Raw genomic sequence first — 53,995 nt, forward strand, 5'->3', positions numbered from 1 at the left:
TCCGCTAAACACGGGGGCTGCGCGGCGGACACGCCGACGTCACCGCAATGCCACGCCATTTTGCAGAACTTGACGCACACAACTGTTCCGCTATCACTACTCCTTACGGTATTATTAGCCGGATTTATCCTTTAGCTGGACCCAACGAGGCCGGCTGCGGACCGGGGCCCGGAAGATGAAAATGCCGGCCATTTAGGCACGCTAGGCGTCGCGGACACCTCGTAGCACCAGGCCGTGGCAGCCTTTCCAACATTGCCATCATAATCGGCTCTTTCGACCGGTCCGGTCGGCGGCGATTGCTCGCAGGCCCGTTGCGAGGGCGAGCATGCGAGCTCGTACGTTTTTTACACAATCTGTGATTGGTGGACTCGCCCGCCGCCATCGACGTTAATTTTGCGTTAGCGACAGGAGGGGGGAGATCGCTAACGGGAGGAAGAAAATGAAAGAAAACTACGATCTGACGATCGATTACGACGAACCTTACGACAACAAGCCTTACGATCTAGCCACATTCGCAAGGAAGCACGGGCTCAACATTCGAGCCGCCGAGCTTCTTCTTTTCGCCAAAGGCCCGTCTCGAGCGGCCTGCGATGCCGCGGCGAGGGCTTTTCTCGCGGCGGTAGCCGCACAAGCTATGAGACAATCGGCGCGGTAGGTCTCACAAAGCCATTGCTGACACGGCCTGCCGTGTCAGCAACTCAACGGACAGCGCTGGAAATTCCGGGCCGTTTCCAACAAGATGCCTGAGCATCCGGGAACGGCCTGAAAATGTGCAATCTCTACAACATCACGACCAGCCAGGAGGCTATCCGCCAGTGGACCCGCGCCTTGCGCGACATCCTCGGCAATCTCGAACCCTCCATCGACATCTATCCCAACCAGCCCGGCCCGGTGGTGCGCAACGCGCCGGACGGCGAACGCGAATTGGCCAATCTGCTGTGGGGCATGCCGACGCCACTGGAGCGGGTCAAGGGCAAGGCCGACTATGGCACCACCAATATCCGCAATCCGCAATATGGCCATTGGCAGCAATATCTCGGCATCGAGAACCGCTGCGTGGTGCCTGTCACCAGCTTCGCCGAGCCCAGCCCGACGCCCGGCGACAAGGACCCCGAGACCGGCATTCAGCGCAACTACTGGTTTGCACTCGGCGAGGACCGCCCGCTATTCTTCTTTGCCGGCCTGTGGACGCGCTGGCAGGGCATTCGCAAGATCAAGGACGGCCCCGCCGATCACCAGGTCTATGGCTTCATGACGACCCAGCCCAACGCGCTGATCGCGCCGATCCACGAGAAGGCGATGCCGGTGATCCTGACCACGCCGGAAGAAACCGAGGCCTGGCTCACCGCGCCGTGGTCGGAGGCAAGGCACCTGCAGCGCACGGCGCCCGATGACGCGCTGGTGATCGTCGACAAGCCGGCGACACAGATCAAGTTTCCGCAGCAGGCGCCGGTGCAAGGCTCGTTGTTTTAGCGCTTGAACTTCTGCAGCACCCAGATGTAGCCCTTGGGTGGATGGTCCTGGTCGATGAACTGCGTCTTCACCGTCGTGTCCTTGCGGCTGCATCGTTTGCACCTGAACCCGATCGCTTCCAGCGGCTTGTTCCAGCCCACCACCTGGGCCACGTCATTCGCCCTGAAGCGTCCGACATGGTAGCAATGGCCGCACTCCACGATGAGCAGCATGTTGGCCTTGGCGGCACGCCCAACGCTGTCCATCGGCCCGGCCATGGCTCATTTCCGGGTCGAGTAATCCTCGGGGAGGGGAAGCAGGCCAAGCTCCGCCATCCGGTAATCGGGCTCCTTCTCCGCGACGCTGGCCAGCACCTCGTGCAATTTCTCGACAAGCCCGCAAAGCTGCCAGAACAGCTCGCCATGCGCCTTCAGATGCAGCTGCGACGACAGCACCGTCTTGCGCAGGCTCAAAGTGTCCCTGATGATCGCCTCCGCATCCCTCGCCGACAGCCTGTCAAACCGGCTTTTTCGTCTGCCCATCGCGGCTCTCCTCGATTTGTGAGCAACCGCCCCGCCTACTGACAAATAGGAAGGCATTCCTCGCAGAGTCAATTCGCTCTTGACATTTTTGTTCCCGTTTTGTTCAATTTCAACAGGAACGCTGGAGGCACCGCCAAGGACCACATCGTGACGCTGGACAGCCTAGGAGGCTGCCCTCCGGCGCGGCTGCCTGGGAAGCGACAGCACGCCCCTCAATGCCTCTTGAAATACTGCACCTCGCGTTCGTGCTTTTCGGCGGCCTCGCGGGTATCGAAGGTGCCGAGATTGCGGCGCTTGCCGGTCTTTTCGTCCTTCTTGCGCGAATAGAGGCGGTATTTTCCGTCCTTGAGTTTTCTGATCATCTGTCACTCCCCGAGCCGCTGCTTCCCCTTAAGGTTGCGCGCGGCTTGTTCGATAGCCGCCCTGTCGTTTCCCAGCCTGTCGATCAGCTCCTGCGCCTGTTCGCCCGATATGCCGGTGCGCACCGCCAGGGCCTCCACCGTCAAAACGTCGGAGCTCGCGACCTCGCGGGTTTCCGGCAGGGCATCGCCTGCCGTCAGTGGCAGGGCTGCCTCCCTGTCGATCTCGGCCTCGGCCTGGTGCCAGTGCCGCTTGGGATCGCCATGGATCCCGCCTTCGCGTTCCCAGATCTGGTATGCGCGCTCACGAATCTTGTCTTCCCGGTCGTCGCCCATGTTGACTTCTCCTTTGGGTATCGGATGAACGCCGCGCCAACCCGAACGATCCAAGAAATCTGCGTGATCGTTGGGTGGGTCGCACAAGGCGCCATGCACTGCGGCCGCCAGCCACCCCCCGGCCTGCCTACTCGCACTGCCTGCGCGGCCCCCCGGAATACGGCTGATAGCTGTTGTCCTCCGGTCGATATGACCGGTAGCGGCTGAAGCAGTATTGCACGTGATCGGATGAGAGCTCGGCGGCGCCGGTTTCGTCCGATGGCGGGTAGCCCTCCAGTGACGACCTATCGCTCGCCTCGACGTAGCTGCCGTCATCGGTGATGTCGAGATAGGGCGAGATGCAGGGGCGCTGTTGTCCGCTGTAGGACGTGTAGCGGTTGTCGTCCGGCCGGTAGGAGCGGTAGCGGCTGGCGCACCATTCGACATGGGCGGCGGGTAGCGTCTGCTGCTCTTCCGCTGGTGGCTGGGTAGAGCCGGTCGCGGTGATGTCGGTTGTCGACGCTGCGGCATCGGCGGGTTTCGAGCTGCGATCAACTTCCGAGGTGCGAACGGGGACCGGGCGGGCCGGGAGGCGCTCGAGGCGCTGCGAGGCCGGGTTCACCGGTCGCGGGTCCTTGGCCCACAGTTCGGCGACGCTGGAGACCGGGGCGGCCGGCCGTACCGGCTTGGCTATTAGAAGCCAGGTGGCGAAGGCGAGGCCGCTGGCGAATACGGCAAGCGTCAGCACGAAGCCGCCAAAGATTGCGAACAAGGCTTTCATGCCGCGCTCCTTCGCCTCCCGGTTAAGGAAATGCGGGGGCGGGGAATCCGGTTCCAGGAAAGCGCGGGGCACTCAAAGAGGGGCCCCTCTCCGTCGCGGGGTCGCCGAGACACCTCTCCCCGCTTCGCGGGGCGAGGAACCAAGGCCTCTTAGGCGGCTTTCAGTGCAGGCCGAATTCGCGCAGCAGTTCCTCGCGGTAGCGTACGAAACGGCTTTCGCTGCGCTCGCGCGGGCGGGGCAGGTCGATGTCGATCAGCCGCGCCGCGCCGCCTTTCTCCTTGGGCAGGATCAGCACCCGGTCGGCAAGGTAGATCGCTTCCTCGAGGTCGTGCGTCACCATCACCATGGTGACGTTCTCCTCGCTCCAGATGCGCGCCAGTTCCTCCTGCATGCCGATCTTGGTCATCGCGTCGAGCGCGCCCAGCGGCTCGTCAAGCAGCAGGATTTCGGGCTGCACGGTCAAGGCGCGGGCGATGCCGACGCGCTGTGCCATGCCGCCCGATAGCTGCCGGGGAAAGGCATCGCTGAATTCGGCGAGGCCGACGAGCGCGATATAGAAGCGCGCCCTTTCCTCGGCCTCGGCCTTGGGCACGCCGCGCACTTCGAGGCCGAAGGCGACATTGCCGAGCACGGTCAGCCAGGGCAGCAGGCGCGGTTCCTGGAAAATCACCGCACGCTCGGCACCGACGCCGTGCACCGGCTTGCCGTCGATGGCGACGCCGCCGCTGTCGGCAGCCTCCAGCCCGGCTAGGATGCGCAGCAGCGTGGTCTTGCCCGATCCGCTGGCGCCGACGATGACAAGGCACTCGCCCGAGCGGATGTCGAGGTTGAGGGTCCTCAACACGGCGAGCGAGCGCCCGCCGATGCTGAACGATTTGGACAGGTCGCGTATGCTGACCTGACCGCCGCTTGTGCTGCTCATCGCGCGCGTCTCCCAACTGGTTGGTCGGTCGCTTTTGTCAGTTGGTCTTGGTTTCGCCCGGCCGGTAGAGGATGTCTGTTGCCTTCAGCTTGCCCTTTGGCAGGCGGCCGTCGCGCTCGAGCACGCTGACCCAGAAGTCGATGTCGCGGTCCGTCGCCTTGGCGCCCTGGCGCAGGCCGAAGCCGGTCCAGTAACGCGCCAGCTCGCCGTTCTCGCCGCGCTTGTCGAGGATGTTTGCCAGCACCTTGCGCGCTTCGTCGGGGTTCTGCAGCGACCAGTCGGAGGCGCGCGCCGATTGTTCGACGAAATTGCGGACGGCGTCGGGATGCGCGGCGATGAAGTCGCGCCTGAGCACGACGAAGCCGCCGGCCAGCTCGCCCAGCACGTCGGTGTCATTGAACACGCCACGCACGCCGCCATTGTCGACCAGCGCCCCGGCAAATGTCGCCTGCCAATAGCCCAGCGCCGCGATGTCGACCTGGCGGGACCGCAAGGTCTGTTCGAGCTGCGGTCCGGGCACGACGACGAGATTGGCGGCGTCCGGCGACAGGCCGACGCTGTGCAGCGCCTCGCGCACGGTGTAGTCGAGATGGGCGCCGAGCGTGTTGACGGCGATGGTCTTGCCGGCAATGTCGGCGATCGATTTGATTGGGCTGTCGTCGAGCACGTAGAAGACGCTGCGCACCTTGCTGTTGATGCCGTTGCTCGGATAGACGGCGACGAAGTCGTTGCCGCCGGAGATCGAATTGATCACGGCGGCGGTTGCGGCCGAGCCGATATCGACGCTGCCGGAGGCGAGCGCAAACAATGATTCCGGGCCGCCGCCGGAATAGCCGACATTCTCGACCTCGATACCGAGGCCTTTGAAATAGCCGAGCTCGCCGGCCAGCTCATGCGGAGAGATGCTGCCACGGCTGGCGAGGGAGCGGAAGTTGACGGGTGCCGCTTCGGCAAAGGCGAAGCGCGGCAGGCCGGCGGCGAGAAGGCCGGCGGCGAAGGGCGCGCCGGCAAGCAGGGAACGGCGGGTGATTTTCATGGTTCGGGTCTTTCTTGATTTGAGTTCTGGCCTGGTTGAGATTGGTAAGGGCGGGTGGTCAGTCGACGGCATTGCTCCAGCGGCAGAGCCGGCGCTGCAGGCTGACCAGCGCCTGGTTTGCAATCAGGCCGAGGCCGGCGAGGATGACGATTGCCGCAAACATCAGCGGGATCTGGAAGTTGTATTGCGCGTTCATCACCTGGAAGCCGATGCCCTTGTTGGCGCCGATCATTTCGGAAGCGATCAACAGCAGCAGCGCCGTGGTGGCGCTGAGCCTAAGCCCAACGAAGATCGACGGCACGGCGCCGGGCAGCACGACGCGACGGAAGACGGTGAGCTGCCTGGCACCATAGACGCGGGCCATCTCCAGCAGTTTCGGATCGACTTGCTTGACGCCGCCGATGGTGTTGAGCAGCAGCGGGAACAGCGTCGCCCAGAAGATGACGAATACCTTGGACGCCTCGCCGAGCCCAAGCAGCAGGATAAATACGGGATAGAGCGCCAGCGCCGAGGTCTGGCGGAAAACCTGCAGGATGGGATCGAGCGCGGTTTCGACCGTGCGCACCTGACCCATGAACAGGCCAAGTGGGATGGCGACCAGCACGGCGGCCGCGAAAGCGAGACCGGCGCGCTGCAGGCTGATGGCGATGTCGCCGAGCAGAGTGCCGCCGGCCAGCCCCTTCCAAAGTGCTGCGACAATCATGTCGATCGGCGGCAGCACGGCCGCGTTGACCCAGCCCGCGCTGCTCGACACTTGCCAGATTGCGAGGAAAGCGATGAGGACGCCGTAGCGCGACAGGAAGCGGATGCCCGCCCGGCCACCGAGGCGCAGGAAGTCCGTGCCGAGGCTTGTCGTGCTGTCAGGCGTGCCGAGGCTGGCGGCCTGTTCGATGTGCTGCAAGGTCATCGTCTTGCCTCCTGCTTGGAAAATATCGGGCTTCTCGGGATTATTCGGCGGCCAGCACCGCCGAGCGGGCGGCGGTCCAGGGGTTTTCCGGCCGCCTGAGGCCGAGGTTCTCGCGCAGTGTCCTGCCTTCATAGGCGGTGCGGAACAGACCGCGGCGCTGCAGTTCGGGGATCACCAGCTCGACGAAGTCGTCGAGCCCGCCGGGCAGCCAGGGCGGCAGGATGTTGAAGCCGTCGGCGGCTTCGTTGCCAAACCATTCCTCCAGCTGATCGGCGACCTGCGTGGCGCTGCCGATGACGGTATAATGGCCGCGGGCCGTTGCCACCCATTGGTAGAGCTGTCGGATGGTGAAGTTGTGCTCGTCGGCAATCTGGCGGATCAGCGCCTGGCGGCTCTTCATGCCTTCGGTCTCCTTGCTCGGCGGCAGCGGTCCATCGAGCGGATAGCCGGTGATGTCGAGCGTCTGGCCGGCCAGCCCATTGAGCAGGGCGACGCCGTCTTCGGGCAGGATGAGATCATTCAGTTGCTGGTACTTGGCACGCGCTTCTTCTTCGGTGCGGCCGACGAAGGGTGCCACGCCCGGCATGATCAGCACCTGCTCGGGATCGCGGCCGACGGCCGTCACGCGCGCCTTGATATCGCGATAGAATTCCTGCGCCGACGCCAGGTTCTGATGGGCGGTGAAGATGACTTCCGCCGAGTGGGCGGCGAGCTTGCGACCGTCTTCCGATTGCCCCGCCTGCACCACGACCGGGTGCCCCTGCACCGGGCGCGGCACGTTGAGCGGCCCTTTCACGCTGAAATGCGCGCCCTTGTGGTCGATGTCGTGGAGCTTGTCCTTGTCGTAGAAGCGCCCCGATTTCTTGTCGCGGATAAAGGCATCGTCCTCCCAGCTGTCCCACAGCGCCTTGACCGTCTCGACATGCTCATGCGCGCGGGCATAGCGCTCGGCGTGGGCAGGCTGCGTCTCGCGATTGAAGTTGCGCGCGGTTTCGTCGCCGGCCGAGGTGACGACGTTCCAGCCGGCGCGGCCATTCGACAGATGATCGAGCGAGGCGAATTTGCGGGCGAGCGTGTAGGGCTCCTCGTAGGTGGTCGAGGCGGTAGCGATGAAGCCGAGATGCGTGGTGAGCGGCGCCAGCGCTGCAAACAGCGTCACCGGCTCGAAGCCGGCGATCTTGGCATTGCCGCCTTCGCGGGCTCCGAGCCCGACCGTCAGATTGTCGGCGAGGAAATAGGCATCGAACAGGCCGCGCTCGGCGGTCAGGGCGAGCTGCTTGTGGAACTCGAAATTGGTGGCGCCGTCGGCCGGCGCCTCGGGGTGGCGCCAGGCGGCGATATGCTGTCCGCCGCCGGGCAGGAAAGCGCCCAGTTTGATTTGCCTGGATTTGGTGGATCTGGTCATCGCGGCGTGCTCCTGGACGGATCGGAAAGGGGATCTCGGGTCAGTGGTGCGTTCAGGCGGCAAGGCCGACGCCGTAGGGCACCCCGGTTACACGGCATGCCTCGGCGACCGCCTGCCGGGCGCGGGCGTGGATGGCTTCCGACACCAGCACGCCATTGGCAAAATCCTTGTCGGAGGCGTAGATCGCGGTCGGCACGGTCAGCGCCTCGAAGAAGCCGAACAGCGGCCGCAACTGGTGCTCGACGATCAGCGAATGGCGCTCGCCGCCGCCGGTCGCGGCGAGGATGACGGGCTTGCCCCTCAGCGATGACGGATCGAGCAGGTCGAAGAAATGCTTGAAAAGCCCGGTATAGCTGCCTTTGAAAGTCGGCGAGCCGGCCACCAGGATGTCGGCGCCCAGCAGCCGTTCGACGATGTTGCGCGCCGCCGGGTCGAGATCGCCGAGGCGCCTTGCCTGCGGCAGGGACGCGCCGAGATCCTCGATGTCGAAGACGGCCGAGGCCGCGCCGATGCTTTCGGCGGCCTGCCCGACAATGTGGCTGACGAACGCCTTGGTCTTCGATGGCCGGGTCAAGTTGCCCGACAGCCCCACCACGAGCTTTTTCGACATTCCTGGCTCCCTCTCAAGCGCTCTATTTCAAGATCTTGGGTCTAGCGATCTATTTTAAGTCTAGAGAGTTTGTAGAATTAAAAGAGCGAGAAAATTTCAAAAGCTGGGTGATGAGCGAACTGAGTTTGCGGCACATCGCCCGCAATTGGTTCATTCAACGCGCCGCAGCGCGTTGCAAGATCCGCCGCAGCGCCTTCAGCCGCGATGGCGCAGCGCGTCGGATAGAGCGCATAAACAGCCGGCCGGACATATCAGGCAAGTCGCCCTCGGGCGCTCCCGGCGAGACGTCGGGGAACCATGTGCCTGTGGTACAATCCCTCGACGGCCTAGCGGTCCTCGGGGAGGATGCAAGCAAGGCACAGGCCACGGCGCTGGAGTGGCTCCGCGGCTGCGGTGAATCAGGTCAATTTGATTTAAATCCGGCTGTGGATATTTGCTTTTGGCTAAATCGAGGCGGTCATCTTGCCGGCGGGCGGGCAACAGGGAGATGCCTATGACAAGCGACTTTGCCGCCGCACACCTGCACCTTGAACGAGCCTGCCACTATTTGAGCGGCGAGGACGAGACGAGCCGCACGGCTCGTGCGGCTCTGGATCTCCTGATCGATGCAATTGTCGCAGCGCAATACAAGCGGCCGGTGGGAGATGTTGTGGAGTTTCCAAGGCCGGCAAAGCTGGGGCAATCCGCAAGCGGGAACGGGTAGTCCAACTGGCGGCGTCCCTTGTCCTGCCGGATTTACATGAACCAGGTGGCCACCAGGCCGATCGTCGCCGAGAAGATAGCGGCGGTCGTTGCCCAACCGAGTATGTTGGTGCTGCGGCTGTTCACCTGCTCCCCCATGATCCTGCGGCTGTTCGTCATCAGCATGATGAGCAGCAGCAAGGGCGGCGTCGAGAAGCCCTGAACGATGCCGGACCAGACCAGCGCCTTCATCGGATTGAAGCCGAGGAAGTTGAGGCCGGCGGCGATCGCCGTAAAAAATCCGATGGCGAGATAAAATTTGGGCGCCTCTCGAGCCCGGGCGTGCAGGCTGTTTTTCCAGCCGATGGCTTGTGCCACATCATAGGCAGCGCCGGTGGTCATGATAGGAACCGCTAGGAAACCGACGCCGATCACGCCTGCGGCGAACAGGACGCTTGCGGCCTGGCCGGCGAGCGGCCGCAGCGCCTCCGCGGCTTGCGCGGCCGTGTCGATATCGTGGTGGCCCGCCTTGTAGAGCGTAGCACCCGTCGACAGGATGATGAAATACATGATGAGATTTGAAAACATCATGCCGATGAGGATGTCCCGGCGAGAGCGACGGAGTTCGCCGGCGGTGGCGCCCTTCCTTTGCCTGAGCGTTGTGCGCCCCTGGGCAATCTCCTCCTCGACCTCCTCATTGGACTGCCACGTGTAGAGATAGGCGGACAGCGTCGTGCCGATGATAGCGACCAGGATCGACAGGAACTCCCGGTTGAATTCGATCCTGGGAAGCAGCGTCCCGCGCAGCACCGCCGCGGCGTCCGGCTTGGCCAGAATGGCGGCACCGACATAGGCGAGCAGCGCCAGCGCCAGCCAGCGAAAGATGTTGCGGATCAAAGTATAGGAGCCGAAGACCTGGAGGGCGAAGATGAGGGCGGCGACGAACAGCACGATCAGCGGAATGGGAAGCGGCACGAATATGTTGATCGCCGCCGCCATTCCACCAAGATCGGCCGCTGCCTCGATGGTGTTGCCGACGAGCACACCCAACAGCACCGACCAGAGCAGCCACCGCGGGTAGAAGTCCTTGATGACGTGGAACAATCCGCGCCCCGACACCTGGCCGAGCTTCGACGACAGGTAGACGACCGCGTACATCATCGGCAACGTCACCGGAGCCGTCCAGAGCAGGTCGGGTCCGAAACGGGCGCCGGCACTGGCATAGGTGCCTATTGCGGAACAATCGTCGTCGGCCGCCCCTGTTATCAGTCCGAGGCCGAGCGCTCGTCCTATGCCACCTTTGCCCTCCTTCGGTGGGATGGAATGATCGGAACCGGCCTGCCTCATTGCGACCGGACCGGGTTGCGAACGAAAGACGCGGCCTGCCATGCAATAATGGTAAGGATCGGTCGCGGCGCTGGTCTCATTTTGCTTCCTTCACAACTTGCCCAAACCCGGCGTGCCATGACTTGTTCCGCGACGACGGGACAGGGGTTTTGTCTCAGGCAAAAAAGTTCGGGTTGACCGCTTCCGAACGCGAAGCGACTATCCGTTCGAGGCGAAGATCGCAGGAGGAAATGCAATGGACGAGCCCGGTCAGTGGCGCCACATGTCGAGCGCGCCAAGGGACGGCAGCAGAATCCTTGTCACGGTTCGGCCGTCCGAACAGGGTCCGGCCGAGGTCGACATGGCTTACTGGGCCCGCGCCGATCAGTTCGGCAGCGAAGGCTGGCGCGCCACCGACTCGTCTCCAGGACGCATCGTCGAATATGCCGAACCCGAACTGAAGTGCTGGATGCCGCTGCCGTCGGCCAATCTCAGCAAGGGATCGATGCCGAGCCCCTGGGAGGGCGAAGATGTGCCGCTGGTGGATGGCTCCGGGATATGAGCTAGCGGGAAGGGTAGTTTTGATCGCTGGCGGGACAGCGCCCCGGACAGCGCCCCCCTCTGTCCTGCCGGACATCTCCCCCACAAGGGGGGGATTGGCCCTCATCTCGGCTTTCGCTAGTCTCCAACGTTGCAAGAATGGCGCTGCCGTTGAAGCTGCCAATCTCCCCCTTGAGGAGATGTCCGGCAGGGCAGAGGGGGTGTGAAGGAATGCCAACGTCCCGGTTGGCCCGCCTCGTTAGAACAGGAATGCGGCCGTGGCGGGGTTCGGGCCGGTGCGGCCGTCGGACGAATCCATGCCCCGGATAAGCTCGAGGTCCTTCGCTTCCAACTCGAAATCGAAGACATCGAAATTGGCGGCGATGCGGTCCTGGTGGATCGACTTTGGAATGACGATCACCCCTTCCTGAAGGTGCCACCTGACGATCGTCTGCGCCACCGACTTGCCGTGTTTCCTGGCGATACTTTCAAGCGTCGGATCGCTCAACAGCCGGCCGCTGCCCAGCGGGCTCCAGCTCTCAATGCGGATGTTGTGCCTGTCGTGGAATTCACGTTTGTCACGCCGCTGGAAGCGGGGGTGGAGCTCGATCTGGTTGACGGTCGGCGTGACGCCGGTCTCGCCGATGATCCGTTCGAGGTGGTCCTGGTTGAAGTTCGAAACGCCGATCGACTTGATCCGGCCTGATTGCCTGAGTTCGATCAGCGTCTTCCAGGCCTCGACATATCTGTCCTGGCTAGGCACCGGCCAATGGATCAGGAACAGGTCGATCTGTTCGATGCCGAGCTTGCTCATCGTCTCGTCGAAGGCGCGCAAGGCGGCGTCGCGCTGATGCGCGCCGTTGCGCAGTTTCGAGGTGATGAACAACTCGCTTCTCGGGACGCCGGCCGAGCGGATCGCCTGCCCGACACCTTCCTCGTTCTGATAGCCTTCGGCGGTGTCGATCAGCCTGTAGCCGGCCTCGATTCCCCAGCGCACCACCTTGGCGGTGATGGCTGGATCGACCTGCCACACGCCGAGGCCGATCTGCGGAATGGCGGAGCCGTCGTTCAATCTGATTTGTTCAGGTCTATTCAGGGTAATCTGTTCAGGCATGTTCAGGTCCTTCTGCATCGTTCCGCCCGGCGCAGGCTCTATTTAGTCTGAATGGCCGCCAAAGCCAGTCGATATCAGGAGAATGTGAGGAGACGGACGTGAAGCGCTGATCCTCCGCTTCGGGCCGACAGCTCTCTGTGACCGGACTCCAGGGAACTCTATACAGGACGACCCCACTATCGCGGATTCTGTGGTATTCTGTGGAGTATCCGAGGAGGCGACTGCGTTGACCAACAGCTTGGAAGCCGAAGGGGCAAGAGACTGGTCGCCCCTGCTGGTCGCGGCAGAACAAGGCGATGCGGAGGCGGTTCGATCGGAATTGGCGGCTGGCGCCGACATCAATCAGTCGGACGACGGCGGCTGGTCTGCACTTCACCTTTCAGCCCTCAATGGCCGCACAGCTGTGGTGGAGGCGCTGATCGAAGACCCGGAAATCGACGTGAATTTCAGAAACAAGTGGAAGAGCACGCCCTTGAGCCTTGCGTCGGCCAAGGGACATTACGCGTGTATCTCAGTCCTCGTGAGACACCCCCAAATAGAGATCAACGCGCGAGCTGACTACTACGGCAGAACGGCTCTTATCGAGGCGGCGAAGAACGGGCATCTCGAAGTCGTCAAGTTGCTCGTGGAGAATGGCGCGGAAGTAAATCTGACCGACAAGACGGGGAGAAACAACGCGCTCATCGAGGCTATCAAGGGGCGGCACTACGAGATCGCGGAATACCTGCTGGATTCTGGGAAAGTGAGCTTTATCAACAAAGAGATGAGGCTAAACGCCCTGATCTGGGCTGGCAGCTGCCACAACCCTCAGCTTATCGAAAAGCTGGAAGCCGCGATCCACAGTTTCTTCGACGGCAAATAAGGGCCTCGCCCTTGCTGTCGCGGGGCGCGTCCGTATCTCCCGTCACGTCGACACGCTCGATGGCGCAAACGGCCCCGCGGCGCTTCACAAAAATTATTCAACCAAACGGTTGACTATCTCAAAGCGTGCGTCTATATTCAACTACATGGTTGAATTAGAGACACCCCAGATGGACGCGGTTTTTCACGCCCTTGGCGACGCCACCCGGCGGCACATGCTTCGCGATCTCGCCGATGGCGAGAAAACGGTAAGCCAGCTGGCGGAACCCTTCGTGATGTCGCTCGCGGCGGCCTCCAAGCACATCAAGGCGCTGGAGAACGCAGGGCTTATTCGTCGAGAGGTGAGGGGCCGCACGCATCTGTGCCGACTAGCCCCTGGACCGCTGGCCAGCGCCCATCAGTGGCTCAGCTTCTACGAGCGCTTCTGGACCGGTCGTCTCGATGTTCTCGAACGCCTTCTTCGCGAAGAGGACGCACGCAAAGCCCAGGATGAGTCCAGGAAATCGCCCAACCCGAAAGAAGGAGACGAGCAATGAACCAGATGAGAACCATCGACGCCTATGGCGAGCTGAGCGAGCCCGCCACGTTCACCATCCAGCGCCTCTTGCCCGGCCCCATCGAGCGCGTCTGGGCCTATCTCACCGAGAGTGACTTGCGCCGGCAATGGATGGCCGCGGGCCAGATGGAAATGAAGGCCGGCAGCTCGTTCGAGTTGGTCTGGCGTAACGACGAGCTGACGGACCCGCCTGGCCAGCGACCCGCGGGCTTTCCCGAAGAGCATCGGATGGAGGGCCGGATCACCGAACTCGATCCGCCGCGCAAGCTTTCCATCACCTGGGGAAACACCGGCGGCGTCTCCTTCTTGCTGGAGGCGAAGGGTAGCGATGTGCTGCTCACCGTCGTTCATCGCCGCCTGCCGGAACGTGCAATCCAGCTCAACATCACGGCCGGCTGGCACATACACCTCGACCTGCTGGCCGCCCGCCTGGCGGGCAAGACGCCGACCTCGTTCTGGGACGGCTGGAGCCGCCTGCGGGAAGAATACGACCGCCGCCTGCCGGCCTGATGTAACTCGCGGCGGCCATCCCTGAGGTCGCCGCCAGCAACACGAAGCAACGCTGAAACGATGAAACGTGCTTGCATCCCGCAAGCCTGATGGAGGAAGTCATGCGCAAATTGATCGCTGGAATGAAGATTTCCATCGACGGCAAGATGGAGGGGCCCGAGGGTTATGCCGATTGGGTCGACGCGTGGTCGGACGAATACGGCCTGACGCCGCAAATCGACGCTTGCCTGCTTGGCAGCGTCATGTATGCCGGCTACGAGCGCTACTGGAGCGCCATCCAGAACGAGCCCGACAAGCCGCTGCCGATGACCGGCAAATTGCCGAAGCCGGCCGAGCTCGAATGGGCCCGCTTCGCCGCGCAGACGCCGCATTATGTGCTGTCGAACACAATGACTTCGGCGGCCTGGCCAAAGACGCGCTTCGTGCGGAATTTCGAGGATATCGCTGCGCTGAAACAGCAGCCCGGCAAGGACATCTACCTTATGGGCGGCGCCCGAATTACCGCGAGCCTTATCGATGCCGGGCTGGTCGATGAACTCAGGCTGATCGTCTATCCGCTGCTCGCCGGTGACGGAAAGGCGCTGTTTGGAACGGCGAAGAATCGTCGTGGGCTCGAACTGCGCAAGGTCGAGCAGCTTTCGGACGGCCGCGTCGGGCTGGTCTACGGGATCGGCTAAAGCGCGTCGCGTTCGATCGGCCTCATGCGACGCGCTTTTTGCGCGGCATGCATTAGCGCCAAGGTCAGGCAACGACGCCGCGGCAGGCCCAGGCGACATTGGCAAAGGACCTCGGGCCGTCGGGCCGGCCGGCCTCGTAGGCGTCGCGCATGGCGGCGTCGGTGCGCGCCCGCTCTTCCGGGTCGAGCGTGGCCACATACTTACCGAGCGGCCCTTCGCCGGCGGCAATCGGCGCCCAGTAATCATCGAAATTTTGGTAGTCCATGCGGATCATCAACTGGGTTTCCGTAATGTCGCGGAGACCCTGTTCAACAAAGGTCCGTTTCATTTCACCCGGCTGCATCATCGGCTGCGTGCAATAGCGGGCACGCAGCTGGCGTCCGCCTTCACTGAGCACCGCCACCGTGTCGATCATCATGCGCATCCCCGGCATGCCGCCGAGATGGTCCCATACCGTCGCCGCGACGACGCCGCCCGGCCGCACGACGCGGCGCATCTCGGCGACTGCCTTGCCGGCTTCGGGCACGAAATGGAGCACGAGCAGGGCCAGGGCACGGTCGAACGCCCCATCCTCAAAGGGCAGGGCGCAGGCATCCGCCTGACGGATTTTTATCCGCGGATCGGTGTTGCGCCGGATTGCCTCTTCGACGAAAACGGCCGAAAAGTCGATCGCCGCGACCTCACCGAGGTCAGCGGCCTTGACGAGCGCGAAGGTCAGGCTGCCGGTACCGCAACCGACGTCGAGGATCTTTTCGCCGTCGGCAAGCCCCACGAAGTCGATGAACAGCGGCGCGAGTCTTTGGCTCCAGCGGCCCATGAGCTGCTCATAGCCGGCAGCATGATGAACGTTGAAACTTGAAGTCATCGAAGCCTCCTCCCAAAGCCATATGCTAGACTTCGGCGGCCGCTGACGAAAGCCACTTTTGGCGCGTGTTGGTTCGGCAGCCCGGAGCGCGCGAAGACATCGCCGGCCGGATTTGATGGCGCCGGCCAGCCAGCCTCCGTCGCCTCGACCACCTATTCGGCGGGCAACCCGCGGCGCTTCCATTCGCTGCGCGGCACCGGATTTCCAACACGAAAGGCAAACGACACGACTCTCGTCGCGTCCGGGTCGACCTCGCAGCGAAAGCTCAGATCGTACCACTGCCCGTTTGCAGGGAACGGCGCACTGGCGACGTTCATGACCGTGCCGGCCTTCAGCCGATACTCAAGCAGGCTGTTTGGGAAATAGGGGGGCGACGCGTGCACCAATTGCTGTGCGAGTTCCGTGTTGCAGAGCTGACCGATCCGCACGGCGCGCGGCACATTTTTCATCGCGGTTGTCGCTACCGGATCACCGGTTGCTGATTTCGAGAACAATCTCTTCGCTTCCTGAAGCTTCAAGGGCCTTTGCACTTTGGCGACATCCGCTGGCTTGGGCTTCGGCGGCGGTGAAGCGCCAGGCGACGGAGCCTGGTCTTTCCCCTCGACCGCTGTCACGGCAGGTGGCTGTGCAAGATCCTGGTTACTGGGAACTTGCGGCGCTGGCGGTTGTTCCGAACCATCCTCCGCACTGTTGCCGTCCAGAGACTTGCGAGGACCGGCGTCCTTCTCACCGAATTGGAAGACAGGTCTCTGCGCGGCGACCTCACGGCTCGCCGAGGTCTCGACCTTGGCTTCCGGCTGCTTTTCCGGCTTGGGCGGTTCAGCGGGGGACGGAGGTTTGGTTTTTTCCGGCGGTTTAGGCGGCGGCACGATATCCACTGCGATGGGCTGCTCCTTCCCTGGCTGCGAGAGCGTTGCCGGCAGTCCGAACAACAAAAGCGCGACGATGAGCAGATGCAGCGCAATCGAGGTGGGCAAGGCCCACCCGAGTACCCGGCGCTGATCCCGTATGTCGTTTATCATCGTGACCGGTGTGTGGAATGAAATATTGGCGGCATCAAGCATCGATGCCGCCGGACGTCGAAATAACCCGTTGCGAATCGAAAGTCGGCGGCTGCAATACGGCGCGTCATCCAATCGTCTGGCGTCGGCGTCCGTGCAGGGGACCGGGCCAGCAGCGGATGCAGCAAGTCGTCATTTCAGGCGGCTAGCACGCACGCCCTGCCGGCACGGTGTCACCGGTTGAAATTACAGGGAAACCGATAGCCCGCCGTCAACCGCCAGCACGTGCCCGTTGACGTAAGCGGCAGCGTCGGAGGCGAGAAACACCACGGCTCCGCCGAGCTCCTCAGGCTGGGCCCAGCGGCCCGCGGGGGTTCGTGCCTCGACCCATTTGGTGAAGGCCTCGTCGCGCATAAGTGCGGTGTTGAGCTCGGTGGCGAAATAGCCGGGGGCGATCGCGTTGACGGTGATGCCGTGACGGCCCAGCTCAGCGGCAGTGGAGCGTGTCAGCCCGTGCAGGCCCGCCTTTGCCGCCACATAGGCGTGAATGGTGGGACGGCCAAGGATCGCTGCGACCGATCCGGTGTTTATTATGCGCCCGAACTTGTTTGGCAGCATCAGGCGCACCGCGTCGCGCATCATGCGGAAGCAAGCCGACAGATTGACGGCAACCACATGGTTGAAATCCTCGTCCTGCCATTCGACTAACGGTTTCCGATGCTGGATGCCGGCGTTGTTGACCAGAATATCGAGGCGGCCGTGGCGTTCGACGATTCCTTCGAGCGACGCCCTTGAGATCGCCGCGTCGGTGACATCGAACGGCAGGGCTTCTGCACCGATCCTTTCGGCGGCCGCGGAAAGGGCGGCCATGTCGCGCGCATTGACGATCACCGTCGCGCCGTTTTCCGCAAGTGCCTTGGCCATGGCAAAACCAAGACCACGCGAGGCACCCGTGACCAATGCGACACGGCCCTTGAGCGAGAACAATTCCGGCATTGAGATCCCCTATGAAAAGGGCGGGAGTTTCCTCCCGCCCAAAAGCACTATTTGGCGACGCAAGTGTCGGCTGTCTCCGGAGTGCAGACATCGAGGCCCGTGTAGGTCGGGTCGGCCGGCGGAGCCTTGCCCTCCTTCATTTCCTTCAGCGCCATCATCGTCTTGTAGCCCATCTCGAACGGCCGCTGGCCGACCTGGCCAAGGGAGAAACCTTCCTTCATCTGGTCGATCTGTACCGGAAGCGTGTCGGCAACGACAAGGGCCAGGGCTTTCGAGGCGATCTTGTCCTTGTACGGTGCGACCGCGGCGCGGTTGGCATCGGGAATGAACTGCGGGAAGCCACCGGTTGGGACGAATGCGTCGAGGTTCGGGTTTTTCGCCATGATATCCTCGAACTGTTGCACCGAAAGCGGGAAATCATCGTTGGTGTAGAGCGGACAGCCTTCGATTTCGGTCCAGCCGTTCTGGCCCGTCAGCCGATCCCCGGGCGAGGCCGCCGATTTGGTGCCCGAAAGTGTATCGCGAATGCCCTGCATGCGCTCGTTGTGGTTGGCCGCCGCGGCGCCGCCGGACTGGATGCAGATCGTGCCGCCTTTGGGCTTGATCTGCATGACAAGCTTGGCGAGGTTCTCGCCGATCTCGTAATTGTGCGTGCCGATATAGGCAACGCGCAGATCTTTGTTCTCGGGCAGGAGGTCGGAGTCCCAGGTGAGGACCGGGATGCCGGCTTCCTTGGCGGCCTGCAGCGCAACCGCCATCGCCGCGGCGTTCGATGGCGACACGGCGATGCCGTCCACCTTCTTGGCCACGAGGTCCTGCACGATCTGCACCTGCTCGTCGCCACCACCATGTTCGCCGGGGCCGATATACATGCACTCCACGGCGCCATTGGATTCGGCTTCGGCCTTCTTGCAGCCGTCGCGTGCCTGGTCGAAGAAAGGATTGTTCATGTTCTTCGGCACCAGGGCGAAGGTGTATTTCGCCTGGGCGCCGGAAACGGCGAGCACCATTGCGCCAAGCGCCACGGCGGCCGTCAGCAGATGTTTTTTCATGTGACGTTCTCCTCCTGGGTGTGATCCCGCAAGCCTCCCGCCGGCGGGTTTCTAGCGGCGTTTTTTGGGCATCAAGACTGCCAGCGACGCGGCGAGAATCGATTTGCCGCCGGTTTGCATGCCCAAAAGAACCGCAAGAACGATGAAGGCGCCGACGAAGGCACCCTGCCAATTTGAATCGATACCGGCCATCAGCAGCGCATTCCTGATCACCTCGAGGAAGGCCGAACCGATGATCGCACCGAAGGCCGTGCCGGCGCCGCCCATGAGGCTGGCGCCGCCAATGACTGTCGCGGCGATAACGCGCAGCTCATAGCCCTGGCCCATGGCATTGATGGCCGAGCCGTTATAGCCGAGGAGCAGGAGCGAGGCGAGCGCGGCGGTGAAAGCCGAGAAGACATAGGCCTGGAATTTAATCCAGTTGACCGGAACGCCGGTGAGCCGTGCCGCCTCCTCATTGCCGCCGATGGCGAAGAGATGCCGGGCCCAGGCTGTGAAGTTGAATACGAAGCCGACAATCAGGGCCAAGATCACCATGGTCCAGAATTGTGACGACAGTTCTGGTATCCAATGCGGTGCCCAGTCGTTCGGACCATGCCGCGGCCATTTCCACTGACCGATTGCCTTCACGATCGGAGCATCGGGCCCGAACTGGTAGAGCATCTGGTTGGCCGAGAATACGACCGCCAGCGAGCGCGCGACGGACAGCATGCCGAGGGTGACCACAAAGGACGGCATCCCGACATAGGCGACAAAGAATCCGTTGACCGCGCCGCAGGCCAGACCGGAGAAAAGGCCCATGGCGAAGGCGACGTACCAGGGATAATGCCAGGTGAGGAACAGGCCGGCGACGATGACCACGAGACCCATGACGGAGCCGACCGACAGATCGATGCCGCCGGTGATGATGACGATCGTCATGCCAAGTGCCATGATGCCGAAAGGTGCGAAGTTGCGCGTCACATTGGCGACGTTTTCAGAGGTGCCGAAGCTCGGCTCCATCGCAGTCATCAACATGACGAGCGCGATGAGCGCGATCGTCACCCAGAAGGGCTGACTTGAAATCACACGTTGGAGAACTGTTTTTTCCTTGGTCGGAACGAAATCCGACATGGCCGGCCGGCCATGTTCTTCGACTGAGCCCTGAACGCCAACTGACTCCTGAACACTATTCGCCACGGATGGCCCCCGTTATCAGTCCAGTGATTTCCTCGGGCGATGTTTTGTCGGCTGGCTTGTCGGCAACTTTCGAGCCCCGCCTGAGGACGATAATGCGATCTGCCACGGCGAACACGTCAGGCATTCGGTGACTGATCAGCATGACGCCGACTCCTTGTGCTTTGAGGCGTCGGATCAGTTCGAGTACTTCCGCCACCTGGCGCACGGAGATGGCGGCCGTTGGTTCGTCCATCAGCACCAGCTTAGCATTTGAAAGCCGGGTCCGCGCGATGGCGACCGCCTGGCGCTGCCCACCCGACATCTTCCTGACGAGGTCGCGCGGCCGGGTTTCCGATTTGAGTTCCTTGAACAGCGCTGCCGAGCGATCGATCATCGCCTGCTTGTCAAGAATCCTGATCGGCCAGAAGCCTTTCTTGATCTCGCGCCCCAGAAAGACGTTCTGCGCGGCCGTCAGATTATCGGCGAGCGCCAGGTCCTGATAAACAACTTCGATCCCCTTGGCGCGGGCCTGCACGGGCTGGTGGAAGTGGCACACCTCGCCCTCGACTACAATTTCGCCGTCGCTCGGAGGAAAATTCCCGGCCACAGTCTTGACTATCGTCGACTTGCCGGCCCCGTTGTCCCCCATCAGACCAACGACTTCGCCTCGCTCCACCTGGAAGCTGACGTCAGTCAGGGCCTGGATAGCCCCGAAATTCTTGGAGACGTGGCGAACCTCAAGCACCGGCATCGCGGTCCTCCCGGGACAACATTTATCGGTCTTGTCCCTGGTCAATGCACAGCAGCTAATCAGCGAAACGTATTCAACACAATCATTTATTAGGTCAGGCCTCCCGGCCGTAACGCGCCTCGTCCGAGTGTGACTTGTAGCTGCTGCAGAGCACCGAGGCGCTCGGCCGATCCTTACAACAGTCACCAGGCGATCCTCATGCTTGCGCCGGTTCATATCCGTTTCGGGTGAAATGAGTGGGCATTTTTCGAGCGGTGCCAACGCCTCGGGCATGGAGCGCGGCAGAACACGTCATTCAAACACACGAGGACAGTGGCCAAGCCTGTCCCTAGCGTGCGTCGGCCAGAGCGCACGTCAGGAGATGAACCCGCATTCGGGGGAGGCGAGGGTCAAGTGTTGAAAGTCCGCTCCTTAACGGCGCTGCACGAGAGGGATATTCGGTCATGAATTTCAAAGGTTTGATCAAGCGTGCCGAGACTGTGGAGAGAGCGTTCAAGGAGCTCGAAACCGATTTGGCGGATGCGTTTAGCGAATGTCTCAACGTGGACGATCAGTCGCCGTTGAACGACGTCACTGTTCCGGATGAGACTGTGTCGGATGAGAATCTCGCGGCAACGGATGACAGCTCGCAGCTCGAGGCCAATGCGGACGCCTTCGAGACCGCACGACGGCTGTCCCCCCATACGCAAACCCGGCTGGCTGCCTTAAGTGCGGTCGATGGGCTCTTTCACGACGCGCAGGAGTATCTGGGGGAGATCAATGCGAAACTGTCGGAGATCGCGACCTCGCATCATCTGACGGGCGAATTCCTGAAACTGCTCCACGGCGACATTCTTCGCGCCAACGAATTGGAGCTGGCAAATACCGGCCTGACCGCGCAGCAAAGAGTGCTGTCCGAACAGCTCCACGAAGCGACCAGAAAGCAGCGCGAGCGCGACAGCGCTATCGAGGCCCTGCAGCAGCACGAGGCGAGCCTGGTCGAGGACAAGGAAGCACTTCGCGGCGCGCTGGCTGCAGCAAGGCTGGAACTCGTCGTGGCAGGCAATGCGAGCGCAAAACGCGAAGCCGAGTTCGGCGAGCTTGTCAAAACGCTCTCGGCCAGAGCGGTCGAGGCCAACAGACGCTCGCGCGAGAACGAGATGCTGCGGGAGAAGCATGTCAGTCTGTCGATCGATCTCGACAAGGCGCTGAAACGGGAGGCCGAGGCGCGGCACAGGCTGGACGAACTCTCGACTATCCATGCCAATGACGCCGCGCAGGTTTCGGAACTGCTGGCCGCGCTTGGCAAGAGCGAGAAAGAGGAAATGCGGCTGCAGAAATCGCTCGATATGGCGCAGACGAAGCTGTCGGAAATGACGGAAGCGGCCCGCATCAGGGACGGTGACAGGGAAGCCGAACTTGCACGCGGTGTCGCGGAGATGACCGGCTTGCGTTCTGAAATCGAGGACCTTCGATCGCGGCTGGAGGCCGCCTCCAACCAGAACAGCGAAGCCGCCAGCGAGATCGCCAGGCTCAAGGCCCAAGCGAGCGACGCGGTGGCCGAAAAGCAAATTGTCGAGCAAAAATTGTCTGCTCTCACGAAGGAGAGCGAAAACGACAAGATGAACCTTTCCGCAATCAGCGCGAATTTTTCGCAGCTTTCCCTGCAGCAGGCTTCCGAACAGATACAATTCGACGTCCAGAGGCAGGAATGCGAGGATCTGCGAGCCGAAGTCGCGTCGCTTCAAGCCCGGGTCAAGGAACTGTTGCCCTATGAGCGGCTCCACAAGGTCACCAACGCCAGACCGCGTGAAGACGGCGTGGTCGAGATCACCGCCGCGGTGGCGGAGAAGGCCCGCGCCAGCAGACGGCGCCTCCGCATGCGTGCCGCATCCTAGCTCAGGCGCGGCTGTCTGAAGTTCGACTGGTGCGAAGCGAACATCCGTCGATGGAAGCGATCGTTGGGGCTGGCCTCCCCTGCGTCAGGCTGCAATAGTGGACGCCGGTGAGGCGGAGGGGGCTGAGCATGCGGCTATTCACAAACCGGAATCACCTCCGGTGGAGGAGGTTGGCCTTCATCGCCCTCATTACGCTTTCGCCGAAAGTGGCGTCGGCCGACACCATTACGCCCGACCGGATCGCCGCGGCCATTGCGAAGCTCGAATTACTGGCCGAAGGCGTCGTCGCGGATGGTAGCGTGCCCGGTCTGGCCATCGGCGTCGTGCACGGCGACGAGGTGATCTTCCTCAAGGGTTTTGGGCATCGCGAGGCCGGAAAACCGGAGATCGTCGACGCTGACACAGTCTTCCAGATTGCCTCGCTCTCCAAGCCTGTCTCCGCCACGGTCGTGGCGGCGCTGGTCAGCGGGGGGATCGCTTCGTGGGATTCGAAGATCGCCGACCTCGATCCGGCTTTCCGGCTCGACCAGCCCTATCCGACCAGCGAACTCACGGTCCGCGACCTGTTTGCGCACCGCAGCGGGCTTCCCGGCACCGCCGGCGACGACCTCGAGGACATCGGCTATGACCGCGCGGAGATCCTGCGCCGCCTGCGGTTCGTGTCGCCGTCATCGAGCTTTCGTGCGGGCTATTCCTACAGCAATTTCGGACTGACCGAGGGTGCCGTCGCGGCTGCGAAGCCGACAGGCAAATCATGGGAAGAGGTCGCCGAAGAGAAGCTCTACCGTCCGCTTGGAATGGCCTCGACCAGCTCCCGTCATTCGGACTTCATCAAGCACGCCAACCGCGCCGAACTCCACGCCAAAATCGATGGCGCGTGGACCGCGAAGGTCCAGCGCTATCCGGATGCGCAGGCGCCAGCAGGCGGCGTCAGTTCCACCGCACGCGACCTCTCGCAATGGATGCGCCTTGTGCTCGGCAACGGGGCCTACGCCGGCAAGAGACTCATTGCCGCCGATGCGCTGGACCAGACACATATTCCCTTGATGGTTCGCGGCAAGAACCCCGTCTCCGGAGGCGAGGCCTTCTACGGCCTCGGGTGGAATGTCGAATTCGGCCGGCACGGGCCGATCTGGGGTCATGCGGGCGCCTTCAGCGCCGGCGCCCGCAGTCTGGTGATGCTCTTTCCCGAGGAGAAGCTTGGCATCGTCGTCATCGCCAACGCCTTTCCGACAGGCGTGCCGGAGGGACTGTCCGACAGCTTCGCCGATCTCGTCTTCGACGGAACGCTGGGCAAGGATAAGATAAAGGCATGGAATGATATCTATGCGAGCATGTTCGGCCCGGTCATTGCGGCGGCCAAGGCCACCTATGCCGCGCCGCCCTCTCCAGCAAGTCCGGCCGAGCCGGCCAGTGCCTATGCAGGCCGTTACTTCAACGACTTCATCGGCGATGCGGTTGTGTCGGGCGAAGGAGACCCTCTTGTCCTCAAGGTCGGGCCCGCCGGTGTGCGGTCCTATTCATTGAAGCATTTCGACCGCGACCTCTTCGTGACCTTCCCTGATGCCGAGATGCCGGACAGGCCCTCGGCCGTCAGCTTTGCCGTCGGCCCCGACGGCAAGGCGTCGGCCATGACCGTCGAATTTCTCGACGATAATCATCTCGGTACGCTGCAGCGCGTGGGGGATTAGCCACCGGCGATCAGGGAGCCTTTGCCGGTTCAGGATGCCGGGCCGAACCGGAGCAATTTGAAGCAATCGCCGCTGCCCGATGTCGCCTGCGTCAGGAAGGGTTTCGACCGGTCGAGCCATTCCTGGTGCGATCTGGCATCGGCTTCGATCTCGTTGACCGGCGCAAGCTTGACGAAGCCGCGCCCGTTGCTGAAAAGCCAGCACGCGCGGCCGAGAAACCGCCTGCTGCGCTGGCGCAGGAGGTCGGCATCATAAAAGATGTCGAGCACCTCCTGCTTGATCTTCCGCTCCTTTTCGGGATTGGCGATCGCAACCTCGATCGGCTCGCCGCCGATCGCATCCTGCAGGTCCTTGTAATCCAGGGCGATCTGGGTAGTGGCATATTTGATGTCGCTCTCGTCCCGGACGATGTTGAACCATAGCATTGGGTTGAGCTCGTTGACGACGAACGATGCTTCGAAATCGCGTGACAGATTGAGAATATCGAACCCCTGAACATCGACGTCGCGCTCGACCAGAAGGATCTGCGAAACCTGCTTGGCGAGCGCCGTTCCGTCGGCGCTGACGGCGGCATTGTTTCCGCCGAGTTCCGGACTGACATAGGCGCCGCCATCATCCAGCAGCTCATCGAATTCGCCGAGGGCCTCCACGACAGCGCTGTCGCGGGCAACACGCGCCGCCAGTTTGGCGAGAACCTGCTGGAGCTCCGTTTCGCGTTTGCGCTGGTCCTGATAATTCTGCTGGAAAAAGAAGATGAACAGGGACACGCCAATCCCGATCAGGATCACGCCCAGCTGCGAAAAGATATTGCGATAATATTCCAGCAGCTTTTCACGATGGCGTACGTCGTCACGCACACTGTGCGCCACGCGAAGATTGACGATCAGCGAAACGACCAGGAGCCCGGCGCCGACCAGGATCAGGCCGCCGATCAGCAGGTAGCCATGGCGTGAGTTGAAGTCCATTCCTTTGCCGCGCTCCCGAAACCCCAGACAGCGCAGACTAATACCATTCCGCTTCAACACTTACGTTTTCATAGGAGCGCCGGCGACAGATCCCCGCTGGTCGGCCACTGTTCTTACAGCCAGGACTATGCTCGCCATCCGCCTCGTTTCGTGGCGGTCTTCTTGCGGCCGGAATTCAGGCCGCGTGCTTGGAACCAATGACGGGCGAGACTGTTCAGCTATGACTTTGATATGACGCCGACGTGCCCGGCCGGCTGGGCATGCGGCGATCTTGAGGAGTTCTCATCATGAAGATTTCGTCCAGATTTCGTTCAGTCGCAGTTGCCGTCATCGCTGCGGCGGCAGTTAGCTTTGCCAGCGTCGCGCATGCCGACAGCGGTACGATCCGCTTCGCCATCTACAAGGCGGCCTTTTTCATCGGCGGCTCCGGAGGCGAGGGCACACTGACCTTCCATGGTCGCCGATATCCCATCTCGGTCGGCGGCATCTCGGGCGGCCTCGCCTTCGGCGCCTCCAAGACCTATTTCAAAGGTACCGTGCGCCACATACGCCGCGCCCGGGATGTGACGGGGGTGTACGGTGCAGCGGGCGGTGGCGGCGCGCTCGGCAAAGGAGCCCAGGTGATCGTCATGACCAATGACAAGGGTGCCCAACTCGAACTCACGGGCAGGCAGGTAGGCCTGCAAGTCAATGCCGATCTCAGCGGTATGAGCATCTCGCTGAAATAAGGACAGTCACTGCATTCGTTATTCCTTGGATGGGCCGGATTTGGCCGCTCCAAACCGCAGCCCATCCATCAGCAGCGACACCAATCGGCGCGAGCGGTCGCGCCAGTCCTTGGTGTCCGGTGCCGAATAGATGCCGCCCAGCGCATGCAGCACGTCGGAAGCATCGACATCGCCGCGGATCGAGCCGTCGGCGACCGCGGCATCGATCAGCCGCCGCAAGGCGAGCGTCACCCTGCCCGAAACGTCGGAGAACAGGGTTGAGTTGGTCGTGAGCAGGATGCGCAGGCTTGTCGACAGCCCGCGCTTGGTGGCGATGTAATCGACGAAGCGCTGCATCCATTGTTCGAGCGCCATGTCGGGCGCATAATCGTGGGCGAGTTCGTCGGCCGCCTGGCACAGTCCTTCCACTTCGCGCCGATAAACCACCTCGACCAGGTGCTCGCGGGTTGGGAAATGCCGGTAAAGCGTGCCGATGCCGACGCCGGCCTGGCGCGCAATCTCCTCCAGCGAGGCATCGACGCCTTGCGCGGCAAAGGCTTTTGCCGCGACCTCGACCAGCGCATCGCGGTTGCGCTGCGCGTCGGCGCGCAGCGGCTTTGCAACGGCGGCTTCGGTTTTGTCTCCAGAAATGACGGGCGGCTCCGCGGCCAATTTTTTCTCCAGTGTTGATCCGAAGCATAACCGAACAGGCAGGCCACGTTTCAAGAGCGCAGACGCTTCCACCTTCGTTACGTCTCCGACAAATATAATCGCAAGTAAATATAATCACAGGATCGAGTCTGGGTCGGCGTTGCGGCAGGCGAGGCATCTTGCCCGCCTCCGGTGCACGGCCGGTGGATGACGACGGAGGATATTTCCTCGCGGCTGGCACTCCTCATCTGTTCGGCCGATGCCGTGGGGCAAAAATGAGCCCACGTTGAGCACGATCCCCTCAGGATCATTGGACTGTCCTGCCCCTACAGACAGTTCAGAGAGCACCACCGGCTTGGGCCGGTGGTGCTTTTTTGTCTCCAGGCATGACGGCCGGCTGCCCTGCCAATTTCCTCCAATTTTGATCATTTTCGATCCTGGGCTTGAACAGGGCGGAGCAGGCCCTTAGGTAATAACCGGAGGCGCCTCCGATTGTGGAGCGCCTTTCTCATGTAATCACGGGATCGGGTATGTCACGTCTTTCGACCTCGCAAGCCGCAGCCTTCCCGGAGCTCGCGCCAAGTCGAACCGACCCCCTCTGCCCTGCCGGGCATCTCCCCCCGCAAGGGGGGAGATTAGCTCACCTAGCCATAAGCTGATCTTGCCGCTCGCCGGCCGGGCACCAGATCATCCCCTCCCGCGTCAAGCAACCGGAGCCAGACGCCCCATGACAAGCAAAACCCGAACTTCAATCCAACTTCGAATCAACCGACATCGACATGAGCTGGAGGTCGAACCGCGCGTTACCCTGCTCGACGCCTTGCGCGACCATCTCGGCCTGACCGGCACCAAGAAGGGCTGCGACCAGGGCCAGTGCGGCGCCTGCACCGTTCATATCGACGGCCAGCGCGTGCTGGCCTGCCTGACGCTTGCCACTCAGGCTGAAAGCAGGGACATCACCACCATCGAAGGGCTTGCCGGGGAGGATGGCACGCTGCATGCGGTGCAGGCCGCCTTCCTCGAACAGGATGCCTTTCAGTGCGGCTATTGCACGCCGGGCCAGATCATGTCGGCGGTCGCCTGCATTCGCGAAGGCCATGCCGGCTCGGATGAGGAGATCCGCGAATACATGGCCGGCAATCTCTGCCGCTGCGGCGCCTATCCGCATATTGTCGCCGCCGTGCGGCAGGCGGCCATGGAGGCCGCGTCATGAGGGACTTTTCGTATCTCCGCGCCGGCTCCGTCGATGCAGCCCGTGAGGCAGCAGCACTTCCCGGCGCCATGCTTCTGGCCGGCGGCACGACGCTTGTCGATCTCGCGAAATGCGGCGTTGCCGAACCCGAGACCGTGGTCGACATCACCCATCTCAAGGGACTGGACACGATTGCCGTTGATGACCGGGGCGCCACGATCGGCGCGCTGGCCAGGATGAGCCGCGTCGCCGACCATGCCGATATCAAGAGTCGGTTCCCCGCAGTCTCGGAAGCATTGTGGCAGGCGGCGTCGGCTCAGCTGCGCAACATGGCGACGATCGGCGGCAATCTGATGCAGCGTACGCGCTGCCCCTATTTCCGCGATCCGGCGAATTTCCCCGCCTGCAACAAGCGCTCGCCCGGCAGCGGCTGCTCGGCGATCGGCGGCGTCACCCGCGGCCATGCCGTGCTCGGCACCAGCGAGGCCTGCATCGCCACCTATCCCGGCGACCTGGCGGTTGCACTCGTCGCCTTCGACGCGATCGTCCATCTCGGCGACCGTCAGGTCGCCGTCGATGATTTTTTCCTGTTGCCTGGCAGCACGCCCGAAAGGGAACATGCGATCGAGCCCGGCGAGATGATCACCGCGATCGGCATTCCCGCTTCGGCCGCCGCCCGCCGCTCGACCTATCTCAAGGTCCGCGACCGCCAGTCCTATGAATTCGCCGCCGCAAGTGCTGCGGTCGGCATTGAATTCGAGGCCGACGGAAGGACAATTCGCGATCTGCGCGTCGCGCTTGGCGGCGTTGCCACCAAGCCATGGCGCGCCCTTGCCGTCGAAGAGGCGCTGAAAGGCAAAGTGCTCGAGCCGGAGGTCGTCAGGCAAGCCAGCCTGCTCGCCGTCGAGGGCGCCGTCGACCATGGCGCCAACCACTACAAGATCGAACTGGCGCCGCGCGTCGTCGCCCGCGCCATCCTCAAAATGGGAGAAACGGCATGACCGTTCACGAGTTGAGAACAAGACCCGGCGATGCCAAACGCGGCGACGCTTCGGACGGTGCCGTCCTCCCCGATCAGGTCGGCGGCCGGCTGTCGCGCGTCGACGGCCCGGCCAAGATCACCGGTGCCGCCAAATACGCCGTCGATCAGCAGCTCGAGGGGCTTACCCATGCGGTGCTGGTCGAGAGCACCATTGCCGCCGGCCGGGTGCGTTCGATCGACACGGCCGCGGCCAAGGCGTCGCCCGGCGTGCTGCTGTTGCTGACGCCCGACAATATCCTGCCGCTGAGAACCGCAACGGACTGGCTGGGTACGCCGCCGCCGGACGTCGCCTATTGCCCGCTGGCGCGCGACATCACCTTCAGCGGCCAGCATGTCGCGGCGGTGGTGGCCGAGAGTTTCGAGCAGGCGGTCGCGGCCGCAGCGCTGGTCAAGATTGCCTATGACGAGGCGCCGGCGATCGTCGACCTCAGCGATCCAAAGGCCGGCGACGGCATCCCCGTCGATGCGATGACCAAGGAATGGGGCGAGGCGGAGACAGCGTTCGCCTCGGCTCCGGTCAGGATCTGCAACGCCTACAACACGCCGCGCGAATACCAGGCGCCGATGGAGCCGCATGGCCTGATCGCAAAGTGGCAGGGCGACCAGCTGACGGTCTGGGAGCCGAGCCAATGGCTCGACGGCATGGCGCGGACCTATGCCGAATGGTTCGGCGTGCCGTTCGAGAATGTACGACTGGTCTCGCCCTATATTGGTGGCGGCTTCGGCTCCAAGGCGTTTGCCTATGGCTACGGCGCTGTAGCGGCAGTCGCCGCGAAAATGCTGGGACGGCCAGTGAAGCTGGCGGTCACCAGGCCGCAGACCTTCACCGCCTATGGCGGACGGGCGGCGACGCGCCAGACCGTGGCGCTCGGCGCCAACGCGGAGGGCCAGATCCAGTCGATCGTGCATCGCGGCGTCAACGAGACCTCGGTCGACGGCATGTGGGTCGAGCCGCTCGGCTCGGTCACCTCGGTCATGTACGCGACGCCGAATTTCTCGTCGCGGCAGAACGTCGTGCGGGTCAACACGGTGGTGCCGGGGGCATTGCGCGCGCCGGGCGAGAACCCGAGCGCCTTCGGCATCGAAAGCGCCATCGACGAGCTCGCCTATGAGGTCGGTATCGATCCGCTGGAAATCCGGCTCAGGAACTATGCCGAGCAGGATCCGCATGCGAAGAAGCCGTGGTCGACACGGCAGCTGCGTGAGGCCTTCGCGGCCGGCGCCGAAGCCTTTGGCTGGTCGAAGCGGAACCCCCGGCCGCGTTCGATGCGCGACGGCAACCAGCTGATCGGCTGGGGTGTCGCGGCAGGCACCTACCCGGTGCGGCGCGCCTATGGCGAGGCGGTCGTGCGCATTCTCGCCGACGGCTCGGTCGAGGTCGAAAGCTCATCGATCGACATGGGGCAGGGCACCTACACGATCCTGGCGCAGACCGCCGCCGAGGTGGTGGGCGTGCCGGCGGAAAACGTCGTCGTCAAGCTTGGCGATTCCCGCTATGCCCGTGCCGGCGTCACCGGCGGTTCGCGGCTGGCCGGGGTGATGACCGGCGCCGTCCACAAGGCGGCGAGTGCCGCGCTCGACCAACTGATCGGGCTCGCCATCAGCGATCCGGCTTCGCCGTTCCATGCACTGCAGGCCAACACGCTCGTCGCCGCCAATGGCCGCATCGCTTCACCGCGCGGCAACGGCCCTGAAGTTTCCATCGCCGAACTGCTCAGGAGCGTCGGGCGCGAGCATATCGAGGCGAAGGGCGACACCATGCCGGCCAATTCGACGGTCGAGGACCGCTACAAGAACTACACCACCATTGCCATGGCGCTGCCGCACACCGAGGGCGACTATTCCCGCCACAGCTGGTGCGCGCATTTCATCGAAGTCCGCGTCGACGAGGACTTTGGCACGGTTCGCGTTTCCCGCGTGGTGTCGGCGCTGGATTCGGGCCGGCTCTACAACCCCAAGCTCGCCGAAAGCCAATGGAAGGGCGGCATCATCATGGGCATCGGCCAGGCGCTGCTCGAGGAGGGCATCGTCGACCGCCGCCACGGCCGCATCGTCAACAACAACCTCGCCGACTATCTCATCGCCACCAATGCAGACATTCCCGACATCGAGGTGATCTCGGTCGGTATTCCCGATCCGCATTCCTCGGCGCTTGGCGGCAAGGGGGTCGGCGAGCTGGGCATTGTCGGCGTGGCGCCGGCGATCGCCAACGCGGTATTTCACGCCACCGGGAAAAGGGTGCGGGATCTGCCGATCACGCTGGAGAAGCTGATTTAGGGGCAGACGGTGAGGCTGCCAATCTCCTCTCAAGACTTGGGTTCCTCGCCCACCGCGAGGCGGGGGAGAGGTGGCCGCCCACGGGTCTTGCCTTCGGCAAGCCCGAGGACAGGCTCCGCGCCCGGAGAGGGGTCCTTCGTAGAGCGCGGTTTCCCCTCTCCGTCTCGGCTTCGCCGAGCCACCTCTCCCCACTTTCGTGGGGTGAGGAACCCAAGCTGGAATGAAGCCGCGCTCTGCCTTTCCAGGCTCACCACGTCAACGTAAACGCAAGCTTGCCGAAATGCCGGCCGCCGGCTGCCATATGGGCGTAGGCCTCGGTCGCCTGGTGCTGGCCGTAGACCGTGTCGATGACCGGATCGATACGGGCGGCGCCGATGGCGCGCGCCGCGTCGCGCAGGTCGGATACTGAACCGGTGTTGTTGCCCACCACCTTGAGTGCCTTGATGATGATCGGCAGCAGGTTCGTGGTGGCCTCGGCGCCGGTGACGAAGCCGATGGCGAACACCGTGCCGCCGGGCGCCGCGGCATTGATGGAGCGGGCGAAGGTGGCCGCGCCGCCGGTTTCGACGATCAGATCGGCGCCGAGCCCGTCGGTCAACTCGAGCACCTTGGCGTCCCAGTCCGGCGTCTCACGATAATTAATGAGATGATCCGCACCCAAGGCCTTGGCGCGCGCCAGCTTTTCGTCAGACGACGAGGTGATGATGACCGTGGCGCCGGCTGCCTTGGCCAGCTGCAGGGTCAAGATCGAGACACCACCGGTACCGAGCAGGACGACGACCGACCCCGGCCCGGCATCGGCGGCGCGAAGCGCATTCCACGCGGTGGTGCCGGCGATCGGCAGCGTCGCTGCCGCTTCGAAGGACAGATGCGCCGGCATCGGCACAACGGCATTGGCCGGCAGCGCGACATATTCGGCGAGCGAGCCGGGCAGTGTCAGCCCGCGCATCTCTCTGGTCTCATAAGGCCGCGGACGGCCGCCGATCCAGCGCGGTTTTGCATGGGCGATGACGCGGTCGTTGATGGCGAGCCTCGACACGCCCTCGCCGATACCGACGATCTCGCCGGCGCCGTCGACGACGGGAATGAGCGGAAAGCTCGGACCTGGATAGTTGCCGCTCGCTATCGCGACATCGACAAAATTGAGGCTTGCGGCGCGCAGGCGGATCAGCACTTCGCCGCGCTGCGGTTCAGGCGTGGGAACGGTGGCCGCGCGAAACGCGTCCAGTCTCGGGGCAGTCAGTTCGATCGCTTTCATGTCTCACTCCGGTTGATGGCCGATTGACGGGCCGGGATTGAGTGAAACTAGCTGCTGCGCTATTGGTATATAATCCTTGTGTTTTACATTTGAGCTCTGCGCCTGATGCAGCAATCGCACGAACCGGCAGCATTGGTCGAAATGGCCGCCTTCGCGGCAATCGCCGAAGCACGCTCCTTCACCAAGGCGGCTGCTCGCATCGGCCGCGACGCGACGATCCTGTCGCGGCGCCTTGCCTCGCTGGAAGAGCGGTTGGGCGTGCGCCTGCTGCACCGGACGACACGAAGCGTGTCGCTAACCGAGGCGGGTTCGGAATTTCTCGTTCGCGTCCGCGCCATCCTGGCTGCGGTCGACGAGGCCGAGGCTGCCGCGTCGGCGCATGCCGGCGGCGGGCCGCGCGGCGTGCTGCGGCTGGCGCTGCCCGGCTCGTTCGGGCGCATGTGGATCGGCCCGCTGCTGCCGCAGTTTCTCGCCGAATTTCCCGACGTTCGTATCGAGGCCGAGTTCTCCAACCGTTTCGTCGATCTCGTCGCCGAGAATTTCGACGTCGCCGTGCGTCTCGGCGCGCTGCAGGATTCGCGGCTGGTGGCGCGCAAGGTCGCGACACGGCGGCGGCTGCTGTGCGCCGCGCCGTCCTACCTCGCCCGCCGGGGCACGCCGACTGCGCCGGAGGCGCTGCTGGAACACAGTTGCCTGGGCTTCTCGGGTTTCCAGACCTTTCCGGCCTGGGAGATGACCGACAGTTCGGGCCGGCGCGTCAGTATCGAGGTCTCCGGGCCGCTGGTCACCGACGACGCCGAGGTGCTGGTCGAAGCCGCCGTGCAAGGCGTCGGACTGATGATGAGCACGGATTGGCTGGTCGGACGCGAGCTCGCCGACGGCCGGCTGGTGCCAGTGCTGGAGGACTGGACGCTTGCCGACGAGGGCGCCGTCTATGTCGTCATGCCTTCGGCCAAGGGGCAAGCCGCCAAGACACGTGCCTTCGCCGACTGGATCGGCAAACGCTTTGCGCCGGTCCCGCCGTGGCGGAGGTGAGGGTGCTGATCTCCCCCCTTGAGGGGGAGATGTCGCCGAAGGCGACAGAGGGGGTCGCGGCGCGTGGAGCGTCAGCGCCGTCTCTCGTAGAGGAAGGCGTCGGCGATCTATGTGAGACGACCCCCTCTGGCTGCTTCGCGGCCATCTCCCCCTCGAGGGGGGAGATTACGCGCTCAGCCGCCTCCGCCTCCACCACCCTGCTTGATGAAATGACCGAGCAGATCCATCGGCACCGGAAACACGACCGTCGACGAGCGCTCACCGGCGATGTCATGGAGAGCCTCGAAATAGCGTAGCTGCATGGCCTGCGGTGCTTCGGCCAGCATCTTGCCGGCCTCGACGAGCTTTGCCGCCGCCTGCTGTTCGCCGTCGGCATTGATCACTTTCGCACGCCGCAGCCGTTCCGCTTCGGCCTGCTTGGCGATGGCGCGGACCATGTTCTCGTTGAGGTCGACATGCTTGATCTCGACATCGGAGACCTTGATGCCCCAGGCATCGGTGCGCTGGTCGAGAATCTCCTGGATATCGCTGTTGAGCTTGTCACGTTCGGCCAGCATTTCATCGAGCTCATGCTTGCCGAGCACCGAGCGCAACGTGGTCTGTGCCAGCTGGTTGGTGGCGGTCATGAAGTCTTCAACCTGGATCACCGCCCGCTCGGCGTCGACGATACGAAAATACAGCACCGCGTTGACCTTCACCGAGACGTTGTCGCGCGAGATCACGTCCTGCGGCGGCACGTCCTGGACCACCACTCGCAGGTCGACCTTCACCATCTGCTGCACGAAGGGGATGAGGATGATAAGGCCGGGGCCCTTGACCCCGGTGAAGCGGCCGAGCGTGAAGACCACGCCGCGCTCATATTCCCGCAGGATGCGAATGGCCGCGGATAGGAACATGACCACGACGAGCGCTGCTGCCAGATAGGCCACATAACCGATGATCATTGCCTTGCTCCATCGCTTCTCACATTGCGGCGCCGTATCGTCAGCACAAGATCCCTGACATCGGCCACCTCGACGCTGTCGCCCACTGCAAGCGGTTCGTCGGCTTTTGCCCGCCAGCGCTCGCCCCGGGCGAGCACGTGGCCCTCGCTGCCCTGCCAGTCGAGGACCTCCGCCGGCAGCCCCTGCATGGCCTGTGCGCCAACACGCGGAACGTTCTTGCGGGCCGCCCACAGATAGCTGCCGGTCAGCAGCGCCAGGCCGAGCGTCAGGACGGCGGCGGTGCCGATAACGGCCCACGACATCTCGAAGCCGGGCCCCTCGATCCTGAGCAGCATGGCAGCGCCCAGCAGAAACGCAGCCACGCCTCCCAGCCCAAGGACCACAGTCGGGTTCAAGGCTTCGACGACCAGGAAGATGATGCCAAGCAGCATCAAGGCAAGGCCGGCATAGCTGATCGGCAGGAGATTGAGCGCATAGAGTCCGAGCAGAAGGCAAATCGTGCCGATCACGCCGGGCGCGACCGCGCCCGGGCTCGTGAATTCGAAGACGAGGCCATAGACGCCGACCAGCATCAGGATGACGGCGATGTTCGGGTCCGTGATCACGGCGAGAAGCCGGATGAGCCAGCCTGGCTCGAGCGTTTCGACCGGCAGCCCTTTCGTCGCCAATGCCTCTTTCTTGCCGGCGATCTCGACGGTCCGGCCGTCGGCCAGTTGAAGCAGTTCGGTGGTGTCGCGGGCGACGAAATCGATGACATGCTGCTGCAGCGCCGCGCCGGCCGACAGGCTGGCCGCCTCGCGCACGGCCTTTTCTCCCCATTCGGCATTGCGCCCGCGCAATTCAGCCAGGCTGCGGATCAGGGCAACGGCATCGTTCGTCGCCTTGGCGATCATCGCATCGCCCGCGGGTGCGTTCTTCTTGTCCTTGTCCGCCTCGGGGCCATCGTTCTTGCCGCCGGGAAACGATGGCAGCGGCCCGCCCATCTCGATCGGCGTTGCCGCGCCCAGATTGGTGCCGGGCGCCATCGCCGCCAGATGGGTGGCGTAGAGGATGTAGGTTCCGGCGCTCGCCGCGTGCCCGCCGGCGGGCGCGACATAGCCGATGACGGGAACCGGCGAGGCGAGAATGCCGGCGATCATCTCGCGCATGCTGGTGACCAGCCCGCCGGGCGTGTCCATCTGCAGGATGAGAGCCTGGGCGTTTCGGTCCGCGGCCACCGCCAGCGCTTCCTCGAGCTGCCTGGCACTCGCCGGACCGATGGCGCCGTCTATCTCGACGCGCAACACAATTTTCTCCCGGCCGTCCGCCTCTCCGGTTGCGGAAGAGGGACAAACGGCCGCAACAGCCACGAAAGCCGCGGCAAGCAGGACCGCACGCGCGAGTTTCACGCTCAAAGCTCCACATCTAGGAATATGGGCTGGATTTTGCCGAAATCCATGACGCGGCGCGCACACATCGCGCCGGCCCGGCAGGTCGCACAACTCGGCAGCGAGGATGGATCGATTCTCGGGTTTGTGGCGGTACTACCCGGCCTGTGCTTGCGGTCAGCTCGCGCTACGTCCGACCAATCGAAAAGCATCCAGGAGAAAAACAATGCGTATGCAACCCGCTTTCCTGTTCGATCTCGACGGCACGTTGGTCGACAGCGTCTACCAGCATGTGCTGGCCCGGAAGGAGGCGCTCGACGAGGAGGATATCGAGCTGTCGGTCTGGCGCATCCACCGCAAGATCGGCATGAGTGGCGGGCTGTTCGCCAACCAGCTGCTGCGCGAAACCGACATTGAGATCAGCACCGAGCGCGTCGACCGGCTGCGGCGGCGCCATGCCGAAGCCTATCAGCGCCCGGCGAGCCGCATCCGTCCGCTCCCCGGTGCGCGCGAATTGCTGGTCTGGCTGACGAAGGCGGGCATATCGTGGGCGATCGCCACCAGCGGGGGCATCGAGACGGCGTCGGCCTGCTCAGCGGCGGCTACAGCACCGAGGAGCTCCGCCAATCGGGCGCGTTTCGCGTCTATGAAGATCCCGACGACATGCTGCGCCATGTCGACGAAGTCGGCGGCCGCACATGAAGGCGACCGGCGGACTGTCGCCGTCATTCGATCACACCTATGTCTCTTGCGCATTGGAGCCATCTCTAGCGGGCTTCTATTGCGCGGCGTCTTCCTGGATTGTCTGTTCCTGGATTCGGGCGGGTGCCCCGAGACACTGATCGTAGCCGATGGTGCAATTATTCAGACATTCGTTGCGCCCCTGGATGGATTTGACGCTGTTGTAGTCGATCGGCACAGCCTGGCATTTCTTCTGGCACGCCTGGTCCTTCTCGGCGCAATTCGTGCCGTGGCCCTTGGGGTACTTCTTCGTGGTCGCTTCAGCGTTCAATGGCAAGACGGCCAGCAGCGCCAGCAGCGTCGGTATCAGTCGGAGCATACGCATGGATCCTCCCTTGCGCGTTAGACCTCTGCACTTGGAGGCAATGTTAGCGCGCCACTTCCGCTGGCCACATCACCCGTGCGGGGGATGGACGGCAGCGGGGCCGCCGCTAGCCCAGGCAATTTCCCCGTGATCGGTTCTGCTCGTCATCGCTCCGGCCGGCAGCCGATCACAAAACGCGACGACGTTCAGGCAGTCATGTCGCGCGCTGGGCACGATCAGGCCGTCATAATCGAGGAAATGCGCGGCCTCGCCGATGTCTTGCGACCTCGGATATTCGGCGTGCCTTTCCTGATACGAAAGCTGCCCGTAGCGCGCGGTGTCGAGGCCAAGGGTCTGCAAGGCTGCCAGGTCGAGCAGTCTGAGCGTCCGGTCCAAAGCAAGATCGATCTCGAAGAGATTGTATCTGACGCGCGAAGGGATCACTGGCTGCCCCCGCGTCAAGTGGAATCTCATCTCGCTCAAGGCACCTTCGCGCTCTTGCGAGGTGTAGAGCACGTCGAACGTCCCATCGTCCCAACGGCCGCCGGAGTTCGAGCACTGGATCGGGCTGCGGCCCTGGCGCACCACACGCCAAACCGTTCCGGAGTATTCGACCGGAACTATTGCCTCGATAGCGTCGATGAGCCGGCTATCGCGTCGTTTCCGCCCGGCGATCGCCAACTAGAGAAAGACCTCGTTCTCAAGCCGATCGATGACTTTGAGCACGTCGAGAGCACGGTCGTCGTGAATGAGATCGATTGCTCTTTCGCCGTTCAATTGCGGGTGGCGAGCGTAAAGCCAGGTGCGGATATCGCTTGGCTCGTAGAATTCCTGCAGTCGGCCGACGATATAGTGCAGGTCCGACAGAATGAGCTCGCTGCGCGGCTGGGGCTTGATGTCGCCGGCCTTCCACCTCGAAACCGTGGCCTTGGACACGTCGGTGATGTTTGCAATGTCGGTTCCCTTGAGACCGCCAAACGTGCCCAATTCGTCCAGGAATCTGGGGACCGCCCGCAACGCCGTGCTCATGCTTTTCTCTCCGGCTGCCGAGCCACTTCGCGTCGGACCAGCCCTTCAATTGCGCTGTCGCATTTCGGTTTCATAAAAGGAAAATATGAAACAGGAATGTTAATGTCAATCACCCGTTCGGTGCGAAGGCCCCTGGAGCCAGCACTTCAGGCCTGAAGTAGCGCCAGCTCTTCCGCGCTCAGATGGCGTGCCTTGCCTTTGGCAAGCTCGCCGAGCTGCAATTGGCCGATCGCCACCCGCACCAGGCGCAGCACCTCGATATCGTAGGCGCCAAGCAGCCGGCGGATGTGGCGGTTGCGGCCCTCGTCGAGCACGATCTCCAGCCAGGCGGTGCTGGTGCCGCTTCCACTCGATCGAAAATCAATCGCCTGAATTGCTACAGCGCCCTGTCGCCGGTAATGCCACGGGACAATTTGTTTTGTATAGTCCTTGATGCCACGTGGCCGACGATGGTTCGATGACTTGGGAAGGGAAGATCATGCGAAGCGGATTGGCGAAATTCGTCGTGGCGGGTTGCGTCGCCGCTCAGGTCGTCCTGCAAGCGGCGCAGCCGGCGTTTGCCGCGCCGTGCGGCTGGACGGCGAAACTGGAGGAAGAGGAGGGCGGCAAAGTGCTGATGGCGTCGGTTTGCGGCGGATCGAATGGCGGCGCCCAGCTGACGCTGGCCTGTTTCGGCAAGCCGACGCTGAGCTATGATTTGGGCGACAGCGGTCCGCAACTGGAACCCGGCATCGCTTCGTTCGCGTTCAAGGCCGGCGGCAAAGCGGTGACCAAGACGCTTCAACTCGAAGAAATGTACAACACCTTCACCGTGGAATTGAGCAGCACCGACCCGCTGTTGGCCCTGCTGCGCTCCAAGGGCGAGGTCACGGTCGCCTCGGGCAAATATGGCGAGAACAGCTTTCCGCTTGCCGGCTCATCCGCCGCCATCGGCAAGGTGCTGGCCCAGTGCGGCAAAGCCAAGGCTTCTTCCGACAATGACAACTGATGAACCCCTTACATTTCAATTTGAATCGCGCGAGACGTTGGTTGCGAAGATAGAGCGTGATCCCGCTAACCTCGATCCCTGGACAGGGCTTGTCGAACTGGAGGCCGAGGAAAGCAGCCTGGACACCGCGGTGTCGGTTCTCTTGCGGGCAATTGATGCTGTATCCGACAGGGAACAGCTTTGGCGATTTGTCGACAATTTTGTCTGGTTTTGCGGAGTTGCCGAAGGGCCGACTATGGCTTTGAGCGAAGCGAGCGTCCATGCCTTCTACGAGCGGTGGAAAATCGATACGCACCGTAGCGCGCAGACGAGCCTTTTCTTCGCTCAGCAGTTCAAGAAGCTCAATCTCCCTGACTTATGTGCCGAGAACGTTACGCGCGCAGAGGGCGAGGTGCACACCGGGCGGGACTATATCCTGCTTGCCTTGTTCCTGCGCGACAAAATGGAAACGCCGCAGCTGGCTTTGGCCGCCTTGCAACGGGGAATAGCCGCGCACCCGCGCAACGCGATCATCTGGGATTGCGTTGCCGACACACACCGCCTTGGGAACTCGGCGTGGGAGATCGCGGAATCCACCTATCAGTCATTCAAGCAATGCCGCCTCGATGCAACCACAGAAGATGCCTGCGTCGCCTGGGCATCGTTTGGGCTAATGCTCGATGAAATCGGCAACTATTTGTCGGCTGAAAAGGCCTATCGCCGGGCAATAGAAATCGATCCACGCTACCGCTGGGCGACAGGGAAGTTGTCGGGACTGCTCCGTCGCCGGTTCGCCCGCTACCATGAAGCTGAGAAACTTGCGCTGCGGTGCGTTGAAATCGATCCGGAGCACGCATGGTCGTGGTTCAATCTCGGCTTTGTTTATCATCATCATCTGGCCCGTTTCGCCGACGCCAAAAAGGCGTATCAGCGCGCGATCAAACTCAAGCCGGACTATGTTAAGGTGTGGGAGAATCTGGCCGCTCTGATGGCGTTCGAAACAGACGCGCCCATAGAGGCTCAAAAGGCGTTCGACAAGGTGTTCGGACTCTCGGGTGTTTCAGCTTGGACCTATAATCAATACGGTATTTTTCTTCGCGAATTGACAGACCGGTACGACGAGTCAGAAAAGGCCTTGCTGCACGCAATTGAAATGGAGCCAGCAGACTGGTGCCATCGGTTGGCGTTGGCGGTTCTGTATGAGAAGCGCTTGCTGCGGTTCGAGGAGGCTCGCAAATTTCTGCTCGAAGCAAAGGAGTGTGGCGCTCCGATTGACAATATCGATTATCGCTTGGCCTTGATTGCACAACGCCGTCGCCCTCTGAAGGTAGTCAAGTAAAGGAACGGCCGTGAAACGTTTGGTGTGGTCGATTTTTGCCATCCTATTTTCGACATGGGCTCACGCCCATGTTCCACCAACAGGCTCGGCTTATGCGAAGGATTTGTTCGCCAAGTTGGATGAACTTTTGCAGCAGCGCCGGATTGAAGGCAAATTGCCAAATCTTGAAGATCCAACGGACCGGGATCTACTGCACAAGATTTGGGACGGCGGGGCTTTGATAGGTTCGCCGCCATACGATGAGGGCGACCTGGTAGCACTGTCTTTCGTAATGGACAGAAGTCGGTCGCTACTCGCGCTCTATAGCCAAAATAGCTCATTGCCTCTGCAGGATGAAGCTACGCAGACATTCGCGCTTTTGATTCGGGCTGCTGCCGCTTCGCAGATAGCTTTCAATGATTTCCTAGCGCACCAACCTAACGCTGCCGAAATGTTGCGCCCCAACGGAGCCAAAGCTCGAGGAGGCATAGAGAAAATGTTTCGTGGCGCCTCGATTTTTCTGGCTGACCCGGCTCTGAAGGAGGGAAACAAGATAGTTCTTGTTGAATCGCTGAGAGCAGATGGTCCCTATCTCGCGCAGAGCATCTCTCCAGACCATCGCCAGGCCCTGATCGATTTGTTTGTCCCGTTGGTTGGCCAGCTTCCCATGCCTGCCCAAGAATCGCTCAAGATTTTTATGCAGGAAATCAACGCCGCCGGCTGCGATCTGTGGTGTGCTGACGGAATGTAATACCGATAGACATTGATATCGGTCGAACCCGTGTGAGCGGTCGGTCAGGAATATCCGCCAGGAGTCGAAAGCGACTCTTGTCCGCCCGCGCTGCTTGCTGCGTCACGTGGGCTTCGACTGGCAGCTGCCTGACTATCGAGTCGCCGCCAGCCGGCTAGGCCTGAAGCATCGCCAGCTCTTCCGCGCTCAGATGGCGTGCCTTGCCTTTGGCAAGCTCCCCGAGCTGCAATTGGCCGATCGCCACCCGCACCAGGCGCAGCACCTCGACATCGTGGGCGGCGAGCAGCCGGCGGATATGGCGGTTGCGGCCCTCGTCGAGCACGATCTCCAGCCAGGCGGTGCTGGTGCCGCCGCGCAGCAGCTCGATCGAGCGGGCCGTCAGCAATTCGCCGTCGACTGTCGCGCCGGCGCGCAACCGCGCCAGCATGGCCTCGTCGGGCAGCGCGCCGATCTGCACGTGATAGGTCTTGGCGACATGCGAGGCGGGATCGAGCAGGCGCTGCGCGAAGCGCGTGTCGTTAGTGATCAACAGCAGGCCTTCGCTGGCCTTGTCGAGGCGGCCGACCGGCGAGACGAAAGGCAGGTCGAGCCCTGCCAGGCAATCATAGACGGTGCCGCGGTCCTGCGGGTCGTCGCGAGTGGTGACCAGCCCGCGCGGCTTGTTGAGCATCAGATAGACCTTGCGCTCGGCGGCGACGCGGCGGCCGTCGACCTCGATGCGGTCGCGGCCGGGATCGACGCGCATCGAGCCGTTGCGCACGATCTTGCCGGCAACCCGCACGCGCCCCTCGGCAACCAGAAGCTCGGCCTGCTTGCGCGAGCACAGGCCAAGCTTCGACAGCGCGCGACAGAGGCTGACGCCGGGAGGCTGGGCCCGGGGGGCAGGGCGTTGCCGGGCAATGTTCGGTCGCGGCGACATGATGTTGCCTGTGGATTCTTGTATACGAGCATCCCACTATAGCCGGCCGCCGGCTATGTCCACGGAAGGGAACTGCATATCGTTTGAGTCGTGCGCAGCGGCTGCGAGGACTTGCATGAAAACAGCCATTCGCCTTTGCCTGCTGCTCGCCTTCCTGCCGACATCGCCGGCGCATGCCGGCTGGCAGGCGGTCGAGAAGGTCGAGACCTATGCCATCTCAGGGCAATCCGGGCCGGAGCTCTACGCCTCGATCGGCGGGCGCGGGCCGCTGCTCGGCGAACGCCGCGTCATCGCGCATACCAATTTCAAGCTGACCTGGGTGAGGGACTACCAGCCGCAAGGCGACGCCTGCGTGCTGGTGTCGGCGCAGCCGAAGCTGATCATCACCTACACCTTGCCGAAGCCGGCCGCGCGGCTGCCGGGCGCAATCCAGAAGAACTGGGAGGTTTTCGCAGCTGGCCTCGCCGCCCACGAGAAGGTGCACGGCGCCAGCATCGTCGACATGGTGCACAAGATCGAGGCGGCCACCATTGGCCTGACCGTCGCCGATGACCGTGGCTGCAGCAAGATCAGGATCGAAGTGACGAGACGGCTCGCCGGAATCTCGCAGGCACAACGGCAGGCGAGCCGCGATTTCGACCGGGTCGAATTCGGCCCGGGCGGCAAGTTGCGGCAGCTTGTGTTCACGCTGATGATCGGCGGATGATGCTGCAGGGCTGCGGGGGCGGCGCAGGGTACCACCTTTGCGGCCCTCACGCCTGCTCGGTCGGATAGAGCGTCAGGATGTTGACGTTGACCCGTGGCGGCTGGCTCACCGCATAAAGGATGGCGGCGGCGATGTCCTCGCTTTCCAGCTGCTCCATGTCGCCCAGCCTTTGCTCGACCGCCTGGCGCACATCGGCGCGCATATTCTGGGTGAACTCGGTCTTGACGGCGCCGGGCTCGATGCAGGTGACGCGGATGCCATCTTTGCCGATCTCGCGACGCAGCGATTCCGCCATCGCGCTCACCGCGTGCTTGGTGCCGGAATAGACCACCGAAGGGTGGATGTAACGGCCGGTGCCGGACGAGACCACGACGATGTGGCCGGCGCCTTGCCGCTGCATCGACGGCAGTGCTGCATGGATCGGATAAAGCAGGCCCAGGATGTTGACGTCGACCATCCGGCGGTATTCTTCCGGCGTCGTGTTGCGGAACGGCGCGGCGACGCCGACGCCGGCAACCGCAAGCAGCATGTCGAGCCGGCCGTACTCCTGCTGGACCCGCTCGACCATCGCCGTGGCTTGCGTTTCGTCGGTGACGTCGACGGCAATCGGCAGTGCCGCGCTGCCGGTTTCACGGATCCGCCTCGCCAGGTCGTCCAGGCGCTCGGCGCGCCGCGCGGCAATCACCAGCGTGGCGCCCTCGGCCGCCAGCGCCAAGGCGGTGGCCTCGCCGATGCCGGAAGAGGCGCCCGTCACCAAGGCGATCTTGCCGCTCAGTTTTCCTGCGTGCATGTTTTCTCTCCTGACGCTTTGGACACGCCGTGAAGCTAGGGCGCAGGCTTTCTGGAACAATGCTGATCGAAAACCGAATCCACTGTTAGGTTTTGGCCCCAGCAAGCCCACGTCTGCGCACGAACGGGCCTTGACGCGACCGGAGCTGTTGCGTCTTGATACCGGGGCTGCGGGGCTTCACATGAAAACAGCTGATCGACTACGTCTGCGGGTGGCTTGTTTGCATGCGACGCGCTTGCATGCACTCTCGCGACCGAGCGCAAGATGAAGGTCCTCGTCGTTTATTGCCATCCCTGCACCGACAGCTTCAACGGCGCCGTGCGCGACACGGTGCTGGAGACGCTTGCCGAAAGCGGCCATCAGGTCCACCTGCTCGACCTTTATGCGACCGGCTTCGATCCAGTCATGCGCACGCGGGAATGGCGCGGTTACCACGACAAGGCGGCGAACCTGCAACCGGTGCACGAACATGCGCAGGAGCTGCTCTGGGCGGAGGCGGTCGTCTTCATCTATCCGACCTGGTGGTATGGCCTTCCGGCGATGCTGAAAGGCTGGCTGGAGCGTGTGCTGGTGCCGGGCTTCGCTTTCGAGATGCCGACGGAACGACGCGGCCCGCGGCCCAAATTGCGGCACATACGCCGGGTGATCGCAATGACCACATGTGGCGCCACGCCGCTGATGTCGTGGATCATGGGACAGCCCGGCCGGCGGACCCTGCTGCGCGGCTTCCGCTCCGTCTGCCATCCGCTGTGCCGGACCAAATTCCTGGCGCTCTACCGGATGGACAGCGTCTCGGCCGCAGGACGCCAGGCGCATTTGCAGCGGGTCAGAAAAGCGGTTGCCGGCCTTGGTCGCGCTGATGCGGTCGCCGCCACAGTGCCTGGCTGATCAGCCGGGGTGGGCCGTCGCCGGCGCGGGGCAATCGCTTTGGACAGGCGATTGCGCCAGGTTGGTGTTGGAGACGGCCAATTATCGAAGTCGGCGCCGCCCCTCATCGCCCTGCCGGGCACTTCTCCCCGTATAGGGACGGGGAGAAGGGGCTGACCGCGGCCTCGGCGCCCTTCTCGCAATGCTGGCGATTGGCGAAAGCAGCGACGAGAGCACCCCTCTCCCCGTCACTATACGGGGAGAGGGTGCCGGCAGGCAGGTGAGGGGCAGCGCCAACGCTCAGAGCAGAGGGCGACTTCAAACCTCGAGCGATTGCATTGCGCCACCGACACCGCGCGTTGACTCTATTCCCCATTTCTGGAAATCTGGAAACATGGATAAGACGCTCGCCCTTTCGGCACTTGCCGCGCTCGGCCAGGAGACCCGGCTGGACGTTTTTCGCCTTTTGGTGCGGGCCGGCGCCGAGGGCGTGGCTGCGGGCGAGATCGCCTCACGGCTCGCCGCGTTCCCGAATACGATGTCGGCCCATCTCAAGATCCTGTCGCATGCCGGCCTGGTGCGGACCGAACGAGAGGGCCGCAGCGTGCGCTACTTCGCCGACATGACCAGGTTTCGCGATCTGCTGGCCTACCTCATGGAGGATTGCTGCAATGGCGCGCCGGAACTTTGCCAGCCTGTCATCCAGGCTGTGACCTGCAACTGCTAGGGGAGGTTCGTCTTGGCCAACCTCTCCCGCCGCCTTGTTGCCGAAGCCCTCGGCACGGCTCTTCTGGTCGCCACCGTGGTCGGTTCCGGTATCATGGCCGATAAGCTGACCGACGAGGTCGCACTCACCTTGCTCGGCAACACCTTGCCGACCGGGGCGATCCTGGTCGTGCTCATCACCATATTCGGACCGATATCCGGAGCGCACTTCAACCCGGCGGTGACGCTGGTATTCGCGCTTCGACGCGAGATCGAAACGAACGCAGCGCTGGCTTACGTCGCCGCCCAGATTGCCGGCGGCATCGCTGGAACGTTGCTCGCGCATGCGATGTTCGAACTGCCGATCCTGCAAGTGTCGGCGACGGTGCGGACCGGAAGCGGGCAATGGATTGCGGAGCTGGTCGCCGCATTCGGGCTGGTCTTCACCATCCTTGCCGGCCTGCGTTCCCGTCCGGATTCGATCCCCTGGCTGGTCGGGCTCTATATCACCGCCGCCTACTGGTTCACCGCATCGACATCCTTCGCCAATCCGGCCGTCGCCATCGCCCGTGCGTTCTCCAACACTTTTGCCGGGATCCGCCCCGCCGATCTGCCGGGCTTCATCGGCGCCGAACTTTTGGGCGCGTTGCTCGCCATGACATTGGCAGGGTGGCTGCTCGCCCAACCGAAACCAGCCGGACAGATGAAAGCTGCGCAATGACCATCACCATCTATCACAACCCCGATTGCGGCACCTCGCGCAACACGCTGGCCATGATCAGGCAGTCCGGCGAGGAGCCTGAGGTGGTCGAATATCTGAAAAATCCGCCGTCGCGCGAAAAGCTCGTCGAGCTGATCGCAGCGATGGGCATGACGCCGCGCCAATTGCTGCGCGAAAAGGGCACGCCCTATGCCGAACCTGGCCTGGGCGAGCCGCAGTGGAGCGACGACGAGATCCTCGATTTCATGCTGGCGCATCCGATCCTGATCAACCGGCCGATCGTGGTGACGCCGCTCGGCACCATGCTCGCCCGACCATCCGAAGCCGTGCTCGATATCCTGCCCAATCCGGATATCGGCCCGTTCACCAAGGAGGACGGCGAGGTGGTCATCGACGCCAGCGGCAAGCGCGTCGTCTAGATATCGCCTTATTTCGATCTTTGTCGAAATTCTCTTGACGTGCAGCGATTCTGGAAATAGCTTATTTCCATGAAACTCGAAAAAGCAGCCTCGCAACTTGAAGCCCTCGGCAGCCCGACGCGGTTGCAGCTCTATCGGACGCTGGTGCGGGCGGGCGATGAGGGGCTGCCGGTCGGACGCGTCCAGGACAGGCTCGGCATCGCCGCCTCGACGCTGTCGCATCACCTAAAGCGGCTGGTCGACACCGGCCTGGTGACACAGGAGCGCCAGGCGACGACGCTGATCTGCCGGGCCAACTATCCCGCCATGAACGGGCTCATCGGATACCTCGCAGACGAATGCTGCGCCGACGCCACCTGTGCGCCGGCATCGGCGGAAGCGACGGCAAAGACGGCGGCGTGATTTTTTTGGCAGTATAATTCGAAACTACCGGAAGGATAGAAGATATGGAGATGATCGAAAAGCTCCCCGTTGCGGTGATCGGCGCCGGGCCGGTCGGCCTAGCGGCAGCGGTCCACCTCATCGCGCGGGGCATTCCTGTCAAAGTCTACGAAGCCGGCAATGCGGTTGCATCCAATCTCAGGGATTGGGGCCATGTCCGGGTGTTCACGCCCTGGCGCTATTGCGTCGATCAGGTGGCTAGAAACCTGCTCGAGGTGCATGGCTGGCGGATGCCGGAGCCCGAGGCATTCCCGACCGCAAACGACCTCGTCGCGGATTATCTCGAGCCGCTGGCAAAGCTTCCGCAATTGTCGCCGTCGATCGAAACCGGCGCCCGCGTCGTTGGCATTTCGCGCTGGGGCGCCGACAAGGTCTCGAGCAAGGAACGCGAAACCCGGCCGTTCATGCTGGTGGTCGAAACCGCCAGCGGCACGCGGCGCGACAGCGCCCGCGCCGTCATAGATGCGTCGGGAACCTGGCAGATGCCGAACCCGCTCGGCGCCGGCGGAATTCATGCCGTAGGCGAAGCGCAATTTGCCGACCGCATAGCCTACGGCATCCCCGATATTCTCGGCCGCGACCGCAGCCTTTATGCGGGGAAGACGACGCTGGTCGCCGGCTCCGGCCATTCGGCCGCCAATGCCTTGCTGGATCTCGCCAGGCTGGCGGAGGTGGAGCCCGGCACGGCTTTCATCTGGACGACGCGCGGCACCGACCTGGTGCGCATCTATGGTGGCGGTGATGCCGACCAATTGCCGGCACGCGGCGAACTCGGCGCCGAAGTGCGCGAACTCGCCGAGAGCGGCGGCGTCAGGCTGGTGACGGGCTTTGCGGCTGTTTCGATCCGCGATGCCAACGGCCGGCTGGTCGTCGAAGGCCAGACCAGGGACGGTTTGCAGGCGCTTGGCCCGGTCGACCGCATCATCGCCGCGACCGGACAACGCCCGGATCTGTCGCTGACCCGTGAGCTTCGGCTCGAGCTCGATCCATGGCTGGAAAGCGTCAAGGCACTGGGACCGTTGATCGATCCCAACGAGCACTCCTGCGGCGACGTGCCGCCGCACGGCCACCGTGAGCTCAGCCATCCCGAGCACGGGTTCTACACAGTCGGCATCAAGAGTTATGGCCGCGCGCCGACCTTCCTGCTGCTGACCGGTTATGAGCAGGTCCGCTCGGTCGCGGCGGCGATCGCCGGCGACATGGTGGCGGCCGACAATGTCCAGCTCGTGCTGCCCGAGACCGGCGTCTGCACCGTGCCGCGGATCGGCGTGGCCGACAAGGGGTGCTGCGGCGGTCCGGCGCCGGCAGCGGTGGATGCGTGCTGTGTCGCCGACGCCAAGGCGAAGGCGGTCGGCAAAGGCGGCTGTGGCTGCAGCGTCGCGGCATGAGTCTTTCGCCGCCTTCGCCGGCCATCCTGCGCAGCCGCGGCGCGATCATCACCGCGCTTGGCCTGACGCAGATCATGGCGTGGGGTTCTTCCTACTATCTTCCCGCGGTCATCGCGCCGGCAGTCTCCTCCGATACCGGCTGGCCGCTGGCATGGGTTGTCGGCGGCCTGTCCCTTGGCTTGCTTGTGGCCGGATTGATCTCTCCGCGCGTCGGGTCGTCGATCGAGCGGCGTGGCGGCCGCAATGTCCTGGCGTTCAGCGCTGGATGCATCGGGGTCGGCCAGGTTGGGCTGGCCGTTGCCCCCAACCTTGTGGCCTATATCGCTGCCTGGCTGATCGTCGGCCTGGGCATGGGGGCGGGGCTCTACGATGCCGCTTTCGCAACGCTTGGCCGCCACTATGGCCACGGCGCGCGCTCCGCCATCACCATGCTGACGCTGTTCGGCGGCCTTGCGAGCACCATCTGCTGGCCGATCTCAGCCTTGCTGCTGGGGGAGGTCGGCTGGCGCGGCACCTGCCTGGTCTACGCCGCCTTTCAGCTGGCAATTGCGCTTCCGCTCTATCTGGTGATCCTGCCCCGGGAGCCGCCGCAACCGGCAGTCAAACCAGGATTGAAGGAGGCGGCACCCATTCTCGACAACCAAGCCGATCCGTCGATCGTGATCGTTCTGGCCGCGACCCTGACACTTGCGGCTGTGATCTCCTCGACGCTGTCGGTGCATCTGCTCACCATCCTGCAAGGCAGCGGCATGGCGCTTGCCGCAGCCGTCGGGCTCGGCGTGCTGGTTGGCCCGTCCCAGGTGGCGGCCCGCGCGATCGAGATGATGATCGCGCGCTACCACCATCCGATTTTCACCAAGTTTGCCTCGGTTACGTTTGTGGCGATCGGCGTTTCGACGCTCTGGGCCGGCATGCCGATCATCCCGCTGGCGCTCGGCTTCTACGGCGCGGGCATCGGCCTCGAATCCATCGCCCGGGGAACGCTGCCGCTCGCGCTGTTCGGCTCGAACGGCTATGCGAAGCTGATGGGCCGCCTCGCCATGCCGAGCCTGATCGCCCAGGCGGCGGCACCCTCGGCCGGCGCATTGCTGCTGGAGCGCTTCGGCCCGCACGGGACGTTGGCCGCGCTTTCCGGTCTGGCGCTGGCCAACGTCATCCTCGCATGCGGTTTGGGCTGGCGGATGCTCCGCCGGCGGCAATCGCAGGTTCAAACCCGATAGGATTTCGACCTGCGTTCAGCGCCTTCAACTGGAGAGCGGGAGATCTTCCAAGGGATCGACAAGGAAGGACGCGGCGATCAGATCGTCCGCATCGAGGCGCAGTGAGCCTTTGGCGCCGCCCATAATGGCCGCAACCTTTTGAAATGTCTTGATCTCATGCTCGGTAATCTGGGCACTTTGCATTCTGGATTTGAGGTCAGCGACGCGCAGCCCCAAACTGTGGGACATTCCGATTTTACGGTTCGACATGGTAAGATGCTCCTCCCCGGCCCATGTTTGTTTTGCCACCCGCCCTATTCGTATTTCCTCCGCCTGCCTAAATATGAGGCATCGCGATACAGCGCCCGAACGCCCGATGCAAGGGAAGGTTCCGGCGCGCAGAGGTCACGAAATAATAATACGAAGGAAGTACGGCCGATGGTCCGGCCGGAGGTAGGACTTAGGTACGACGCCCCGCCGGACAGAGGGCTCCGGTGCCTTATCGGCTGGCGAGGACCATGCGGTTGCCTTCGCTGTCGCGAAACTCCGCCACCGTGCGCCCCGGCTGCCACGGCGCCTCATGCGCTTCGGTGACGATCTCGACGCCGCCCGCTTTCATGGCTGCGATCATTGCCCCGACATTTTCGTCGACCAGCACCAATACCGGCTCCGCGCCGGGTGCGTCGTCGGCGCGCCTGACAAAATGCAGGTTCGTCACGGCATGCGGAAATGCCAGCTCGATCCAGCGCCAGCCGCCATCACCCATTTTCTGGTCGGCCATGACCTGGCAGGCGAGATGCCTGGTGTAGAACGCCTTGGCGCGGTCCTGCTCGAACACCGGAAGCTCGGCAAACTGGATATGCATGATCGTCTCTCCTGCTTGACGGCTGCCGCGCAGCCGCCCACGCGGGAAAGACGATGCGGGCAACCGAAAAGATTCTTCGGCAAGGAGAATCTTTTCAGCGCAGCCGGTCGTCCTTCGTTCATACCAACCAGTCAGGAGACGACGATGAACTACGCGCTCATTCGATACGGTGTGAAGCAAGCCGACCTGGAAGATAACCGCGTGCTGGTCGAAAAAGTATTTGAAGCGCTGGGCGAGGCGGCACCGCCGACGGTGTGTTATCTCGTGCTCGAGCTGGACGACGGCTCGTTCGTCCACATCGTCGGCCAGGACGGCGATTCGTCGGCGCTGACCGGGCTTGCGGCCTTCAAGGCGTTTACGGAAAACCACGCCGAGCGCCGTTCGACCCCGGCATTGCGATCGCCTGTCAAAGTCATCGGCAATTACCGTATGCTGGCGGATCAGAAAGCCGGGTAGCGCCTGCCATGCCGCTCGCGCAGAAATGGGACGCTACGCCGAAAATGAACAGGGCGACTTTGGAGGTGATGCTCGTCGGGTTGCGGCCAAGGCTGCATCGCTACTGCGCGCGTATGGCCGGCTCGGTGATCGACGGCGAGGACATCGTCCAGGAGGTGCTGATCAAGGCGCTGCAGGCGATCGACGGCGGTGCGATCGTCGAACGTCCCGAGCAATGGCTGTTTCGCATCGCCCACAATGCCGCGCAGGATCATCTGCGGCGGCGCAATCGGGAAAGGTCGCGCATGACCGAGGCCGACATGAGCGTCATCGAGGATCCCTCCGGCAGCGCCGACAGCCGGCTCGCCGCCCAGACCAGCCTGCGCTCCTTCATGCAGCTTTCGGTGCCGCAGCGCAGCGCTGTGATCCTGGTCGACGTGCTCGGCCTCAGCCTGCATGAGACCTGCGAAGTGACCGGCGCGACGCTCGCCGCCACCAAGGCCGCGCTGCATCGCGGGCGGGCGCAGCTCAAGCTGCTGGCGCTGCAGCCCGAGCAGGCGCTCGCGCCGAGGCTCGACGCCGATGACGAGCGCCGGCTGCGGCGCTATGTCGACCTGTTCAACGCGCGCGACTTCGACGCCGTGCGGGCACTGATCGCCGAGGACGTCCGGCTCGACGTCGTCAACCGCGTCCGCCTGCGCGGCAAGGCCGAGGTTTCGACCTATTTCGGCAATTACGATCGTTTGCGCGACTGGACATTGTCGCTCGGCGTGGTCGACGGCCGGCCGGCGATCCTCATCCGCGACCCGCAGGCGGCCGACGGCGCTGTGCGCGGCTTCATGCTGGTCGAATGGAGGGACGATCAGGTCATCCAGATCCGCGATTTCCGCTATGCGCCCTGGTGTCTGGTCGACGCGGAGATTGAAACGGTGGACGGGTGAGTAGAAGGCTGGAATGGTACGGAGATGGCGATCAGGCAGCCTCCTCCTGGGTGACCCAAACGCAATTGCCACATGGCAGCACGTTCTTAGAGCGGTTCCGGTTCTCTTGGAACCGGTAACTCGCTCTAACTATCTGCTTTCCCGCATCTATGCGGACGCCAAATGCTTCCTTTTGGCTGCAAAATGCTCTAGCCGATACGCACGCGGCGCGTCACCTGGCCATTGCTTTCCCAGTATGTGTGCTTCTTGGCAATCAAGGGATCGTCCATCGCCGGTTGAATTTGTCCTGTGGTGCTGACCGCGCGCGAGGTCACCGTGTGTTCTCCAGGAGAGGGATTTGCCCAAGCCAGGGACCAGATTTTCCAAGCGTGTTCTGCCTCCTCACTGTGGTCAATGGTCGCTGGTGTCCAAGGCCCTTGATCGATTTGCACTTCGACCCGGTCGATCGGCGCCCCCCAGGCTGCCCCAACGATGCGGTAATCCGAGTCTTTCCGGGTAACCTTCGCAGGCGCGGACTTTATCAGCGCTCGCCCGACTGACGTCTCGGCCCATACGGTCTCGCCGTTGTGGTCCTCCTCCCGGATGGTGACATAGTCGCGGGCCATCAGAAGGCTCATGAACCGCGTATCGCGAACCTCGATGCGCTTTAGCCACTTGACGTTGGCGATCCCGTACCAGCCTGGCGCAATGAGCCGTACCGGGAAGCCATTGGGCGCCGGCAAGGCGGCCCCGTTCATTTCATAGCAGAGGAGATTGTCCGGGTTCATCGCGTCGGCGAGCGACATGCTGCGAGCGAAGTTCTGCCGCATCTTGACGTCGCGTATCGGGATCTCGCCTGTGTCGGTACCGAAAAAGACGACCTCGATGCCCTTCTCCAGAACGCCGGCTTCCTCGAGGATCGGGGCGAGCGGCGTCCCTGCCCAGCGAGCATTGCCGATGCCGCCGGTGAAAAAGGGAAACCCATGGTTGCCCGAGCATTCCACTGTGAAAACGACCTCCTGCCGCGGTCGCGCCCTGATGTCGGCGAGCGTTAACTCCAGGGGCTTCTTAACCAGGCCTCCGATCTCCATCGACCATGTCTTCTCGTCGATCGTTGGTCGGTTGAAATGCGAGATGCTGAAGAACTTGTCGTTTGGCGTTATCCAGCTATCCAAATCCTCCCAAACAAGCTGCTTCTGGATACCCGCCGGATCGGGATTTTCGGTCGGCTGATCCAGCCATGGAATAACTTCCTCGTTCGGCCGTGTTGGAAAAGCGTAAGCCCGGCGCGAGGTATAGAGAGCAGCAATTGCGGCAAGAGCCGCGCTTCCTTGAACAAGAAGTTCTCTGCGCTGAAAATCAGGCATGTTGTTTACCTCCCAGTTGATCCGGAACGGGCTGCAACGTGCCTTAGGCCGTAGCCTGATCACGGATAGGCGACACAATGTGAGGTCTGCCCACCCGGAAGTATCCGGGTAGGTCAGATAATCACCGACGCAAGTCAAGCATGTGAAGCATTGCACGAAACGCCAGCTCGCGTTTCGCACGCTAAGAGTGCGCCTTTGAGAAGGAACTGTCCACAACTTGGACGGGACATGATGATGATTGCAGCATTCCATGCCGATTTCCTGTCCTGCCAAAATGGTTGCTGCTCGGATCGCTGCCGAACGCCCACTTCTGGGTCATTTCGGGACCTTCGCGGGTGCGATCGGAAGGGCCGTTCCGACCCAATTTCTGCCGTTCCGATATCGGCCTTGCCAACTCCAGGGCGGATGTTCACCCATTTCGACGAGAAACTGCGTTGGCCTGCCGTCTGTGGGCGCGACAGGATGGCGGTGCGGCCGGCGCAGGTGTATGATGGCGGTCTAATATTTCAAGATCAGGAATTTGCAGGTGGAGGGCGGGCCCGGGCGGCACATCAGAACCAGTCTGCATTACGAGGTGGCCAGCAACCAGGCCGCCTGGCTTGGGCGCGGCAGATCATTCACACGTGAACCATTCGCCAACCGAGCGGGGACACCCTAATTGGTGGTGACTTGCGTCACCGCCACGCCGGTTATCCTGCCGTTCCCGGCTGTGTAGGTGAGCGTCTGCGTGACCGTGGCGTCCTTCTGGTCGGGAGACGAAGGAGGATAAGAGGCGGCGAAGCCGAAATGGCCGTAACGATCGGGCTTGGCGGCGCCAAATTTCGCGGCCACGTCGCTCAGCGGCGCTCCGACGCCGGGCGTATCGAGTTCAACAGCTGTCAGGCTGGCAGGCGCGCCGGCGCATCCTTCCGGCACCTTACCTTCCGGGTTCGGCTGCAGGGCGACGGACAGGACACCGTGGTCGGAGCCGCCCATCTCGCCGGATACGAACCAGAAGATCGACGGCGATCCGCCGGCGTCGGGGCCGGCATAGCAAAGCCAGTGGCGTGAATCTCCGGCGTCACCTTCATCGTGCATGGCTCCGCCGAAGGCTTTTTCGACATCGGCAAGCGTGGTTTCCTCAAGCTTTATCTCCAGCGGCCCAGCCTTGACCTGCTTGAATAGCGGGCTGGCCAGCGGCGAGTTGATATCGCCCAGGGATGGAATCGCCCGGTCCGGGTTGAGCGGCTTGGCCAGCGTCGTTGCATTGGTCACCAGTCCGGCAACGATGAGTGCGAAATATCCGGCGTTCTGTCCCATGCCGATCTCCTGTCGTTCGAAATGAAGGTGCGGAAGGATTTGCGGGCGGGTGCTACCCTGTCTGGCCGATACCCAAACCGGTGCACGACCAACTGGACCGAAGATAAATTCACAAGTCCGCAGCCTTCAACGTCATTCCGGCGACTTGGCAACCAAAGTGTAATCGAGGCTCACAATTCCTTCTCGGCCAGCTCCCGAAATGCGTCGGGAACCGATCGCCGCAGTCCGAGCGCGACCGAGGCGTAGCCGACCGCCTCCCAGCCGAAGCGGTCGCGGATCTTGTCGACGGCGCGATCCGCGGTCCAGCGCGCCGCGCCCTTGCTGGTGCCGGGGCGGCGGCGGTCGTCGTCGAGCCCGAGCGGCAGTTCCAGTTGCAGGCCGGCATGCTGCTCCAGATGCGATACGGCGATCGCCAGCAGCG

At 63.1% G+C, this 53,995-nt stretch carries 60 protein-coding genes and 2 pseudogenes (1 of these 62 cut by a window edge); 28 read left to right on the plus strand and 34 right to left on the minus strand.

Features of this window, described 5'->3' with window-relative positions:
- Positions 1–439: 439 nt before the first annotated feature.
- The gene (locus NKI52_RS22845; RefSeq protein ID WP_023677289.1) at positions 440–655 is read left to right on the plus strand and encodes a hypothetical protein; all 216 of its coding nucleotides are present in this window, start codon (positions 440–442) and stop codon (positions 653–655) included.
- Between the two features lie 113 nt (positions 656–768).
- Positions 769–1,473: an SOS response-associated peptidase gene (locus NKI52_RS22850; RefSeq protein WP_352587144.1), complete on the plus strand. Its 705-nt coding sequence runs from the start codon at positions 769–771 to the stop codon at positions 1,471–1,473.
- Here NKI52_RS22850 and NKI52_RS22855 read toward each other — a convergent pair.
- The 11 genes from NKI52_RS22855 to NKI52_RS22905 all read right to left on the minus strand — a co-directional run bounded on the left by NKI52_RS22855 (position 1,470) and on the right by NKI52_RS22905 (position 10,357).
- Positions 1,470–1,730 (minus strand): hypothetical protein, encoded by a 261-nt coding sequence (locus NKI52_RS22855; protein ID WP_352621366.1) that lies wholly within the window; start codon positions 1,728–1,730, stop codon positions 1,470–1,472. The two genes, NKI52_RS22850 and NKI52_RS22855, sit on opposite strands and share 4 nt — an antisense overlap.
- A gap of 3 nt (positions 1,731–1,733) precedes the next feature.
- Entirely contained in the window at positions 1,734–1,994 is a 261-nt protein-coding gene (locus NKI52_RS22860; RefSeq protein ID WP_352621365.1) for a hypothetical protein, read from the minus strand.
- A gap of 212 nt (positions 1,995–2,206) precedes the next feature.
- Positions 2,207–2,356 carry a hypothetical protein gene (locus NKI52_RS22865; RefSeq protein WP_023677295.1) on the minus strand — a complete coding sequence of 50 codons (150 nt, stop codon included), beginning with the start codon at positions 2,354–2,356 and terminating at the stop codon, positions 2,207–2,209.
- Positions 2,357–2,359: 3 nt separating this feature from the next.
- The gene (locus NKI52_RS22870) at positions 2,360–2,689 is read right to left on the minus strand and encodes a DUF2934 domain-containing protein (protein WP_352621363.1); all 330 of its coding nucleotides are present in this window, start codon (positions 2,687–2,689) and stop codon (positions 2,360–2,362) included.
- Positions 2,690–2,816: 127 nt separating this feature from the next.
- Positions 2,817–3,449, minus strand: a complete 633-nt coding sequence (locus tag NKI52_RS22875; protein WP_352621361.1) for a BA14K family protein — start codon at positions 3,447–3,449, stop codon at positions 2,817–2,819.
- Between the two features lie 160 nt (positions 3,450–3,609).
- The gene (locus tag NKI52_RS22880; RefSeq protein WP_352699757.1) at positions 3,610–4,371 is read right to left on the minus strand and encodes an ABC transporter ATP-binding protein; all 762 of its coding nucleotides are present in this window, start codon (positions 4,369–4,371) and stop codon (positions 3,610–3,612) included.
- A 37-nt stretch (positions 4,372–4,408) separates the two neighbouring features.
- Positions 4,409–5,407, minus strand: a complete 999-nt coding sequence (locus NKI52_RS22885; protein ID WP_352699759.1) for an ABC transporter substrate-binding protein — start codon at positions 5,405–5,407, stop codon at positions 4,409–4,411.
- 58 nt (positions 5,408–5,465) lie between these two features.
- On the minus strand, positions 5,466–6,314 hold the full coding sequence (locus tag NKI52_RS22890) for an ABC transporter permease (protein ID WP_352458210.1): 849 nt from the start codon (positions 6,312–6,314) through the stop codon (positions 5,466–5,468).
- 40 nt (positions 6,315–6,354) lie between these two features.
- Entirely contained in the window at positions 6,355–7,719 is a 1,365-nt protein-coding gene (locus NKI52_RS22895) for an LLM class flavin-dependent oxidoreductase (RefSeq protein WP_352587123.1), read from the minus strand.
- Between the two features lie 52 nt (positions 7,720–7,771).
- Positions 7,772–8,329, minus strand: a complete 558-nt coding sequence (gene msuE / locus NKI52_RS22900; protein WP_023677302.1) for an FMN reductase — start codon at positions 8,327–8,329, stop codon at positions 7,772–7,774.
- 735 nt (positions 8,330–9,064) lie between these two features.
- Positions 9,065–10,357 carry an Nramp family divalent metal transporter gene (locus NKI52_RS22905; protein ID WP_352699762.1) on the minus strand — a complete coding sequence of 431 codons (1,293 nt, stop codon included), beginning with the start codon at positions 10,355–10,357 and terminating at the stop codon, positions 9,065–9,067.
- 235 nt (positions 10,358–10,592) lie between these two features.
- On the opposite strand from NKI52_RS22905, the gene NKI52_RS22910 reads away from it, so the two are divergent.
- Positions 10,593–10,898 (plus strand): hypothetical protein, encoded by a 306-nt coding sequence (locus NKI52_RS22910; protein ID WP_352699764.1) that lies wholly within the window; start codon positions 10,593–10,595, stop codon positions 10,896–10,898.
- A 237-nt stretch (positions 10,899–11,135) separates the two neighbouring features.
- On the opposite strand, the gene NKI52_RS22915 is transcribed toward NKI52_RS22910, so the two are convergent.
- Positions 11,136–11,990: an aldo/keto reductase gene (locus NKI52_RS22915; RefSeq protein WP_352699766.1), complete on the minus strand. Its 855-nt coding sequence runs from the start codon at positions 11,988–11,990 to the stop codon at positions 11,136–11,138.
- A gap of 226 nt (positions 11,991–12,216) precedes the next feature.
- Here NKI52_RS22915 and NKI52_RS22920 point away from each other — a divergent pair, with 226 nt between their 5' ends.
- The 4 genes from NKI52_RS22920 (at position 12,217) to NKI52_RS22935 (ending at position 14,594) form a co-directional block, all read left to right on the plus strand.
- Positions 12,217–12,852, plus strand: a complete 636-nt coding sequence (locus tag NKI52_RS22920; RefSeq protein ID WP_352699768.1) for an ankyrin repeat domain-containing protein — start codon at positions 12,217–12,219, stop codon at positions 12,850–12,852.
- Positions 12,853–12,997: 145 nt separating this feature from the next.
- On the plus strand, positions 12,998–13,387 hold the full coding sequence (locus NKI52_RS22925) for an ArsR/SmtB family transcription factor (RefSeq protein ID WP_023677309.1): 390 nt from the start codon (positions 12,998–13,000) through the stop codon (positions 13,385–13,387).
- Entirely contained in the window at positions 13,384–13,917 is a 534-nt protein-coding gene (locus NKI52_RS22930; RefSeq protein ID WP_023677310.1) for an SRPBCC family protein, read from the plus strand. Before NKI52_RS22925 ends, NKI52_RS22930 begins: the two co-directional genes overlap by 4 nt.
- 101 nt (positions 13,918–14,018) lie before the next feature.
- Positions 14,019–14,594: a dihydrofolate reductase family protein gene (locus NKI52_RS22935; RefSeq protein ID WP_031211957.1), complete on the plus strand. Its 576-nt coding sequence runs from the start codon at positions 14,019–14,021 to the stop codon at positions 14,592–14,594.
- A 64-nt stretch (positions 14,595–14,658) separates the two neighbouring features.
- Here NKI52_RS22935 and NKI52_RS22940 read toward each other — a convergent pair whose 3' ends face one another.
- From NKI52_RS22940 to NKI52_RS22965, 6 genes are all read right to left on the minus strand, one after another.
- Entirely contained in the window at positions 14,659–15,459 is an 801-nt protein-coding gene (locus NKI52_RS22940) for a class I SAM-dependent methyltransferase (protein WP_352636042.1), read from the minus strand.
- Positions 15,460–15,611: 152 nt separating this feature from the next.
- Positions 15,612–16,523 (minus strand): DUF930 domain-containing protein, encoded by a 912-nt coding sequence (locus NKI52_RS22945; RefSeq protein WP_352699770.1) that lies wholly within the window; start codon positions 16,521–16,523, stop codon positions 15,612–15,614.
- Positions 16,524–16,706: 183 nt separating this feature from the next.
- Positions 16,707–17,456 (minus strand): glucose 1-dehydrogenase, encoded by a 750-nt coding sequence (locus tag NKI52_RS22950; protein WP_352451446.1) that lies wholly within the window; start codon positions 17,454–17,456, stop codon positions 16,707–16,709.
- 47 nt (positions 17,457–17,503) lie between these two features.
- A complete protein-coding gene (locus NKI52_RS22955; protein WP_023677316.1) occupies positions 17,504–18,508 on the minus strand; it encodes a sugar-binding protein in 1,005 nt (334 codons plus the stop codon).
- A gap of 51 nt (positions 18,509–18,559) precedes the next feature.
- The gene (locus NKI52_RS22960; RefSeq protein WP_023677317.1) at positions 18,560–19,621 is read right to left on the minus strand and encodes an ABC transporter permease; all 1,062 of its coding nucleotides are present in this window, start codon (positions 19,619–19,621) and stop codon (positions 18,560–18,562) included.
- A 55-nt stretch (positions 19,622–19,676) separates the two neighbouring features.
- A complete protein-coding gene (locus tag NKI52_RS22965) occupies positions 19,677–20,417 on the minus strand; it encodes an ATP-binding cassette domain-containing protein (protein WP_254819718.1) in 741 nt (246 codons plus the stop codon).
- A 443-nt stretch (positions 20,418–20,860) separates the two neighbouring features.
- Between NKI52_RS22965 and NKI52_RS22970 the strand changes: the two genes are divergently transcribed.
- Together NKI52_RS22970 and NKI52_RS22975 are read left to right on the plus strand one after the other, a co-directional pair.
- Positions 20,861–22,294 carry a coiled-coil domain-containing protein gene (locus NKI52_RS22970; protein WP_352699772.1) on the plus strand — a complete coding sequence of 478 codons (1,434 nt, stop codon included), beginning with the start codon at positions 20,861–20,863 and terminating at the stop codon, positions 22,292–22,294.
- Positions 22,295–22,422: 128 nt separating this feature from the next.
- Positions 22,423–23,985 carry a serine hydrolase gene (locus NKI52_RS22975; RefSeq protein ID WP_352699774.1) on the plus strand — a complete coding sequence of 521 codons (1,563 nt, stop codon included), beginning with the start codon at positions 22,423–22,425 and terminating at the stop codon, positions 23,983–23,985.
- Between the two features lie 29 nt (positions 23,986–24,014).
- Here NKI52_RS22975 and NKI52_RS22980 read toward each other — a convergent pair whose 3' ends face one another.
- Complete coding sequence (locus NKI52_RS22980) at positions 24,015–24,950, minus strand: hypothetical protein (protein ID WP_352458223.1); 936 nt, start codon at positions 24,948–24,950, stop codon at positions 24,015–24,017.
- 287 nt (positions 24,951–25,237) lie between these two features.
- Between NKI52_RS22980 and NKI52_RS22985 the strand changes: the two genes are divergently transcribed.
- Positions 25,238–25,678, plus strand: a complete 441-nt coding sequence (locus NKI52_RS22985; RefSeq protein ID WP_023677323.1) for a lipid-binding SYLF domain-containing protein — start codon at positions 25,238–25,240, stop codon at positions 25,676–25,678.
- An 18-nt stretch (positions 25,679–25,696) separates the two neighbouring features.
- Here the strand turns inward: NKI52_RS22985 and NKI52_RS22990 are convergent, their stop codons facing one another.
- Positions 25,697–26,329 carry a TetR/AcrR family transcriptional regulator gene (locus tag NKI52_RS22990; RefSeq protein WP_352699776.1) on the minus strand — a complete coding sequence of 211 codons (633 nt, stop codon included), beginning with the start codon at positions 26,327–26,329 and terminating at the stop codon, positions 25,697–25,699.
- A gap of 706 nt (positions 26,330–27,035) precedes the next feature.
- Here NKI52_RS22990 and NKI52_RS22995 point away from each other — a divergent pair.
- Genes NKI52_RS22995 through NKI52_RS23005 form a run of 3 tightly spaced genes read left to right on the plus strand, consistent with a single transcriptional unit; the run spans position 27,036 to position 30,819 of the window.
- Positions 27,036–27,521 carry a (2Fe-2S)-binding protein gene (locus NKI52_RS22995; RefSeq protein WP_352458225.1) on the plus strand — a complete coding sequence of 162 codons (486 nt, stop codon included), beginning with the start codon at positions 27,036–27,038 and terminating at the stop codon, positions 27,519–27,521.
- Complete coding sequence (locus NKI52_RS23000) at positions 27,518–28,501, plus strand: FAD binding domain-containing protein (protein ID WP_352458226.1); 984 nt, start codon at positions 27,518–27,520, stop codon at positions 28,499–28,501. Before NKI52_RS22995 ends, NKI52_RS23000 begins: the two co-directional genes overlap by 4 nt.
- The gene (locus NKI52_RS23005) at positions 28,498–30,819 is read left to right on the plus strand and encodes a xanthine dehydrogenase family protein molybdopterin-binding subunit (RefSeq protein ID WP_352699778.1); all 2,322 of its coding nucleotides are present in this window, start codon (positions 28,498–28,500) and stop codon (positions 30,817–30,819) included. Before NKI52_RS23000 ends, NKI52_RS23005 begins: the two co-directional genes overlap by 4 nt.
- Before the next feature lie 247 nt (positions 30,820–31,066).
- On the opposite strand, the gene NKI52_RS23010 is transcribed toward NKI52_RS23005, so the two are convergent.
- Positions 31,067–32,077: a zinc-dependent alcohol dehydrogenase family protein gene (locus tag NKI52_RS23010; RefSeq protein WP_023677329.1), complete on the minus strand. Its 1,011-nt coding sequence runs from the start codon at positions 32,075–32,077 to the stop codon at positions 31,067–31,069.
- Positions 32,078–32,182: 105 nt separating this feature from the next.
- Between NKI52_RS23010 and NKI52_RS23015 the strand changes: the two genes are divergently transcribed.
- The gene (locus tag NKI52_RS23015) at positions 32,183–33,112 is read left to right on the plus strand and encodes a LysR family transcriptional regulator (RefSeq protein ID WP_352621348.1); all 930 of its coding nucleotides are present in this window, start codon (positions 32,183–32,185) and stop codon (positions 33,110–33,112) included.
- Between the two features lie 173 nt (positions 33,113–33,285).
- Here the strand turns inward: NKI52_RS23015 and NKI52_RS23020 are convergent, their stop codons facing one another.
- Entirely contained in the window at positions 33,286–34,056 is a 771-nt protein-coding gene (locus tag NKI52_RS23020) for a slipin family protein (RefSeq protein WP_023680344.1), read from the minus strand.
- Positions 34,053–35,444, minus strand: a complete 1,392-nt coding sequence (locus NKI52_RS23025; RefSeq protein ID WP_352541189.1) for an NfeD family protein — start codon at positions 35,442–35,444, stop codon at positions 34,053–34,055. The genes NKI52_RS23020 and NKI52_RS23025 overlap by 4 nt, the downstream gene beginning before the upstream one ends.
- A 205-nt stretch (positions 35,445–35,649) precedes the next feature.
- Here NKI52_RS23025 and NKI52_RS23030 point away from each other — a divergent pair.
- A pseudogene (locus NKI52_RS23030) lies at positions 35,650–36,125 on the plus strand (HAD family hydrolase).
- 76 nt (positions 36,126–36,201) lie between these two features.
- Here the strand turns inward: NKI52_RS23030 and NKI52_RS23035 are convergent.
- The 4 genes and pseudogenes from NKI52_RS23035 to NKI52_RS23050 all read right to left on the minus strand — a co-directional run.
- Entirely contained in the window at positions 36,202–36,489 is a 288-nt protein-coding gene (locus NKI52_RS23035) for a hypothetical protein (RefSeq protein ID WP_352472174.1), read from the minus strand.
- A gap of 69 nt (positions 36,490–36,558) precedes the next feature.
- A complete protein-coding gene (locus NKI52_RS23040; protein ID WP_352699780.1) occupies positions 36,559–37,149 on the minus strand; it encodes an RES family NAD+ phosphorylase in 591 nt (196 codons plus the stop codon).
- Positions 37,150–37,497 carry an antitoxin Xre/MbcA/ParS toxin-binding domain-containing protein gene (locus NKI52_RS23045; protein ID WP_023680350.1) on the minus strand — a complete coding sequence of 116 codons (348 nt, stop codon included), beginning with the start codon at positions 37,495–37,497 and terminating at the stop codon, positions 37,150–37,152. It lies immediately after the preceding gene.
- A gap of 146 nt (positions 37,498–37,643) precedes the next feature.
- Positions 37,644–37,841: pseudogene (locus tag NKI52_RS23050) on the minus strand (pseudouridine synthase); the annotation flags it as partial.
- Between the two features lie 134 nt (positions 37,842–37,975).
- Between NKI52_RS23050 and NKI52_RS23055 the strand changes: the two are divergent.
- The 3 genes from NKI52_RS23055 to NKI52_RS23065 are packed head-to-tail and all read left to right on the plus strand — an operon-like array spanning position 37,976 to position 40,533.
- On the plus strand, positions 37,976–38,485 hold the full coding sequence (locus NKI52_RS23055) for a hypothetical protein (protein ID WP_245274855.1): 510 nt from the start codon (positions 37,976–37,978) through the stop codon (positions 38,483–38,485).
- Positions 38,475–39,803, plus strand: a complete 1,329-nt coding sequence (locus NKI52_RS23060; RefSeq protein WP_023680353.1) for a tetratricopeptide repeat protein — start codon at positions 38,475–38,477, stop codon at positions 39,801–39,803. Before NKI52_RS23055 ends, NKI52_RS23060 begins: the two co-directional genes overlap by 11 nt.
- A 10-nt stretch (positions 39,804–39,813) precedes the next feature.
- Entirely contained in the window at positions 39,814–40,533 is a 720-nt protein-coding gene (locus NKI52_RS23065) for a hypothetical protein (protein WP_156937484.1), read from the plus strand.
- Between the two features lie 154 nt (positions 40,534–40,687).
- Here the strand turns inward: NKI52_RS23065 and NKI52_RS23070 are convergent, their stop codons facing one another.
- Positions 40,688–41,452, minus strand: coding sequence for a pseudouridine synthase (locus NKI52_RS23070; RefSeq protein ID WP_352569158.1), 765 nt, complete (start codon positions 41,450–41,452; stop codon positions 40,688–40,690).
- 115 nt (positions 41,453–41,567) lie between these two features.
- Between NKI52_RS23070 and NKI52_RS23075 the strand changes: the two genes are divergently transcribed.
- A complete protein-coding gene (locus NKI52_RS23075) occupies positions 41,568–42,158 on the plus strand; it encodes a DUF922 domain-containing Zn-dependent protease (RefSeq protein ID WP_352569159.1) in 591 nt (196 codons plus the stop codon).
- A 46-nt stretch (positions 42,159–42,204) separates the two neighbouring features.
- On the opposite strand, the gene NKI52_RS23080 is transcribed toward NKI52_RS23075, so the two are convergent.
- On the minus strand, positions 42,205–42,948 hold the full coding sequence (locus tag NKI52_RS23080) for an SDR family oxidoreductase (RefSeq protein ID WP_352569160.1): 744 nt from the start codon (positions 42,946–42,948) through the stop codon (positions 42,205–42,207).
- 264 nt (positions 42,949–43,212) lie between these two features.
- On the opposite strand from NKI52_RS23080, the gene NKI52_RS23085 reads away from it, so the two are divergent.
- The 7 genes from NKI52_RS23085 (at position 43,213) to NKI52_RS23115 (ending at position 48,709) form a co-directional block, all read left to right on the plus strand.
- Positions 43,213–43,836, plus strand: a complete 624-nt coding sequence (locus NKI52_RS23085) for an NAD(P)H-dependent oxidoreductase (protein WP_352569161.1) — start codon at positions 43,213–43,215, stop codon at positions 43,834–43,836.
- Positions 43,837–44,209: 373 nt separating this feature from the next.
- Positions 44,210–44,542: an ArsR/SmtB family transcription factor gene (locus NKI52_RS23090; protein WP_352457336.1), complete on the plus strand. Its 333-nt coding sequence runs from the start codon at positions 44,210–44,212 to the stop codon at positions 44,540–44,542.
- A gap of 12 nt (positions 44,543–44,554) precedes the next feature.
- A complete protein-coding gene (locus tag NKI52_RS23095; protein ID WP_352569163.1) occupies positions 44,555–45,241 on the plus strand; it encodes an aquaporin in 687 nt (228 codons plus the stop codon).
- The gene (gene arsC, locus NKI52_RS23100) at positions 45,238–45,660 is read left to right on the plus strand and encodes an arsenate reductase (glutaredoxin) (protein WP_352457334.1); all 423 of its coding nucleotides are present in this window, start codon (positions 45,238–45,240) and stop codon (positions 45,658–45,660) included. Before NKI52_RS23095 ends, arsC begins: the two co-directional genes overlap by 4 nt.
- 69 nt (positions 45,661–45,729) lie before the next feature.
- Entirely contained in the window at positions 45,730–46,062 is a 333-nt protein-coding gene (locus NKI52_RS23105) for an ArsR/SmtB family transcription factor (protein ID WP_023680363.1), read from the plus strand.
- Positions 46,063–46,112: 50 nt separating this feature from the next.
- Positions 46,113–47,489, plus strand: a complete 1,377-nt coding sequence (locus NKI52_RS23110; protein WP_502896712.1) for an NAD(P)-binding domain-containing protein — start codon at positions 46,113–46,115, stop codon at positions 47,487–47,489.
- Positions 47,486–48,709, plus strand: a complete 1,224-nt coding sequence (locus NKI52_RS23115) for an MFS transporter (RefSeq protein WP_352569165.1) — start codon at positions 47,486–47,488, stop codon at positions 48,707–48,709. Before NKI52_RS23110 ends, NKI52_RS23115 begins: the two co-directional genes overlap by 4 nt.
- A gap of 24 nt (positions 48,710–48,733) precedes the next feature.
- On the opposite strand, the gene NKI52_RS23120 is transcribed toward NKI52_RS23115, so the two are convergent.
- Both NKI52_RS23120 and NKI52_RS23125 read right to left on the minus strand, forming a co-directional pair.
- Positions 48,734–48,958 carry a hypothetical protein gene (locus NKI52_RS23120; RefSeq protein WP_031213090.1) on the minus strand — a complete coding sequence of 75 codons (225 nt, stop codon included), beginning with the start codon at positions 48,956–48,958 and terminating at the stop codon, positions 48,734–48,736.
- 229 nt (positions 48,959–49,187) lie between these two features.
- A complete protein-coding gene (locus NKI52_RS23125) occupies positions 49,188–49,553 on the minus strand; it encodes a VOC family protein (protein WP_352569166.1) in 366 nt (121 codons plus the stop codon).
- A 144-nt stretch (positions 49,554–49,697) separates the two neighbouring features.
- Here NKI52_RS23125 and NKI52_RS23130 point away from each other — a divergent pair, with 144 nt between their 5' ends.
- Positions 49,698–50,009 carry a hypothetical protein gene (locus NKI52_RS23130; protein WP_352569167.1) on the plus strand — a complete coding sequence of 104 codons (312 nt, stop codon included), beginning with the start codon at positions 49,698–49,700 and terminating at the stop codon, positions 50,007–50,009.
- A 44-nt stretch (positions 50,010–50,053) separates the two neighbouring features.
- Entirely contained in the window at positions 50,054–50,929 is an 876-nt protein-coding gene (locus tag NKI52_RS23135; RefSeq protein WP_352699785.1) for a sigma-70 family RNA polymerase sigma factor, read from the plus strand.
- A gap of 188 nt (positions 50,930–51,117) precedes the next feature.
- Here the strand turns inward: NKI52_RS23135 and NKI52_RS23140 are convergent, their stop codons facing one another.
- The 3 genes from NKI52_RS23140 to dinB form a co-directional block, all read right to left on the minus strand.
- Positions 51,118–52,275, minus strand: coding sequence for a sulfite oxidase (locus tag NKI52_RS23140; RefSeq protein ID WP_352569169.1), 1,158 nt, complete (start codon positions 52,273–52,275; stop codon positions 51,118–51,120).
- Positions 52,276–52,929: 654 nt separating this feature from the next.
- The gene (locus NKI52_RS23145; RefSeq protein WP_352569170.1) at positions 52,930–53,574 is read right to left on the minus strand and encodes a hypothetical protein; all 645 of its coding nucleotides are present in this window, start codon (positions 53,572–53,574) and stop codon (positions 52,930–52,932) included.
- 170 nt (positions 53,575–53,744) lie between these two features.
- Positions 53,745–53,995, minus strand: partial view of a DNA polymerase IV gene (gene dinB / locus NKI52_RS23150; protein WP_352569171.1) — the 3' portion only. It continues 991 nt past the right edge of the window; the window shows 251 of its 1,242 coding nt (coding positions 992–1,242); its start codon lies beyond the right edge, outside the window; the stop codon is at positions 53,745–53,747.

This window comes from Mesorhizobium sp. M0590, from assembly GCF_040320905.1.
In the GTDB taxonomy this organism is placed as follows: Bacteria; Pseudomonadota; Alphaproteobacteria; order Rhizobiales; family Rhizobiaceae; genus Mesorhizobium.

Excerpts from the sequence above, each read along its gene's own strand:
- NKI52_RS22845 (WP_023677289.1), top strand. The coding sequence starts at position 440 with ATGAAAGAAAACTACGATCTGACGATCGATTACGACGAACCTTACGAC.
- NKI52_RS22850 (WP_352587144.1), top strand. The coding sequence starts at position 769 with ATGTGCAATCTCTACAACATCACGACCAGCCAGGAGGCTATCCGCCAG.
- NKI52_RS22855 (WP_352621366.1), bottom strand. The coding sequence starts at position 1,730 with ATGGCCGGGCCGATGGACAGCGTTGGGCGTGCCGCCAAGGCCAACATG.
- NKI52_RS22860 (WP_352621365.1), bottom strand. The coding sequence starts at position 1,994 with ATGGGCAGACGAAAAAGCCGGTTTGACAGGCTGTCGGCGAGGGATGCG.
- NKI52_RS22865 (WP_023677295.1), bottom strand. The coding sequence starts at position 2,356 with ATGATCAGAAAACTCAAGGACGGAAAATACCGCCTCTATTCGCGCAAG.
- NKI52_RS22870 (WP_352621363.1), bottom strand. The coding sequence starts at position 2,689 with ATGGGCGACGACCGGGAAGACAAGATTCGTGAGCGCGCATACCAGATC.
- NKI52_RS22875 (WP_352621361.1), bottom strand. The coding sequence starts at position 3,449 with ATGAAAGCCTTGTTCGCAATCTTTGGCGGCTTCGTGCTGACGCTTGCC.
- NKI52_RS22880 (WP_352699757.1), bottom strand. The coding sequence starts at position 4,371 with ATGAGCAGCACAAGCGGCGGTCAGGTCAGCATACGCGACCTGTCCAAA.
- NKI52_RS22885 (WP_352699759.1), bottom strand. The coding sequence starts at position 5,407 with ATGAAAATCACCCGCCGTTCCCTGCTTGCCGGCGCGCCCTTCGCCGCC.
- NKI52_RS22890 (WP_352458210.1), bottom strand. The coding sequence starts at position 6,314 with ATGACCTTGCAGCACATCGAACAGGCCGCCAGCCTCGGCACGCCTGAC.
- NKI52_RS22895 (WP_352587123.1), bottom strand. The coding sequence starts at position 7,719 with ATGACCAGATCCACCAAATCCAGGCAAATCAAACTGGGCGCTTTCCTG.
- msuE (WP_023677302.1), bottom strand. The coding sequence starts at position 8,329 with ATGTCGAAAAAGCTCGTGGTGGGGCTGTCGGGCAACTTGACCCGGCCA.
- NKI52_RS22905 (WP_352699762.1), bottom strand. The coding sequence starts at position 10,357 with ATGAGGCAGGCCGGTTCCGATCATTCCATCCCACCGAAGGAGGGCAAA.
- NKI52_RS22910 (WP_352699764.1), top strand. The coding sequence starts at position 10,593 with ATGGACGAGCCCGGTCAGTGGCGCCACATGTCGAGCGCGCCAAGGGAC.
- NKI52_RS22915 (WP_352699766.1), bottom strand. The coding sequence starts at position 11,990 with ATGCCTGAACAGATTACCCTGAATAGACCTGAACAAATCAGATTGAAC.
- NKI52_RS22925 (WP_023677309.1), top strand. The coding sequence starts at position 12,998 with ATGGTTGAATTAGAGACACCCCAGATGGACGCGGTTTTTCACGCCCTT.
- NKI52_RS22930 (WP_023677310.1), top strand. The coding sequence starts at position 13,384 with ATGAACCAGATGAGAACCATCGACGCCTATGGCGAGCTGAGCGAGCCC.
- NKI52_RS22935 (WP_031211957.1), top strand. The coding sequence starts at position 14,019 with ATGCGCAAATTGATCGCTGGAATGAAGATTTCCATCGACGGCAAGATG.
- NKI52_RS22940 (WP_352636042.1), bottom strand. The coding sequence starts at position 15,459 with ATGACTTCAAGTTTCAACGTTCATCATGCTGCCGGCTATGAGCAGCTC.
- NKI52_RS22945 (WP_352699770.1), bottom strand. The coding sequence starts at position 16,523 with ATGCTTGATGCCGCCAATATTTCATTCCACACACCGGTCACGATGATA.
- NKI52_RS22950 (WP_352451446.1), bottom strand. The coding sequence starts at position 17,456 with ATGCCGGAATTGTTCTCGCTCAAGGGCCGTGTCGCATTGGTCACGGGT.
- NKI52_RS22955 (WP_023677316.1), bottom strand. The coding sequence starts at position 18,508 with ATGAAAAAACATCTGCTGACGGCCGCCGTGGCGCTTGGCGCAATGGTG.
- NKI52_RS22960 (WP_023677317.1), bottom strand. The coding sequence starts at position 19,621 with ATGTCGGATTTCGTTCCGACCAAGGAAAAAACAGTTCTCCAACGTGTG.
- NKI52_RS22965 (WP_254819718.1), bottom strand. The coding sequence starts at position 20,417 with ATGCCGGTGCTTGAGGTTCGCCACGTCTCCAAGAATTTCGGGGCTATC.
- NKI52_RS22970 (WP_352699772.1), top strand. The coding sequence starts at position 20,861 with ATGAATTTCAAAGGTTTGATCAAGCGTGCCGAGACTGTGGAGAGAGCG.
- NKI52_RS22975 (WP_352699774.1), top strand. The coding sequence starts at position 22,423 with ATGCGGCTATTCACAAACCGGAATCACCTCCGGTGGAGGAGGTTGGCC.
- NKI52_RS22980 (WP_352458223.1), bottom strand. The coding sequence starts at position 24,950 with ATGGACTTCAACTCACGCCATGGCTACCTGCTGATCGGCGGCCTGATC.
- NKI52_RS22985 (WP_023677323.1), top strand. The coding sequence starts at position 25,238 with ATGAAGATTTCGTCCAGATTTCGTTCAGTCGCAGTTGCCGTCATCGCT.
- NKI52_RS22995 (WP_352458225.1), top strand. The coding sequence starts at position 27,036 with ATGACAAGCAAAACCCGAACTTCAATCCAACTTCGAATCAACCGACAT.
- NKI52_RS23000 (WP_352458226.1), top strand. The coding sequence starts at position 27,518 with ATGAGGGACTTTTCGTATCTCCGCGCCGGCTCCGTCGATGCAGCCCGT.
- NKI52_RS23005 (WP_352699778.1), top strand. The coding sequence starts at position 28,498 with ATGACCGTTCACGAGTTGAGAACAAGACCCGGCGATGCCAAACGCGGC.
- NKI52_RS23010 (WP_023677329.1), bottom strand. The coding sequence starts at position 32,077 with ATGAAAGCGATCGAACTGACTGCCCCGAGACTGGACGCGTTTCGCGCG.
- NKI52_RS23015 (WP_352621348.1), top strand. The coding sequence starts at position 32,183 with ATGCAGCAATCGCACGAACCGGCAGCATTGGTCGAAATGGCCGCCTTC.
- NKI52_RS23020 (WP_023680344.1), bottom strand. The coding sequence starts at position 34,056 with ATGATCATCGGTTATGTGGCCTATCTGGCAGCAGCGCTCGTCGTGGTC.
- NKI52_RS23035 (WP_352472174.1), bottom strand. The coding sequence starts at position 36,489 with ATGCGTATGCTCCGACTGATACCGACGCTGCTGGCGCTGCTGGCCGTC.
- NKI52_RS23045 (WP_023680350.1), bottom strand. The coding sequence starts at position 37,497 with ATGAGCACGGCGTTGCGGGCGGTCCCCAGATTCCTGGACGAATTGGGC.
- NKI52_RS23055 (WP_245274855.1), top strand. The coding sequence starts at position 37,976 with ATGCGAAGCGGATTGGCGAAATTCGTCGTGGCGGGTTGCGTCGCCGCT.
- NKI52_RS23060 (WP_023680353.1), top strand. The coding sequence starts at position 38,475 with ATGACAACTGATGAACCCCTTACATTTCAATTTGAATCGCGCGAGACG.
- NKI52_RS23070 (WP_352569158.1), bottom strand. The coding sequence starts at position 41,452 with ATGTCGCCGCGACCGAACATTGCCCGGCAACGCCCTGCCCCCCGGGCC.
- NKI52_RS23075 (WP_352569159.1), top strand. The coding sequence starts at position 41,568 with ATGAAAACAGCCATTCGCCTTTGCCTGCTGCTCGCCTTCCTGCCGACA.
- NKI52_RS23080 (WP_352569160.1), bottom strand. The coding sequence starts at position 42,948 with ATGCACGCAGGAAAACTGAGCGGCAAGATCGCCTTGGTGACGGGCGCC.
- NKI52_RS23085 (WP_352569161.1), top strand. The coding sequence starts at position 43,213 with ATGAAGGTCCTCGTCGTTTATTGCCATCCCTGCACCGACAGCTTCAAC.
- NKI52_RS23090 (WP_352457336.1), top strand. The coding sequence starts at position 44,210 with ATGGATAAGACGCTCGCCCTTTCGGCACTTGCCGCGCTCGGCCAGGAG.
- arsC (WP_352457334.1), top strand. The coding sequence starts at position 45,238 with ATGACCATCACCATCTATCACAACCCCGATTGCGGCACCTCGCGCAAC.
- NKI52_RS23105 (WP_023680363.1), top strand. The coding sequence starts at position 45,730 with ATGAAACTCGAAAAAGCAGCCTCGCAACTTGAAGCCCTCGGCAGCCCG.
- NKI52_RS23110 (WP_502896712.1), top strand. The coding sequence starts at position 46,113 with ATGATCGAAAAGCTCCCCGTTGCGGTGATCGGCGCCGGGCCGGTCGGC.
- NKI52_RS23115 (WP_352569165.1), top strand. The coding sequence starts at position 47,486 with ATGAGTCTTTCGCCGCCTTCGCCGGCCATCCTGCGCAGCCGCGGCGCG.
- NKI52_RS23120 (WP_031213090.1), bottom strand. The coding sequence starts at position 48,958 with ATGTCGAACCGTAAAATCGGAATGTCCCACAGTTTGGGGCTGCGCGTC.
- NKI52_RS23125 (WP_352569166.1), bottom strand. The coding sequence starts at position 49,553 with ATGCATATCCAGTTTGCCGAGCTTCCGGTGTTCGAGCAGGACCGCGCC.
- NKI52_RS23130 (WP_352569167.1), top strand. The coding sequence starts at position 49,698 with ATGAACTACGCGCTCATTCGATACGGTGTGAAGCAAGCCGACCTGGAA.
- NKI52_RS23135 (WP_352699785.1), top strand. The coding sequence starts at position 50,054 with ATGAACAGGGCGACTTTGGAGGTGATGCTCGTCGGGTTGCGGCCAAGG.
- NKI52_RS23140 (WP_352569169.1), bottom strand. The coding sequence starts at position 52,275 with ATGCCTGATTTTCAGCGCAGAGAACTTCTTGTTCAAGGAAGCGCGGCT.
- NKI52_RS23145 (WP_352569170.1), bottom strand. The coding sequence starts at position 53,574 with ATGGGACAGAACGCCGGATATTTCGCACTCATCGTTGCCGGACTGGTG.